The 57,671-nt window shown below is 71.7% G+C and carries 46 protein-coding genes and 1 pseudogene (1 of these 47 running past the window's edge); 20 read left to right on the top strand and 27 right to left on the bottom strand.

Annotated features, from left to right (window positions below):
* A protein-coding gene (locus tag ACIOJE_RS07425) for a hypothetical protein (RefSeq protein WP_280674709.1) crosses the window boundary here: on the top strand, positions 1-120 show its 3' portion. Its footprint begins 72 nt before the window's first position; only the last 120 of its 192 coding nucleotides appear in the window; its start codon lies off the left edge, out of view; it ends in the stop codon at positions 118-120.
* Here the strand turns inward: ACIOJE_RS07425 and ACIOJE_RS07420 are convergent.
* Entirely contained in the window at positions 117-932 is an 816-nt protein-coding gene (locus ACIOJE_RS07420; protein ID WP_280674707.1) for a site-2 protease family protein, read from the bottom strand. The two genes, ACIOJE_RS07425 and ACIOJE_RS07420, sit on opposite strands and share 4 nt — an antisense overlap.
* A gap of 180 nt (positions 933-1,112) precedes the next feature.
* On the opposite strand from ACIOJE_RS07420, the gene ACIOJE_RS07415 reads away from it, so the two are divergent.
* Entirely contained in the window at positions 1,113-4,472 is a 3,360-nt protein-coding gene (locus ACIOJE_RS07415; protein WP_400774019.1) for an AfsR/SARP family transcriptional regulator, read from the top strand.
* 117 nt (positions 4,473-4,589) lie between these two features.
* On the opposite strand, the gene ACIOJE_RS07410 is transcribed toward ACIOJE_RS07415, so the two are convergent.
* The 3 genes from ACIOJE_RS07410 to panB form a co-directional block, all read right to left on the bottom strand.
* Positions 4,590-5,402: an ABC transporter permease gene (locus ACIOJE_RS07410; RefSeq protein ID WP_280674702.1), complete on the bottom strand. Its 813-nt coding sequence runs from the start codon at positions 5,400-5,402 to the stop codon at positions 4,590-4,592.
* A complete protein-coding gene (locus tag ACIOJE_RS07405) occupies positions 5,399-6,421 on the bottom strand; it encodes an ATP-binding cassette domain-containing protein (protein WP_400774016.1) in 1,023 nt (340 codons plus the stop codon). The genes ACIOJE_RS07410 and ACIOJE_RS07405 overlap by 4 nt, the downstream gene beginning before the upstream one ends.
* A gap of 145 nt (positions 6,422-6,566) precedes the next feature.
* Positions 6,567-7,436 carry a 3-methyl-2-oxobutanoate hydroxymethyltransferase gene (gene panB / locus ACIOJE_RS07400; RefSeq protein ID WP_400662271.1) on the bottom strand — a complete coding sequence of 290 codons (870 nt, stop codon included), beginning with the start codon at positions 7,434-7,436 and terminating at the stop codon, positions 6,567-6,569.
* A gap of 314 nt (positions 7,437-7,750) precedes the next feature.
* Here panB and ACIOJE_RS07395 point away from each other — a divergent pair, with 314 nt between their 5' ends.
* The 3 genes from ACIOJE_RS07395 (at position 7,751) to ACIOJE_RS07385 (ending at position 11,444) form a co-directional block, all read left to right on the top strand.
* Positions 7,751-9,361: a DHA2 family efflux MFS transporter permease subunit gene (locus tag ACIOJE_RS07395; RefSeq protein ID WP_400774014.1), complete on the top strand. Its 1,611-nt coding sequence runs from the start codon at positions 7,751-7,753 to the stop codon at positions 9,359-9,361.
* 164 nt (positions 9,362-9,525) lie between these two features.
* The gene (locus ACIOJE_RS07390) at positions 9,526-10,176 is read left to right on the top strand and encodes a TetR/AcrR family transcriptional regulator (protein WP_280674694.1); all 651 of its coding nucleotides are present in this window, start codon (positions 9,526-9,528) and stop codon (positions 10,174-10,176) included.
* 209 nt (positions 10,177-10,385) lie between these two features.
* Positions 10,386-11,444 carry an endonuclease/exonuclease/phosphatase family protein gene (locus tag ACIOJE_RS07385; protein WP_400774011.1) on the top strand — a complete coding sequence of 353 codons (1,059 nt, stop codon included), beginning with the start codon at positions 10,386-10,388 and terminating at the stop codon, positions 11,442-11,444.
* Between the two features lie 3 nt (positions 11,445-11,447).
* Here the strand turns inward: ACIOJE_RS07385 and ACIOJE_RS07380 are convergent, their stop codons facing one another.
* Positions 11,448-13,202: an NAD+ synthase gene (locus tag ACIOJE_RS07380; RefSeq protein WP_280674690.1), complete on the bottom strand. Its 1,755-nt coding sequence runs from the start codon at positions 13,200-13,202 to the stop codon at positions 11,448-11,450.
* 163 nt (positions 13,203-13,365) lie between these two features.
* Here ACIOJE_RS07380 and glnA (ACIOJE_RS07375) point away from each other — a divergent pair, with 163 nt between their 5' ends.
* Entirely contained in the window at positions 13,366-14,727 is a 1,362-nt protein-coding gene (gene glnA / locus ACIOJE_RS07375; protein WP_280674688.1) for a type I glutamate--ammonia ligase, read from the top strand.
* Positions 14,728-14,943: 216 nt separating this feature from the next.
* Positions 14,944-17,979: a bifunctional [glutamine synthetase] adenylyltransferase/[glutamine synthetase]-adenylyl-L-tyrosine phosphorylase gene (locus ACIOJE_RS07370; protein ID WP_400774008.1), complete on the top strand. Its 3,036-nt coding sequence runs from the start codon at positions 14,944-14,946 to the stop codon at positions 17,977-17,979.
* Positions 17,980-18,040: 61 nt separating this feature from the next.
* On the opposite strand, the gene ACIOJE_RS07365 is transcribed toward ACIOJE_RS07370, so the two are convergent.
* Positions 18,041-19,006 carry a phosphatase PAP2 family protein gene (locus ACIOJE_RS07365; protein WP_400774007.1) on the bottom strand — a complete coding sequence of 322 codons (966 nt, stop codon included), beginning with the start codon at positions 19,004-19,006 and terminating at the stop codon, positions 18,041-18,043.
* A 316-nt stretch (positions 19,007-19,322) separates the two neighbouring features.
* Here ACIOJE_RS07365 and pulA point away from each other — a divergent pair, with 316 nt between their 5' ends.
* The 3 genes from pulA (at position 19,323) to ACIOJE_RS07350 (ending at position 29,733) form a co-directional block, all read left to right on the top strand.
* Positions 19,323-24,839 (top strand): pullulanase-type alpha-1,6-glucosidase, encoded by a 5,517-nt coding sequence (gene pulA / locus ACIOJE_RS07360; RefSeq protein ID WP_400774004.1) that lies wholly within the window; start codon positions 19,323-19,325, stop codon positions 24,837-24,839.
* A 550-nt stretch (positions 24,840-25,389) separates the two neighbouring features.
* Complete coding sequence (locus ACIOJE_RS07355) at positions 25,390-27,723, top strand: M4 family metallopeptidase (protein WP_400774002.1); 2,334 nt, start codon at positions 25,390-25,392, stop codon at positions 27,721-27,723.
* A 270-nt stretch (positions 27,724-27,993) separates the two neighbouring features.
* Entirely contained in the window at positions 27,994-29,733 is a 1,740-nt protein-coding gene (locus tag ACIOJE_RS07350; protein ID WP_400773999.1) for a carbohydrate-binding module family 20 domain-containing protein, read from the top strand.
* Positions 29,734-29,857: 124 nt separating this feature from the next.
* Here the strand turns inward: ACIOJE_RS07350 and ACIOJE_RS07345 are convergent, their stop codons facing one another.
* On the bottom strand, positions 29,858-30,601 hold the full coding sequence (locus ACIOJE_RS07345; protein ID WP_280674675.1) for an SDR family oxidoreductase: 744 nt from the start codon (positions 30,599-30,601) through the stop codon (positions 29,858-29,860).
* Between the two features lie 464 nt (positions 30,602-31,065).
* Here ACIOJE_RS07345 and ACIOJE_RS07340 point away from each other — a divergent pair, with 464 nt between their 5' ends.
* From ACIOJE_RS07340 to ACIOJE_RS07330, 3 genes are all read left to right on the top strand, one after another.
* The gene (locus tag ACIOJE_RS07340) at positions 31,066-32,127 is read left to right on the top strand and encodes an esterase family protein (RefSeq protein WP_280674672.1); all 1,062 of its coding nucleotides are present in this window, start codon (positions 31,066-31,068) and stop codon (positions 32,125-32,127) included.
* Positions 32,128-32,431: 304 nt separating this feature from the next.
* Positions 32,432-33,211 carry a hemerythrin domain-containing protein gene (locus tag ACIOJE_RS07335; protein WP_280674670.1) on the top strand — a complete coding sequence of 260 codons (780 nt, stop codon included), beginning with the start codon at positions 32,432-32,434 and terminating at the stop codon, positions 33,209-33,211.
* Positions 33,212-33,440: 229 nt separating this feature from the next.
* Positions 33,441-33,845, top strand: a complete 405-nt coding sequence (locus ACIOJE_RS07330) for a hypothetical protein (RefSeq protein WP_400773994.1) — start codon at positions 33,441-33,443, stop codon at positions 33,843-33,845.
* 46 nt (positions 33,846-33,891) lie between these two features.
* Here ACIOJE_RS07330 and ACIOJE_RS07325 read toward each other — a convergent pair whose 3' ends face one another.
* From ACIOJE_RS07325 to ACIOJE_RS07315, 3 genes are all read right to left on the bottom strand, one after another.
* On the bottom strand, positions 33,892-34,485 hold the full coding sequence (locus tag ACIOJE_RS07325) for a DUF6891 domain-containing protein (RefSeq protein WP_400773991.1): 594 nt from the start codon (positions 34,483-34,485) through the stop codon (positions 33,892-33,894).
* A gap of 280 nt (positions 34,486-34,765) precedes the next feature.
* Entirely contained in the window at positions 34,766-35,323 is a 558-nt protein-coding gene (locus ACIOJE_RS07320) for an FHA domain-containing protein (RefSeq protein ID WP_400773990.1), read from the bottom strand.
* A 136-nt stretch (positions 35,324-35,459) separates the two neighbouring features.
* A complete protein-coding gene (locus ACIOJE_RS07315; protein WP_280674663.1) occupies positions 35,460-36,008 on the bottom strand; it encodes a DUF1697 domain-containing protein in 549 nt (182 codons plus the stop codon).
* A 115-nt stretch (positions 36,009-36,123) separates the two neighbouring features.
* Here ACIOJE_RS07315 and ACIOJE_RS07310 point away from each other — a divergent pair, with 115 nt between their 5' ends.
* On the top strand, positions 36,124-36,594 hold the full coding sequence (locus ACIOJE_RS07310; protein ID WP_400773987.1) for a pyridoxamine 5'-phosphate oxidase family protein: 471 nt from the start codon (positions 36,124-36,126) through the stop codon (positions 36,592-36,594).
* An 18-nt stretch (positions 36,595-36,612) separates the two neighbouring features.
* Here the strand turns inward: ACIOJE_RS07310 and ACIOJE_RS07305 are convergent, their stop codons facing one another.
* Positions 36,613-36,969, bottom strand: a complete 357-nt coding sequence (locus tag ACIOJE_RS07305; RefSeq protein WP_400773985.1) for an arsenate reductase family protein — start codon at positions 36,967-36,969, stop codon at positions 36,613-36,615.
* A gap of 212 nt (positions 36,970-37,181) precedes the next feature.
* Here ACIOJE_RS07305 and ACIOJE_RS07300 point away from each other — a divergent pair, with 212 nt between their 5' ends.
* Both ACIOJE_RS07300 and ACIOJE_RS07295 read left to right on the top strand, forming a co-directional pair.
* Positions 37,182-38,399, top strand: coding sequence for a cytochrome P450 (locus ACIOJE_RS07300; protein ID WP_400773983.1), 1,218 nt, complete (start codon positions 37,182-37,184; stop codon positions 38,397-38,399).
* A 218-nt stretch (positions 38,400-38,617) separates the two neighbouring features.
* Positions 38,618-39,715 (top strand): PP2C family protein-serine/threonine phosphatase, encoded by a 1,098-nt coding sequence (locus ACIOJE_RS07295; RefSeq protein WP_400773981.1) that lies wholly within the window; start codon positions 38,618-38,620, stop codon positions 39,713-39,715.
* A gap of 165 nt (positions 39,716-39,880) precedes the next feature.
* On the opposite strand, the gene ACIOJE_RS07290 is transcribed toward ACIOJE_RS07295, so the two are convergent.
* Positions 39,881-39,982 carry an LPXTG cell wall anchor domain-containing protein gene (locus ACIOJE_RS07290; RefSeq protein ID WP_400774613.1) on the bottom strand — a complete coding sequence of 34 codons (102 nt, stop codon included), beginning with the start codon at positions 39,980-39,982 and terminating at the stop codon, positions 39,881-39,883.
* Between ACIOJE_RS07290 and ACIOJE_RS07285 the strand changes: the two genes are divergently transcribed.
* Positions 39,972-40,160 carry a hypothetical protein gene (locus tag ACIOJE_RS07285; RefSeq protein ID WP_280674657.1) on the top strand — a complete coding sequence of 63 codons (189 nt, stop codon included), beginning with the start codon at positions 39,972-39,974 and terminating at the stop codon, positions 40,158-40,160. The two genes, ACIOJE_RS07290 and ACIOJE_RS07285, sit on opposite strands and share 11 nt — an antisense overlap.
* Before the next feature lie 136 nt (positions 40,161-40,296).
* Here ACIOJE_RS07285 and glnA (ACIOJE_RS07280) read toward each other — a convergent pair whose 3' ends face one another.
* Positions 40,297-41,709: a type I glutamate--ammonia ligase gene (gene glnA, locus ACIOJE_RS07280; RefSeq protein WP_280674655.1), complete on the bottom strand. Its 1,413-nt coding sequence runs from the start codon at positions 41,707-41,709 to the stop codon at positions 40,297-40,299.
* Between the two features lie 264 nt (positions 41,710-41,973).
* On the opposite strand from glnA (ACIOJE_RS07280), the gene ACIOJE_RS07275 reads away from it, so the two are divergent.
* The gene (locus tag ACIOJE_RS07275; RefSeq protein ID WP_280674653.1) at positions 41,974-42,441 is read left to right on the top strand and encodes an RDD family protein; all 468 of its coding nucleotides are present in this window, start codon (positions 41,974-41,976) and stop codon (positions 42,439-42,441) included.
* A 96-nt stretch (positions 42,442-42,537) separates the two neighbouring features.
* On the opposite strand, the gene ACIOJE_RS07270 is transcribed toward ACIOJE_RS07275, so the two are convergent.
* The 11 genes and pseudogenes from ACIOJE_RS07270 to ACIOJE_RS07220 all read right to left on the bottom strand — a co-directional run bounded on the left by ACIOJE_RS07270 (position 42,538) and on the right by ACIOJE_RS07220 (position 52,546).
* Positions 42,538-43,236, bottom strand: a complete 699-nt coding sequence (locus ACIOJE_RS07270) for a DUF4191 domain-containing protein (protein ID WP_400663391.1) — start codon at positions 43,234-43,236, stop codon at positions 42,538-42,540.
* A 184-nt stretch (positions 43,237-43,420) separates the two neighbouring features.
* Entirely contained in the window at positions 43,421-43,606 is a 186-nt protein-coding gene (locus ACIOJE_RS07265; protein ID WP_280674649.1) for a hypothetical protein, read from the bottom strand.
* Positions 43,607-43,843: 237 nt separating this feature from the next.
* A complete protein-coding gene (gene lipA / locus ACIOJE_RS07260) occupies positions 43,844-44,797 on the bottom strand; it encodes a lipoyl synthase (protein WP_280674647.1) in 954 nt (317 codons plus the stop codon).
* Positions 44,798-44,976: 179 nt separating this feature from the next.
* Positions 44,977-45,747, bottom strand: a complete 771-nt coding sequence (lipB, locus tag ACIOJE_RS07255) for a lipoyl(octanoyl) transferase LipB (protein WP_400774610.1) — start codon at positions 45,745-45,747, stop codon at positions 44,977-44,979.
* A 218-nt stretch (positions 45,748-45,965) separates the two neighbouring features.
* On the bottom strand, positions 45,966-47,873 hold the full coding sequence (locus tag ACIOJE_RS07250) for a helix-turn-helix domain-containing protein (RefSeq protein ID WP_400773979.1): 1,908 nt from the start codon (positions 47,871-47,873) through the stop codon (positions 45,966-45,968).
* Positions 47,874-47,932: 59 nt separating this feature from the next.
* Positions 47,933-49,324: an MFS transporter gene (locus ACIOJE_RS07245; RefSeq protein WP_400773977.1), complete on the bottom strand. Its 1,392-nt coding sequence runs from the start codon at positions 49,322-49,324 to the stop codon at positions 47,933-47,935.
* Positions 49,325-49,592: 268 nt separating this feature from the next.
* Positions 49,593-49,778, bottom strand: a complete 186-nt coding sequence (locus ACIOJE_RS07240; protein WP_400773975.1) for a hypothetical protein — start codon at positions 49,776-49,778, stop codon at positions 49,593-49,595.
* A pseudogene (locus ACIOJE_RS07235) lies at positions 49,778-50,029 on the bottom strand (hypothetical protein); the annotation flags it as partial. The pseudogene ACIOJE_RS07235 and the gene ACIOJE_RS07240, both read right to left, overlap by 1 nt.
* 96 nt (positions 50,030-50,125) lie before the next feature.
* Positions 50,126-50,800, bottom strand: coding sequence for a class I SAM-dependent methyltransferase (locus ACIOJE_RS07230; RefSeq protein ID WP_400773974.1), 675 nt, complete (start codon positions 50,798-50,800; stop codon positions 50,126-50,128).
* Positions 50,797-51,711 (bottom strand): phosphotransferase family protein, encoded by a 915-nt coding sequence (locus ACIOJE_RS07225; protein ID WP_400773972.1) that lies wholly within the window; start codon positions 51,709-51,711, stop codon positions 50,797-50,799. The genes ACIOJE_RS07230 and ACIOJE_RS07225 overlap by 4 nt, the downstream gene beginning before the upstream one ends.
* Before the next feature lie 88 nt (positions 51,712-51,799).
* Positions 51,800-52,546 (bottom strand): hypothetical protein, encoded by a 747-nt coding sequence (locus tag ACIOJE_RS07220; protein WP_400773970.1) that lies wholly within the window; start codon positions 52,544-52,546, stop codon positions 51,800-51,802.
* 444 nt (positions 52,547-52,990) lie between these two features.
* Between ACIOJE_RS07220 and ACIOJE_RS07215 the strand changes: the two genes are divergently transcribed.
* Positions 52,991-54,415, top strand: coding sequence for a helix-turn-helix domain-containing protein (locus ACIOJE_RS07215; protein ID WP_400773967.1), 1,425 nt, complete (start codon positions 52,991-52,993; stop codon positions 54,413-54,415).
* A 42-nt stretch (positions 54,416-54,457) separates the two neighbouring features.
* The gene (locus tag ACIOJE_RS07210; RefSeq protein ID WP_400773965.1) at positions 54,458-55,657 is read left to right on the top strand and encodes an XRE family transcriptional regulator; all 1,200 of its coding nucleotides are present in this window, start codon (positions 54,458-54,460) and stop codon (positions 55,655-55,657) included.
* Positions 55,658-55,903: 246 nt separating this feature from the next.
* Here ACIOJE_RS07210 and ACIOJE_RS07205 read toward each other — a convergent pair whose 3' ends face one another.
* The 3 genes from ACIOJE_RS07205 to ACIOJE_RS07195 all read right to left on the bottom strand — a co-directional run bounded on the left by ACIOJE_RS07205 (position 55,904) and on the right by ACIOJE_RS07195 (position 57,395).
* Entirely contained in the window at positions 55,904-56,074 is a 171-nt protein-coding gene (locus ACIOJE_RS07205) for a hypothetical protein (protein ID WP_380433834.1), read from the bottom strand.
* A gap of 32 nt (positions 56,075-56,106) precedes the next feature.
* Positions 56,107-57,024, bottom strand: a complete 918-nt coding sequence (locus ACIOJE_RS07200; protein ID WP_400773962.1) for a hypothetical protein — start codon at positions 57,022-57,024, stop codon at positions 56,107-56,109.
* 236 nt (positions 57,025-57,260) lie between these two features.
* The gene (locus ACIOJE_RS07195) at positions 57,261-57,395 is read right to left on the bottom strand and encodes a hypothetical protein (RefSeq protein WP_400773959.1); all 135 of its coding nucleotides are present in this window, start codon (positions 57,393-57,395) and stop codon (positions 57,261-57,263) included.
* Between the last annotated feature and the right edge of the window lie 276 nt (positions 57,396-57,671).

Genomic DNA, 57,671 nt, shown 5'->3' with positions numbered 1-57,671 from the left:
CAGGGCTTCTGGCTGGGCCTGATCTGGCTCCCGATGGCGGGTGTGGCGAGCAACGTGCTCTGGATGAACCGCCGCCGCGCGAAGATCGCCGAGGCCGCCGCGGCGGCCGAGCAGGGCTAGTTCTTCCAGAAGCTGAACAGGTACCGGCCGAGCGTCGCGTAGTCCTGGTCCACGCCGAACAGGCTCATCAGGTCGTGGATGATCCCGAAGAAGAACGAGTTCACCGCGGGCTGCCAGAGCAGCGCGAACACGGCCAGCAGCCCGTACGGCGCGAACGGCTCGACCGCGCGCCGGGTCTTGTACGACAGCCAGGGCTCGACGATCCCGTAGCCGTCCAGGCCGGGCACCGGCAGCAGGTTCAGCAGCGCCGCGCTGAGCTGCAGGAGGCCGAGGAAGCCGAGCGCGCCGGCGAACGGCGAGACGGTCAGCTCATAGCCGTTCCAGACCGCGTGCACCGTCGGGTCGTCCAGCCAGCCGGCGCCGATCGGGATCAGCAGCACGGCCGCGCACACCAGGTTCACCAGCGGCCCGGCCGCCGAGATCAGGCTGTGCTTGAGCCGGCCCTGGATCCGGTCCCGCTCGATCCAGACCGAGCCGCCGGGCAGACCGATGCCGCCGAGGATCACGAACACGATCGGCAGCACGAAGCTGAGCAGCACGTTGGCGTACTTCAGCGGGTTGAGCGTGAGGTAGCCCTTGGCGCCGACGCTGATGTCGCCGCCGTGCAGCGCGGTGCGCGCGTGCGCGTACTCGTGCAGGCACAGCGAGACCATCCAGCCCGCCACCACGAACAGGAACACCCCGAACGAGGCGTTCCCGTAGCCGGCGTACACCGCCCAGCCCGAGGTGCCGAGGACGGCGAGGAGCACCCAGAACACCGGGCTGATCCGGCGGTCCTCGCTGCGTGAGCGCTGCGTGGCGGCGAAGGTCATGGTGTGGGTGCTCCGGGTGTCCGAGGAGGGGCGGCCAGGGGATCGATCATGCCGGGTCGGCCGGTGACCGGACAAGCCGTCCACGGTGAACGTCCGAGGGCCCCGCCGGCGTTCCACCGCGGGTGGAGGGGCCCACACAATTGTGCGGCCCGATCCGCGCCCATCGACCAGAATGGTCCGGTGTACTACGGCATCCTCGGGACCACGACGGCCCACCACGACGACGGAACGCCCGTGCCGCTGGGCGGCGCCCGGCTACGGGCGCTGCTCACCGCGCTGGCCCTGCGGCAGGGCCGCCCGGTGTCCGCCGACCAACTGGTGGACGAGGTGTGGGAGGCCGAGCCACCACAGGACTCCACCGCCGCGCTGCAGACCCTGGTCGGCCGGCTGCGCCGCACCATCGGCCGGGACGAGGTCGGCTCCGGCCCGGCCGGGTACTGGCTGACCGGCCCCGCCACCGACCTCGCCGAGTTCCAGCGGCTCGGCACCGAGGGCCGTCGCGCCCTCGACGCCGGGGACCACGCGCTCGCCGCCGAGCGGCTGCGCGCCGCCCTGGCGCTGTGGCGCGGCCCCGCCCTGGCCGATCTGCCGGACCGCGGGGGACCGGCAGCCCGGCTGGAGACCCAGCACGACGAGGCCCGCCGCCACCGGATCACCGCCGACCTCGGGCTCGGCCGCGCGGCCGAACTGGTCGCCGAACTCGCCGAGCTCTGCGAACGGCAGCCGCTGGACGAGCCGCTGCAGCACCTGATGATCCGGGCGCTGCACGAGAGCGGCCGCACCGCCGAGGCGCTGCGCCACTACGAGCGGACCAGGCGCGCCCTCGCCGAGGAGCTCGGCGTCGACCCGGGGCGCCGACTCCAGTCCCTGTACGCCGAGTTGCTGGCCCCGCCGGAGGCCGTGGCGGCGCCACCGCGAGCGGTACCGGCGCCCGCCCCCCAACCGGTGCCCGCCCCCCAACCGGCGCGCCCCGCCGGCAACCTGCGCGGCCGACTGACCAGCTTCGTCGGCCGCGAATCCGACCTCTCCACCCTGCGCGAGGCCCTGACGGCCGGCCGGATGGTCACCCTGACCGGCCCCGGCGGCTCCGGCAAGACCAGGCTCTCGATCGAGGCCGGCCGCGCCGAACAGTCCGCCGGACACTGGCCGGACGGCGTCTGGCTGGCCGAACTCGCCCCGCTGGAGAGCCCGGAGGCGGTGCCCGCCGCGGTGGTCTCGGCACTCGGCCTGCGCGAGATCGTCCTGCACACCGGCAGCATGGTCGCCGAGGTGATGGAGAAGCGTGCCGAGGACCCGGTGCGCCGCCTGGTCGAGCACTGCGGCCGCCGCCGGATGCTGCTCGTCCTGGACAACTGCGAGCACCTGATCCAGGCCGCCGCCGACCTCGCCGACGTGCTGCTCGCCGAGTGCCCCGGGCTGACCGTGCTCGCCACCAGCCGGGAGCCGCTCGGTGTGCCCGGCGAGGCCGTGCTGCCGGTCGAGCCGCTGCCCGACCCGGTGGCGCTGCGCCTGCTCACCGAGCGGGCCGCCGCCGCCCGTCCCGGCTTCGACCCGCGCAGCGACCCGGCGGCCTGCGCCGAGATCTGCCGCCGCCTGGACGGCCTGCCGCTGGCCATCGAACTCGCCGCCGCCCGGCTGCGGGTGATGACGGCGCGCCAGATAGCCGACCGGCTGGACGGCCGGTTCGCGCTGCTCACCGCGGGCAGCCGCACCCTGCTGCCGCGCCAGCAGACCCTGCGCGCGGTGGTCGACTGGAGCTGGGACCTGCTGGGCAAGCGCGAACGCGCGGTGCTGCGCCGGCTCTCGGTGTTCGCCGGCGGCTGGCGGCTGGAGGACGCCGAGCCGATCTGCGCCGACGGCGCCGAGGTGGCACCCGAGGAGGTCGCCGAGCTGCTGCTGTCGCTGGTCGACAAGTCCCTCCTGGTCGCCGACCTGGACGACGGCAGCCTGCCGCGCTACCGGATGCTGGAGACCATCCACGAGTACACGACCGAGCGGCTGGCCGAGTCGGCCGCCGAGCGCGACGCGACCGAGGCCCGCCACCTGGCGCACTTCCGTGCCGTGGCCGCCACCGCCGACCTGAACATCCACGGCCCGCAGCAGCTGCAGTGGCTGGCGGTGCTGGAGCGCGAGCAGGACAACGTCCGGACCGCGCTGCGCCGCGCGATCGACCTCGGGGACGAGGAGCAGGCACTGGTCCTCGTCCTCGGCATGAGCTGGTACTGGTCGCTGCGCGGCTACAGCATGGAGGCCCGGGGCTGGTACACCGCGGTCGCCGCCCTGGCCCCGGACCCGTTCGGCCCGGACGTCCCGCCGCCGGTGCCGTTGGAGCGCAACGTCCTCGCGTACGGCCTGCCGATGCCCGCGGGGGTGGTCGAGGAGTGCCGCCGGCTGCTCGCGATGCACCGGCTGATCGGCATGTTCGAGGGGAACCTGGAGGTACTCGGCGATCCGGAGGCGATCGCGGTCGCGGAGCACCTGCTCGACGCCTACTCCCCGGAGCTGCCGCAGTCCTACCGCTTCCCCGCGATGCTGCGGGTCTTCGGGGCGTTCCTGGCCGGCCGGATGGAGCTGATGAAGGACCTGCTGGACGACGCGGTCCGCGGCTGCGAGGTGCACGGCGACCTGAACGACCTGGCGTTCATCCTGCAGATCCGGGCCAAGATGATGAACGACTGGCCCGGCGGGGCCGAGCAGGGCGTCCTGGACGGCGAGCGCTCCCTGGAGCTGTACGAGCGGGCCGGCGACCTCTGGGGGATCTCCCAGGCCCAGGCGGCCCGCGGTGAGGCGCTGGCCAACCGGGGCGAGGCCGAGGCGGCCATCGCCGCGTACGAGCGGGCGATCGCGCTGGCCGAGGAGCTGGGGGCGCCGCAGGAGGTGCCGATCCTGCGGGTGAACCTCGGCGCGACCCTGCTGGAGCTGGACATGGAGCGCGGCGAGCGGATCGTCCGGGAGACGCTGGCCGGGCTGGACTCCCCGGGCGCGAACCAGTCCACCAGCGGCGCGCTGCTGTTCGGGCGCCTGACGCTCTGCGGCATCCACGCCGAGCGCGGCGAGTACGCGCAGGCGCTGGCGGAACTGGACAAGCTGGAGGTGGTCAGCGTCGGCGGCTTCGCCCCGAGCATCGTGGCCGGCCTGCTCACCAGCGGCAAGGGCTGGATCACGGCCCGGGCGGGCGATCCGGAGCGGGGGCTCGCCCTGCTCACCGAGGGCCGGCGGCTGCTCAAGTCGATGCGGACCGCGTCCGGCTTCGGCGAGCAGATGACGGTCATGGTGGTGCCGGCCGTGGTGGGGCTGCTGCGGGCCTTCGCCGAACGCGACGGCGACCTGGAGCGGGCCCGGCAGGCCGCCGTCCTGCTCGGCGCGCACCATGAGCTGAACGGCCCGAAGGGCGGCTACCTGGAGCGCACGGAGCGCGGGCGGTCGGAGGCCGCCCTCCGGGGGCTGCTGGGCGACGCCGCCTTCGAGGCCGCCCACGACGTCGGCCTGGGCATGACCCCGCAGCAGACCCAGGGCCTGCTGGACGAGTTGATCGGCTGACCGGCCCCCGTCCCCCGGTGGCCGGTCAGCCGATCCGTCCGGTCGGCCGACGCCTGTCCCGGGTCGCCGGCCGACCCGTCCGCCGGCCCTCCGTCCGAAGAGGGCCGGCGGTCGTCCTCAGGTCCGCTTGCGGAAGCGGGCGACGGCGAGCGGGGCGAAGATCGCGGTGCAGGCCGCCGACCAGACCAGCACGACCATCACCGGGTGGGCCAGCGGCCCCTCGCCGTTGAGCAGGGAGCGGGAGGCGTCGGCGAGCGCCGACAGCGGGTTGACCTTGGTGAAGGTCTGCAGCCAGCCCGGCATGGTGTTGGTCGGCGCGAAGATCGAGCTGCCGAACTGCAACGGCATCAGGACCAGCATGGCCACGCCCTGGACGGCCTGGGCGCTGCGCAGCGCCATGCCCAGCAGCATCGAGACCCAGACGACCGACATGCCGAACACCAGCGACAGGCCGACGGCGGCCACGACCTCCAGCGGTCCGGTCTTCACCTCGAAGCCGATGCACAGCGCGAAGCCGATCAGGATCACGAAGGAGAGCAGCGCCCGGCAGGTCTCGGCGGCCATCTTGGAGAGCAGGACGGAGGCCCGGCCGATCGGCAGGGTCCGGAAGCGGTCCATCACCCCGGTCTGGAAGTCGCTGTTCAGGCCGGTGCCGACGGCCATCGCGAGGGTGAGCCCGGTCTGCCCGAGCAGGCCGGGGATCATGTACTGCTTGTAGGCGTCCTGGTTGCCGGAGACGGCGCCGCCGAAGACGTAGACGAACAGCACCGTGAAGATGATCGGCATCAGTACGGCGTCGAACATCGACTCCGGGTCGGCCTTGATCCGCATCAGGTTGCGCCGGGTCAGCGCGCCGACGTGGCGGAAGGTGCCGGCCAGGCCGATCCGGGTGTCCTCCACCCGGGCCGGGGCGATGGTGGCGGTGGTCATGCGACGGGCTCCTTGGCGAGGCTGGGGGCGGCGTCCGCGGTGTCGGCGGGCTTGCCGGTGATGGCGAGGAAGACCTCGTCGAGGCTGGGGACCTTGGTGTCGATGCCGGCGATCGCGAAGCCGCGGTTGCCGAGCACCCCGATAACGGTGGTCAGCTGCTCGTCGTCGGTGATCGGCACCGCGAGCAGGCCGGTGTCGGTGGAGACGGTGGCGCTGGTGATGCCGCGGTCGTGCAGGCAGCGGGCCATCTCGGGCAGTTCGGCCGGGTGGGCGGCGCGCACCTGCAGGGTCTGGCCGCCGACCTTGGCCTTGAGCTCGGCCACGCCGCCGTTGGCGATCACCCGGCCGCGGTCGATGACGGTCAGCTCGTCGGCGAGCTGCTCCGCCTCCTCCATGTACTGGGTGGTGAGCAGCACGGTGCTGCCCTCGGCGACCATCCGCTGGACCTCGTCCCAGACCTCGTTGCGGGTGCGCGGGTCCAGGCCGGTGGTGGGCTCGTCCAGGTACAGCACCCGGGGGCGGCCGATCATGCTGGCGGCCAGGTCGAGGCGGCGGCGCATGCCGCCGGAGTAGGTCTTGGCGGGCCGCTTGGCGGCCTCGGTGAGCGAGAAGCGCTCCAGGAGCTCGGCGGCCCGGGCCTTGGCGTCGCGGCTGGAGAGGTCGAGCAGCCGGCCGATCAGGTAGAGGTTCTCGTAGCCGGAGAGGAGTTCGTCGACGGAGGCGTACTGGCCGGTGAGGCCGATCGTGCGGCGCAGTTGCTTGGGCTGGCGCAGGACGTCGTAGCCGCCGACGAACGCGGTGCCGGCGTCCGGCTTGATCAGCGTGGACAGGACCCGGACCAGGGTGGTCTTGCCCGCGCCGTTGGGGCCGAGCACGCCGAGCACGGTGCCCTCGCGGACGGTGAGGTCGACCCCGTCGAGGGCCTTGGTGGAGCCGTAGTGCTTGACGATGCCGCGGACTTCGACGGCGTTGCCCGCGGTGGTCCCCCGGTCGTTCGGGGCGGTGGCGATTCGTGTCATGCCCTCAGGCTGTCCGGCCGGGCTGTCAGCGGGCTGTCACCGCGACGGCCGGCCCGGCGCCGCACCGTCAGACCGCTGTCACCGGGGGAGCGCGCATGACAACGGCCCCGCTCCCGGGGTGGGGGAGCGGGGCCGTCCGGGGGCGTCAGTGGAAGCTGTGCTCCGCCGCCGGGAAGGCGCCGCCGCGGACGTCCTCGGCGAAGGCGCGGGCGGCGTCGCCGAGGACGGTCCGCAGGTCGGCGTACTGCTTGACGAACTTGGGCACCCGGCCCGCCGTCATGCCGGCCATGTCGGTCCAGACCAGGACCTGGGCGTCGGTGTCGGGCCCGCCGCCGATGCCGACGGTCGGGATCGCCAGCTGCTCGGTGACCTGGGCGGCCAGCTCGGCCGGCACCGCCTCCAGCACGACCGAGAAGGCGCCCGCCTGCTGGACGGCCTTGGCGTCGCGCAGCAGCTGGTGCGCCGCCTCGTCGCCGCGGCCCTGGACCGGGTAGCCGCCGAAGGCGTGCACGGACTGCGGGGTGAGGCCGATGTGCGCCATCACCGGGACGCCGGCCTCGACCAGCAGCTCGATCGAGCGGGCGCTGCGCTCCCCGCCCTCCAGCTTGACCGCGCCGACCCCGGCCTCCTTCATCAGCCGGGCCGCGTTGTGCATGGCCTGCGCGGGGGACTCCTGGTACGAGCCGAACGGCAGGTCGGCGACGATCATCGCGCGCTTGGTGCCGCGGACGACGGCGGCGGAGAGCATCACCATCTGATCCATGGTCACCGGCACGGTGGTCTCGTAGCCGAGGTGGCAGTTGCCGGCGGAGTCGCCGACCAGCAGGACGGGGATGCCGGCCTCGTCGAACACCCCGGCGGTGAGGGCGTCGTAGGCGGTGAGCATCGACCACTTCTCGCCGCGCTGCTTGGCGGCGGCGAGGTCGCGGACGGTGACGCGGCGGCTGGTGACCCCGCCGTAGAGGGTGGCGGTCGTCGCCTGGTTCTGGGCAGGCGAAGGCGAAGAAGCGTTCATCGAACGGACTCCTGAAAGGTTGTCGTCTCGTGGCGCCGTGCGGCGTCCCCGGATCACCTCCATGCTTGCACGCCCCGGCGTGAGCGCAAAGAGGCGTGCAGGTGACCGGGTGCGATCTGCGGCACACCGGTGGCTCGATCCGCGGCGCGCGGGTCGGTCGGGGAGCCGGTCGGGGACCGGGCGGGCTTTGCCGCGTTTTTACGAAACGGAGTCGTCTCGTATCGTAATGCGCGCTACTCTGGTGCGGGGGGTTACGAGACGACCATGGCTCGGAATTGCCCGCCAGTGCCACACCATCACGGACGGGAAGACCAATGACCACCGCAGCCGCGCCACCTCGTGTGCCGGAAGCCATCCACCGTCGGCGCTGGGCGATCCTCTGCACCCTGGTGCTCGCCCTGCTCGTCGTCGTCCTCGACAACTCGATCCTCAACGTCGCGATGAAGACCATCGCGACCCCCGCGCCGGTCGGCCTCGGCGCCAGCCAGAGCGACCTGGAATGGTCGATCAACTCCTACACCCTGGTGTTCGCCGGGCTGCTCTTCACCTCCGGCCTGCTCGGCGACCGCTTCGGCCGCAAGCGCGCGCTGCTGGGCGGCATGGTGGTCTTCGGCATTGCCTCGCTGCTCTCCGCGCTGGCCGCCTCGCCCGGTGAACTCGTCGGCTACCGCGCCCTGATGGGCGTCGGCGCCGCGCTCGCGATGCCCGCCACGCTGGCCATCATCATGAACGTCTTCGAGCGCTCCGAGCAGCCCAAGGCGATCGGGATCTGGGCCGGCGCGGTCGGCCTGGCCATCGCCATCGGCCCGATCACCGGCGGCCTGCTGATCGAGCACTTCTGGTGGGGCTCGGTCTTCCTGGTCAACGTCCCGATCGTGATCGTCGCGGTGATCGCGATGGCGATCCTGGTGCCCGAGTCCAAGGACCCGAACCCGGGCAAGCTCGACCCGATAGGCGTGCTGCTGTCGATCATCGGCCTGGTCGCGCTGATCTACGGCATCATCAAGGGCGGCGAGCTGGCCGACTTCACCGCCGCCGAGGCCTGGGTGCCGACCCTGGTCGGCCTGCTGGCCCTGGTCGCCTTCGTCTGGTTCGAGGGCCGCACCCGCTTCCCCGCGCTGGACATCAGCTGGTTCCGGAACAAGGTGTTCAGCGCCTCCGTCGTGGTCGTCGGCGTGGTCTTCTTCGCGCTGATGGGCGTCTCGTTCTTCGGCGTCTTCTACATCCAGAGCGTGCGCGGCTACAGCGCGCTCCAGGCGGGCGTGCTGATGCTGCCGCTGGCCGCCGCCCAGTTGCTGTTCGCCCCGCGGGCCCGGCTGGTGGTCGACCGCTTCGGCGTCGCCGCCACCGCCGCCGTCGGCATGCTGCTGATCGCGGTCGGCTTCGTCGGCTACACCCTGCTGACCGTCAGCACGCCGATCTGGGTGCTGGTCGTGCTCGGCCTGCTGATGGGCACCGGCATGGCGCACGTCATGCCGCCGGTCACCGTCGCGATCATGGCCTCGCTGCCCCGCGAGAAGGCCGGCGCGGGCTCGGCCGTGAACAACACCTTCCGCCAGGTCGGCGGCTCGCTCGGCGTCGCCGTGCTCGGCGCGGTGCTCTCCACCGTCTACCGCGACGGCATGACCGACACGCTGAACCAGCTGCCCGACGAACTGCGCGGCAAGGCCGGCGAGTCGCTGGAGGCCACCCTGGCCATCGCCGAGCGGATGGGCCCCAAGGGCGCCGCGCTGATCGGCCCGGCCGACGACGCCTTCATCAGCGCCATGCACGTGGTGGCCTCGCTCTCCGCCGGCATCACGGTGGTCGGCGCGCTGATCGCCTGGTTCCTGCTGCCGCGCCGCTCGGCCGCCCCCGGTGGTCCGGCCGGGAAGGCCTCCGAGCAGCCCGGTCAGAGCCGCGAGGCCGTGGCCGCGGACGCCTGACCCGCGACCGCGCTGAGCGACAATGGCCCTGTCACCCGGGTGATCCCCGTGTGGCAGGGCCACGCTCCGGAGCGGCGGACCACCACCCGGCCCGGCCCACGGACCACCATCGGAAACCGAACGGCGCCCGCGCGCCACGCGGACAGCGAGGGAGAACAGCGGGGATGAAGACGGACAGCCCGGTCGCCGGGACCGGACAACCCTGCGCCACCGCACGCCGCGGCCGACCGCGCAGCGAGGCCGCCGAGCAGGCCATCCTCGCCGCCGTCGAGGACCTGATGGCGGGCGGCACCACGCTGTCCGAGCTCACCATCGAGGGCATCGCCACCGCCGCCGGCGTCGGCAAGGCCACCATCTACCGGCGCTGGCCCAACAAGGAGGCCCTGCTGGTCGACGTGGTCAGCCGGCTGGAGGTCCCGATGCCCACGGCCACCGGCGGCACCGCCCGGGACGACCTGATCGAGATGATCGACTACATGCGCCGGCGCGGCCTCGCCAAGCGCTCCCGCTGGGTGCTCAAGGCCGCCTTCGGCCAGATGCAGGGCCTGCCCGAGCTGTACAACGCCTACCGCGAACGGGTGATCAAGCCGCGCCGGGAGGCGGCGCTCGCCCTGGTCCGCCGCGCCGTGGACGAGGGCGTGCTCCGCTCCGACCTCGACGTCGACCTGCTCGGCGACATGCTGATGGGCCCGATCCTGTACCGCAGCATCCTCACGGACGACTCCGACCTGGAGGACCCGGAGCTGGCCCGGCGGATGGTCGACTCCCTGCTCGAAGGCCTCGCACCGCCCGTGGCCCGCTGCCCCGGCCACTGAAGCCCGCGCCCGAGTCTCCGGTCGGCACCGCCCGGCGTGGTCTGGCTCACCAAACCGGGCCACGCCGGAACCCGCTCCCGGGACCCCGCGTCTGTCCCGGCATAGGCTGAGCCGGGTATCCGACCAAACCGGCACCAGTCCGGCACCCCGCCCGTAACCGCACGGGCCGGACACCGGACCGGCGACGGCACGAACGACGGGAGCCACGGATGACGCAGGCGGACAGGACCGACCGGAGCACGGCCGGGCCCTGGGGCGAGGAGAGCGCCCCGGCCCCCGCGGGCCGTCCCGGAGGCTTCCTGGGCCTGCGGCACTGGGGCCGGGACGGCCGCGGCGCCACCACCTGGCGGCGCGGACTGGTGCTCGCGGTGCTGGCCGCGCTCACCGCCGCGTCGATGGCCTTCCACGCCGAGGTTCCCAACAGCGTCGGCAACCTCGGCAGCCTGCTGGAGACCTTCCTGCCCTGGCTGGGCCTGGCCGTCCCGGTGCTGCTGGTCCCCGCGCTGCTGCGCCGCTCGGTCACCGCGCTGATCGCCCTGCTGCTGCCGGTCGCGGTCTGGCTCAACCTGTTCGGCGGCCTGCTCACCGACAAGAGCGGCGGCTCCGGCGACTGGACGGTGGTCAGCCACAACGTCGCCGCCGCCAACACCGACGTGCCGGGCACCGTCCGGGGGCTGGTGGCCTCCGGCGCCCAGATCGTCGCCCTCCAGGAACTGGCCGGCAAGCCGCTGCGCGGCTACGAGAGCGGGCTCGCCGAGGCGTACCCGTACCACGCGGTGGAGGGGACGGTCGGCCTCTGGTCGAAGTACCCGATCGGCGGAGTCTCGCCGGTGGACCTCAAGATGGGCTGGACCAGGGCGTTCCGGGCCGAGGTCACCACCCCGCAGGGCCCGGTCGCGGTGTACGTCGCGCACCTGCCGTCGGTGCGGCTGAAGGCCGAGGGCGGCTTCACCGTCGACCAGCGGGACGTCAGCGCGCAGGCGCTCGGCGACGCGATCCAGGCAGAGCAGCTGAAGAAGGTCCTGCTGCTCGGCGACCTCAACGGCACCATGAACGACCGCAGCCTGGCGCCGGTCACCTCGCAGATGCGCTCGGCCCAGGGCGCCGCCGGGGACGGCTTCGGCTTCAGCTGGCCGTCGAGCTTCCCGATGGCCCGGATCGACCAGATCATGAGCAAGGGCGGGCTCAAGCCGGTGGACTCCCGGACCCTGCCCCGGGACGGCAGCGACCACCTCGCGGTGGCCGCCACCTACCGGTACTCCTCGTGACGGTCAGCCGCGGCGCCAGCGGTTGGTGATCGGCAGGCGGCGGTCCCGGCCGAAGTTCTTGACCGAGATCTTCGGGCCCGGCGGGTACTGCCGCCGCTTGTACTCGGCGGTGTCGACCAGCCGGACCACCCGGTCCACCACGGCCGGGTCGAAGCCGGCCGCGACGATCGCGTCCCGCCCCTCGTCGCCCTCGATGTAGCGGGCCAGCACGCTGTCCAGCAGGTCGTAGTCGGGCAGCGAGTCGCTGTCCTTCTGGTCCGGCCGCAGCTCGGCGGACGGCGGCTTGGAGATGGTGTTCTCCGGGATCGGCGCCACCTCGCCGCGCCGCTGGGCCTCCTCGTTGCGCCAGTGGGCCAGCCGGAAGATCAGCGACTTGTAGACGTCCTTGATCGGCCCGAACGCGCCCACCGAGTCGCCGTAGAGGGTCGAGTAGCCGACGGCCAGCTCGCTCTTGTTGCCGGGCGCGAGCACGATGTGCCCCTCCTGGTTGGAGATCGCCATCAGCAGGGTGCCGCGCAGCCGGGACTGCAGGTTCTCCTCGGCCAGGCCGGTCAGCTCGGTGGCGCCCATGTACGCGTCAAACATCGGGGCGATGGAGACGGTCCGGAAGTGCAGGCCGGTCCGGCGGGCCAGCTCGGCCGCGTCGTCCCGGGAGTGCTGCGAGGAGTAGCGGCTGGGCATCGAGACGCAGTACACGTTCTCGGCGCCGATCGCGTCCACCGCGATGGCGGCCACCAGCGCCGAGTCGATGCCGCCGGAGAGGCCGATCAGCACCGACCTGAAGCCGTTCTTGGCGACGTACGCCCGGGTGCCGGCGACCAGCGCGGCCCAGATCTCGGCCTCGTCGGACAGCCGCGGCGCGACCTCGGCGGCCGCCGCCGAGGCGGGCGCGGCCTGCGGCTCGCCGCCCAGGTCGGTGCGGACCAGGTGCAGCCCGTCGCTCAGCAGCAGGCCGTCGGTGTGGTCGCTGCCGGCGGCCGGCAGGTCGAGGTCCAGCACCAGCAGGTGCTCCTCGAACTGCGGCGAGCGGGCCAGCACCTCACCGTCCGCGCCGACCACGATCGAGTCGCCGTCGAAGACCAGCTCGTCCTGGCCGCCGACCATGTTGACGTAGGCCAGCGGGCAGCCGGCCTCGGCGGCCCGGCGCCGCACCAGCTCCAGCCGCTGGTCGTCCTTGTTCCGCTCGTACGGCGAGCCGTTGATCACCAGCAGCAGCCCGGCCTCGGCCTCGCGGGCCGCGGTGACCCGGCCGCCGTCCTGCCAGATGTCCTCGCAGATGGCCAGCGCGACGTCCACCCCGTGCAGCCGCAGCACCGGCAGCTGGTCGCCCGGGACGAACCAGCGGTACTCGTCGAACACGCCGTAGTTGGGCAGGTGGTGCTTGGCGAAGCGGGTCACCACCTCGCCCCGGTGCAGCACGGCGGCGCAGTTCTGCGGTGAGCCGGCCGGGCGGCCGAACCGCGGCGAGGCGTGCTCCGAGCGCCCGAGGTAGCCGACCACCACCGGCACCCCGCCCAGTCCGTCGGCGTCCAGCCGCCCGGCCAGCTCGACCAGCGCGCCACGGGAGGCCTCGACGAAGGAGCGGCGCAGGGCGAGGTCCTCGACCGGATAGCCGGTCAGGGCCATCTCGGGGAAGGCGACCAGCTGGGCGCCGGCCTCCACGGCCTGCTTGGTCCAGCGCACCACCTCATCGCTGTTGCGGGCGATGTCACCGACCCAGGGGTCGATCTGGCTCAGGGCGAGACGGAGATTGGGCATGCCCCCGAGTGTAATCGTCGATCTGACGCAATGTGCTGCCCGGGGGGTCGGGCCGGGCCCGGCACTGCCGTCCCGGGCGATGATCGGCCATGATGGGGTCAGTCGCTTTCGGGGGTCTTCCGGGCGTAACACAAGCGTAAAGAGCAGAGGTGAGACTGTCCCCATGGGCAAGCAGCAGCAGTTCGTGCTTCGGACGCTTGAGGAGCGTGACATCCGGTTCGTCCGGCTGTGGTTCACCGACGTGCTCGGGTTCCTGAAGTCGGTCGCGGTGGCGCCGGCCGAACTGGAGCAGGCCTTCGAGGAGGGCATCGGCTTCGACGGCTCGGCGATCGAGGGCTTCGCCCGGGTGTACGAATCCGACATGATCGCCAAGCCGGACCCGACCACCTTCCAGATCCTGCCGTGGCGCTCGGAGACCCCGGGCACCGCCCGGATGTTCTGCGACATCCTGATGCCCGACGGCTCGCCCTCCTACGCCGACCCCCGGTTCGTGCTCAAGCGCACCCTGGAGAAGGCCTCCGGCCAGGGCTTCACCTTCTACACCCATCCCGAGATCGAGTTCTTCCTGCTGAAGAACCTGCCCGGCGACGGCACCCCGCCGATCCCGGCCGACCAGTCCGGCTACTTCGACCACACCCCGCGCGGGGTCGGCCACGACTTCCGCCGCCAGGCCATCACCATGCTGGAGTCGATGGGCATCTCGGTGGAGTTCTCCCACCACGAGGGCGCCCCCGGCCAGCAGGAGATCGACCTGCGTTACGCCGACGCGCTGTCCACCGCCGACAACATCATGACCTTCCGCCTGGTCATGAAGGAGGTCGCGCTGGAGCAGGGCGTGCACGCCAGCTTCATGCCCAAGCCCTTCTCCGACCACCCCGGCTCCGGCATGCACACCCACCTGTCGCTGTTCGAGGGCGACCGCAACGCCTTCCACGAGTCCGGCGCCGAGTACCAGCTGTCCAAGGTCGGCCGCTCCTTCATCGCCGGCCTGCTCAAGCACGCCGCCGAGACCGCCGCCGTCACCAACCAGTGGGTGAACTCCTACAAGCGCATCTGGGGCGGCTCCCAGCGCACCGCCGGCGCCGGCGGCGAGGCCCCGTCCTACATCTGCTGGGGCCACAACAACCGCTCGGCGCTGATCCGGGTGCCGATGTACAAGCCCGGCAAGCAGGGTTCCACCCGGGTCGAGGTCCGCTCCCTGGACACCGGCTGCAACCCCTACCTCGCCTACGCCGTCACCCTCGCGGCCGGCCTCAAGGGCATCGAGGAGGGCTACGAGCTCCCGCCCGGCGCCGACGACGACGTCTGGGCCCTGTCCGACTCCGAGCGCCGCGCGCTCGGCATCCAGCCGATGCCGCAGAACCTCGGCGAGGCGATCGACCTGATGCAGCGCAGCGAACTCGTCGCCGAAACCCTCGGCGAGCACGTCTTCGACTTCTTCCTGCGCAACAAGCGCCAGGAGTGGGAGGAGTACCGCTCCGAGGTGACGCCGTTCGAGCTGCGCAAGAACCTCCAGGTGCTGTGAGCGCCTGACGGCTTCTCAAACAGCTTCGGGCCCGTTGTCGTTCGACCGGATGACAGCGGGCCCTCCGGTGGGGTGGATCGTCTCGCCACGGCGGAATGCGATGACCTGGCCTCGGCGCCCGGCGGGTGGATCCGTCCGCCGGTCGTGTCCGCCGGTCGTGTCCGGCGCCGGACCGCCAGGGCGCGTAACCTGCTGGGGCGGACGGACGGAGGGGCGATGGCGGTGGAGGAACAGCGGGCCGGGAGCCGGGTCAGCCGGCCGGAGAACAGGCTGGTCCGGCGCGGGTTCACCGACCCGGCGCAGGCGGTGCGGCTGCTGGCCGGGCCCGGCCTGGAAGGCCTGGCCGAGGACCCCGTGCTGCTGGACGCGCTCGGCGCCACCGCCGACCCCGACCTCGCCCTGCTCGGCCTGGCCCGGCTGCTGGAGGCCGCCGACGAGGCCGAGCGGCACACCCTGCGCGACACCCTCACCACCTCCAAGCCGCTGCGCGACCGGCTGCTCGGCGTGCTCGGCGTCTCCACCGCGCTCGCCGACCACCTGGCCCGGCACCCGCACGACTGGCACGTGCTGGTCACCTTCGAGCTGCGCGACATGCACCCCGGCCCGGAGGACTTCCGCCGCGCGCTCGCCGAGGGCGTCCAGGGCAGCGGCCAGACGGGCGGCCGCAGCCCGGCGGACGCGCTGCGCATCGCCTACCGCCGCTGCCTGCTCGCCATCGCCGCCCGCGACCTGACCGGCACCGCCGACCTCGCGCAGACCGCCGCCGAACTCGCCGACCTGGCCGGCGCCACCCTGCAGACCGCCCTGGACCTCGCCGCCGAGCAGGACCCGGACGCCGCCCGGGCCTGCCGGCTCGCCGTGATCGGGATGGGCAAGTGCGGCGGCCGCGAACTCAACTACGTCTCGGACGTGGACGTCATCTTCGTCGCCGAGCCGCACGAGGGCGTGGACGAGCACGAGGCCGTCAAGGCCGCCACCCGGCTCGCCGCCCTCCTCACCCGGCTCTGCTCGGACACCACCGGCGAGGGCACCATCTGGCCGGTGGACGCCAACCTGCGCCCCGAGGGCCGCAACGGCCCGCTGGTGCGCACCCTGGCCAGCCACCTCGCCTACTACCAGCGCTGGGCCAAGACCTGGGAGTTCCAGGCGCTGCTCAAGGCCCGCCCGGTCGCCGGGGACGCCGACCTCGGCGCCGCCTACGTCGAGGCGCTGGCCCCGATGGTCTGGCAGGCCGCCGCCCGGGACAACTTCGTCACCGACGTGCAGCAGATGCGCCGCCGGGTGATCGACTCGATCCCGGCCACCGAACTGGACCGCCAGCTCAAGCTCGGCCCGGGCGGGCTGCGCGACGTCGAGTTCTCCGTCCAGCTGCTCCAGCTGGTGCACGGCCGCACCGACCCGGCGCTGCGCAGCGGCAACACCCTGGAGGCGCTGGCCGCGCTCTCCCGCGGCGGGTACGTCGGCCGGGCGGACGCCGTCTCGCTGGACACCGCCTACCGCTTCCTGCGCTCGCTGGAGCACCGGATCCAGCTGTACCGGCTGCGCCGCACCCACCTGATGCCCACCGGCGCCGAGGACCTGCGCCGACTGGCCCGCTCGCTGGCCGCGCTGATCAACGACGACACCCGCTCCGACCCGGTGGCCGCCCTGCAGCGCGAGTGGAAGCGGCACGCGGTGGAGGTCCGGCGGCTGCACGAGAAGCTGTTCTACCGCCCGCTGCTCGACGCCGTCGCCGAACTGCCGCCGGGCGCCGCCGGGTTGACCCCGGACGCGGCCCGGGCCCGGCTGGAGGCACTGGGCTACGCGGACCCGGCCGCCGCGCTGCGCCACCTCAGCGCGCTCGCCTCCGGGGTGAGCCGCAAGGCCGCGATCCAGCGCACCCTGCTGCCGGTGCTGCTCGGCTGGTTCGCGGACTCGGCCGACCCGGACGCCGGGCTGCTCAACTTCCGCCAGGTCTCCGACGCGCTCGGCCGCACCCCCTGGTACCTGCGGCTGCTGCGCGACGAGAGCGCCGCCGCCGAGCAGTTGGCCCGGGTGCTGTCGGCCGGCCGGCTCGCCCCCGACCTGCTGCTGCGCGCCCCCGAGGCGGTCGCCATGCTGGGCGATCCGCAGGGCCTGGCGCCGCGCGGCCGGCCCGCCCTGGAGCAGGAGATACTGGCCGCCGTCGGCCGGGCCGGGTCCACCGCCGCGGCCGTCGCCGCCGCCCGCTCGGTGCGCCGCCGGGAGCTGTTCCGGACCGCCGCCGCGGACGTCCTCGGCCGGCTCGACGAGGACCCGGCCGAGGCGCTGGACACGGCGGGGGAGGCGCTGACCGCGCTCAACGCCGCCACCCTGCAGGGCGCGCTGCGGGCCTGCGTGGCCGGCTGGGAGGCCGAGCACGGGGACCTGCCGACCCGGATCGCGGTGATCGCGATGGGCCGGTTCGGCGGCCGCGAACTGGGCTACGGCTCGGACGCGGACGTGCTCTTCGTCCACGAGTCGCTGCTCGGCTCGCTGGAGCAGGACGCCGCCCGGGCCGCCCAGGCGGTCTGCCACGAGCTGCGGACCCTGCTCGGCGCGCCGTCCACCGAGCCGCCGCTGCTGGTCGACGCCGACCTGCGGCCGGAGGGGCGCAGCGGCCCGCTGGTGCGCACCCTGTCCTCGTACGCGGCGTACTACCGGCGCTGGTCGCACGCCTGGGAGAGCCAGGCGCTGCTGCGCGCCGATCCGGTGGCCGGGGACGAGGAGCTGGGCGCCCGGTTCCGGCAGCTGATCGACCCGCTTCGCTACCCGGGCGCCGGGGTGCCGGAGCGGGACCTGGTGGAGATCCGCCGGATCAAGGCGCGGATCGAGGCCGAGCGGCTGCCGCGCGGCGCCGACCCGACCACGCACACCAAGATCGGGCGTGGCGGGCTGGCCGACGTGGAGTGGACGGTGCAGCTGCTCCAGCTCCAGCACGGGCACGAGCTGCCGGCCCTGCGCACCACCCGGACCAGGGCCGCGCTGGCGGCCGCCGTCGAGGCCGGGCTGGTCGGGCGGGCGGACGCGGAGGTGCTGGACGCGGCCTGGGTGCTGGCCTCCCGGGTGCGCTCGGCGGTGATGCTGGTCCGTGGCCGGCCCGGCGACAGCTTCCCCGGGGAGGCCCGGGAGCTGGCCGGGGTGGCCCGCTACCTCGGGTACGGCGCCGGTCACAGCGGCGAGTTGGTGGACGACTACCGGCGGACCACCCGGCGGGCCCGGGCGGTGGTGGAGCGGCTCTTCTACGGCGGCTGAGCCGAGCACGCGAGAGGGGCCCCGACCGGGGCCCCTCTCGCGTGCTCCTTCGTCCTGCGGGCTAGCGCCGTGCGCTGCCGACCGCCTGTTCGCTCCACTGCTCGGGGACGGTGATCGGCTCCTCCACCGTCTCCCGGGCGGGCACCTGGGGCAGTTTGTAGACCCAGGAGTGGTACAGCCAGCGGGCGGCGAGGAAGCCCAGGGCCAGGCAGAGCTCGCCGACGACCGCGTCCATCCAGAAGTGGTTGGCGGTCGAGACGATGACCACCAGGGTGGCCGCCGGGTAGAGCAGTCCGAGCACCCTGACCCACGTCCGGCGGGCCAGGCAGAAGATGGCCAGCCCGCACCACATCGACCAGCCGATGTGCATCGAGGGCATCGCCGCGAACTGGTTGGAGACGTGCGCGGCGGGCCCGGAGGCCATCGAGCCCCAGGTGCCGTGGACCTTCACGGTGTCGATGAACCCGCCGTCGGTCATCAGCCGGGGCGGCGCCAGCGGGAAGCCGTAGAAGCCGACCAGGGCGATCCCGGTGGTGATGAACAGCACGGCGCGGGCCGCGGCGTAGCGGCCGGGGTGGCGGCGGTACAGCCAGATCAGCACGCCGATCGTCACGACGAAGTGCAGCGTCGCGTAGTAGTAGTTCATCCCGGTGATGAGCCACCCGATGCTGTCGACGCCGTGGTTGATCGAGCGCTCGACGGCGATGCCGAGGGAGTGTTCCAGGTCCCAGATCCAGCGCGCGTGCTTCTGGGCTATCGCTTCCTGTTCCGGGACGGCGTTGCGGACGATCGAGTAGATCCAGTAGCTGATCCCGATCAGGGCCAGTTCGAACCAGACCCTCGGTCGGGCCGGCGAGCGCCGCTGGTCGCGGATGCGGTCGCGCAGCGCGGCGGCGCGGGTCCGGGTGGCGCGGGTGGCTCCGTCGGGCAGGCGTTCCGAAGAGGCCGGCCGTGCTCCGGAACCGTCACCGTGCGCCGCCTCGGCACGCCTTGCGCGGCCTTGCTGGATCTCGGTCGGTTCCCCCATGGACGAGAAGTCTGCCAGACGTCCTGTCGCCGTCCGATCATCCCCTGGCAGTGGATTCTTCACCGGCTGTCCCCCTTGAGGGGTAGGGGGCGGCTCCCACCGGGGTAGGGGGTGCGGTCGAGTCTGGTGCTTACCGGTGGGACGGACATACGTCCCATTGTCATGCCGACCGCCTGAAGGGAGTAATCGGGGTGGCGGCACGGGCCGGAGGCCTGGATTTTCCCGGCACGAAACGGTTTCTGCATCTTGCTGAAACATATTGCAGGCCGCTAGCTTCCTGGGAACTCGATCGCCCTTCCCCTAAGGGAGACCCTCAGTGGCCGATACGCCGCCGCTCCGCCCCCGACGCAGACCCGGCCGCACGGCCGTCCTGCTGGCCGCCGCCCTGACCGCCGCCACCCTCGGCAGCGCCCCCGCGGCCCTCGCCGCCGCCGCGCCGGCCCCGCCCTCGGACGCCGCCCTGGCGGCCACCGCCGGGCGGCACGACCTCACCCGCGAGCAGTTCTACTTCGCCCTGCCCGACCGCTTCGCCAACGGCGACCCCGCCAACGACACCGGCGGCATCACGGGCGGGCGGCTGGACCACGGCTTCGACCCCGCCGACAAGGGCTTCTACCACGGCGGCGACCTGGCCGGCCTGACCCAGAAGCTCGACTACATCCAGGGCCTCGGCACCACCGCGATCTGGATGGCCCCGATCTTCAAGAACAAGCCGGTGCAGGGCAGCGGCGCGCAGGCGTCGGCCGGCTACCACGGCTACTGGATCACCGACTTCACCCAGGTCGACCCGCACTTCGGCACCAACGAGCAGCTCAAGGACCTGATAGCCAAGGCGCACGCCCGCGGCATCAAGGTCTTCTTCGACGTCATCACCAACCACACCGCCGACGTGATCGACGACGCCGAGCAGCAGCACGCCTACCGCTCCGTCGGCGCCTACCCGACGCTCGACGCGGACGGCAAGCCGGTCGACGAGACCGCGATCGCCGACGCCGGGGCGCCCTGGCCGCGGCTGACCAAGGACTCCTTCCCCTACACCCCGGTCTTCCGCACCCCCGCCGACGCCGGCGCCAAGACCCCGTCCTGGCTCAACGACCCCGCGCTCTACCACAACCGCGGCGACTCGACCTTCGTCGGCGAATCCGCCACCGAGGGCGACTTCAGCGGCCTGGACGACCTCGACACCCAGAACCCCCGGGTGGTGAAGGGCTTCGAGAAGGTCTACCAGCAGTGGGTCAAGGACGCCGGCGTGGACGGCTTCCGGATCGACACCGTCAAGCACGTCGACATGGCCTTCTGGCAGCAGTGGGCGCCCGCGCTCAAGGACTTCGCCGCCAAGCAGGGGAACAAGAAGTTCTTCATGTTCGGCGAGGTCTACTCCGGCGACCCGGCGATCACCTCGCCGTACGTCACCAAGGGCAGGCTCCAGGCCACCCTGGACTTCCCGTTCCAGGGCGCGGCCCGCTCCTACGTCTCCCAGGGCGGCTCGGCGCGGAACCTCTCCGACGTCTACGCCCAGGACTACCGCTACACCACCGCCGACACCGACGCGTACGAGCTGCCGACCTTCCTCGGCAACCACGACATGGGCCGGTTCGGCTCCTTCCTGCTCGCCGACAACCCGGGTGCCGACGAGGCCACCCTGCTGAAGAAGGACCGGCTCGGCACCGAGCTGCAGTTCCTCACCCGGGGCCAGCCCGTCGTGTACTACGGCGACGAGCAGGGCTTCACCGGCGCGGGCGGCGACCAGGACGCCCGACAGGACATGTTCGCCTCCAGGACGCCCTCGTACAACAGCGACCGGGTGCTCGGCGGCACCCCCGGCCCGGCCGACCGGTACGGACAGGACGGCGGGCTCTACCAGGACGTCGCCGCGCTGGCCGAACTGCGCCGGCAGAACCCGGCGCTCGCCGACGGCGCCCAGATCGAGCGCTACGCCGCCGACGGCGCGGGCGTGTACGCCTTCTCCCGGATCGACGCCGGGCAGCAGATCGAGTACCTGGTGGCGGTCAACAACGCCGCCGAGGCGAAGACCGTCACCCTGGACACCTTCTCGGCCGGGACGGCCTTCGACCGGATCTACCCGGCGGCGGGGGAGCGGGCGACCAGCGGGGCCGACCGCAAGGTCACCGTCACCGTGCCGGCGCTCTCCTCGGTGGTGTTCAAGGCCGGTGCCAAGCCGGCGCCCACCACGGCGGCGCCGCAGCTCGCGGTGCGGCCGCCGGCGGACGGTGCGAGCGGCACCGTCACCGTCGGCGCCGCGGCGGACGGCGGCGGCTTCGACCGGGTCAGCTTCGCCGCCCAGATCGGCAACGGGCCCTGGCAGACCCTGGGCACCGCCGACACCGGCACCTCCGGCCCCGACGGCCGACGACTCTTCGCCGTGACCCAGGACCTGAGCGCCGCCGCCCCCGGCACGGTCGTCCGCTACAAGGCCGTCGTCCAGGACTCCAGCGGCCGGCTGCGCTCCGCCACCGCGAGCTTCACCACCGGCGCCCCCGCGCCCAAGCCGGTGCCCACGGCCGGCGCCCGCCCGTACGCCGTCGTCCACTACAACCGGCCGGACGGCGACTACGACGGCTGGAACCTCTACGCCTGGGGCGACCTCGCCGACGGCGAGGCCACCCAGTGGCCGGCCGGGCACGCCTTCACCGGGCGGGACGCGTACGGCGCCTTCGCGTACGTGAAGCTCAAGCCCGGCGCCTCGGACGTCGGGTTCATCGTCGAGAAGAACGGCGTCAAGGACGTGGACGCCGACCGCCACCTCGACGTCGGCGCCGCCGGGGAGGTCTGGCTGAAGCAGGGCGACCCGACCGTGCGCACCGCCGACCCGGGCCCGGCCGGCACACCGCCCGCCGGCACCGCCGTCATCCACTACAACCGGGCCGACGGCGACTACGACGGCTGGGGCCTGCACGACTGGACCGGCGCCGCCACCCCCACCGACTGGGGCAAGCCGCTGACGCCGGTGCGCCGCGACGCCTTCGGCGCCGTCTTCGAGGTGCCGCTGGCCCCCGGCGCGACCAGCCTCAGCTACATCCTGCACAAGGGCAACGACAAGGACCTGCCCGCCGACCAGTCGCTGGACTTCGCGGTCAACGGCCGCGAGGTGTGGATCCTCGGCGGCCGCGAGGGCTACCTGCTGCCGCAGAACCCCGCCGCCTCCGCGCAGGTGGACCTCGGCAGCGCCAAGGCCCAGTGGATCGACGCGAGGACCGTCGTCGTCCCGGCCGGCTACGGCGCGAACGACGCGGCCCTGGCCGGCGGCACCAGCGCCCAGCTGGTGTACGACCCCGAGGGCGGCATCCGCGCCGACAAGGGCGCGCTGACCGGGCCGGGCCGGTGGATCCGGCTCACCCCCGTCCAGGGCGGCCTGACCGACGCCCAGAAGGCCGCGTACCCGCACCTGGCGGGCTACCGGGCCTTCACCGTGGACGCCCGCGACACCGCCCGCGTCCCGGCGGCGCTGCGCGGCCAGCTGCTGTTCACCGAACACCTGCCCAGCGGTGCCGTCCTGGCCGCCACCGGGGTGCAGACCCCGGGCGTGCTGGACGACCTGTACGCGCGCCGCACCGGCCGGGTGGACTTCGGCCCGGCCTACTACAACGGCAAGGTGGCGCTCTCGGTGTGGGCGCCGACCGCGCAGGAGGTGTCCGTCCAGGTCTTCGACAGCGCGACCGGGGGCACCCCGAAGACGCTGCCGCTGAAGCTGGACGACGAGACCGGCGTGTGGGAAGTCGTCCGCGACAAGGCCGAGTTGGACGGCAAGTACTACCTGTACCAGGTGAAGGTCTGGGCGCCCTCGGTGCAGCAGGTGGTGGTCAACACCGTCACCGACCCGTACTCGGTGGCGCTGTCCACCGACTCCCGGCGCAGCCTGGTCGCCGACCTCGCCGCCAAGGAGCTCAAGCCGAAGGGCTGGGAGGAGCAGGCCGTCCCGAAGGCCGTCCCGCCGGCGCAGCAGCAGATCCAGGAACTGCACGTCCGGGACTTCTCGGTGGAGGACACCACCGTCCCGGCCGCCGAGCGCGGCACCTACCTGGCGTTCACCGAGTCGCAGTCGGCCGGCATGCAGCACCTGCGGGAGCTCGCCAAGGCCGGGGTGACCACCGTCCACCTGCTGCCGACCTTCGACATCGCCACCATCCGGGAGAACCGGGCCGACCAGAAGCTGCCGGCCTGCGACCTCAAGTCCCTTCCCCCGGACGGCCCGAAGCAGCAGGAGTGCGTGGCGGCCGTGGCCGCCGACGACGCGTACAACTGGGGCTACGACCCGTTGCACTACACCGTGCCGGAGGGGTCGTACGCCACCGAGCCGAACGGCGTTGCCCGCACGGTGCAATTCCGGCAGATGGTGCAGGCGATGCACGAGGCCGGACTGCGGGTGGTGCTGGACGTCGTCTACAACCACACCGCCGCCAGCGGCCAGGCCGAGCACTCGGTGCTGGACCGGGTCGTCCCCGGCTACTACCAGCGGCTGGACGCCAACGGCAAGGTCACCACGGACAGTTGCTGCGCCGACACTGCGCCCGAACACGCCATGATGAACCGGCTCGTGGTCGACTCGGTCACCACCTGGGCCCGCGAGTACAAGGTCGACGGCTTCCGCTTCGACCTGATGGGCCTGGACCCGAAATCCACCATGCTGGACGTGCAGGCCGCGCTGCGGAAGATGACGCCCGACTCCGACGGCGTCGACGGCCGGAACGTCCTCCTCTACGGCGAGGGCTGGAACTTCGGCGTCGTCGCGAACAACGCCCGGTTCGAGCAGGCCACCCAGCTCAACCTGGCCGGCACCGGCATCGCCACCTTCGACGACCGGATCCGCGACGCCGCCCGCGGCGGCAACTTCATGCTGAGCTCCGCCCCGCAGCAGGGCTTCGCCTCGGGCCTGTACACCGACCCCAACGGCTCGCCCGCCAACGGCAGCCCGCAGGAGCAGAAGGCCCGGCTGCTGCACCAGATGGACCAGCTGAAGGTAGGACTGACCGGCAACCTGGCCGGCTACTCCTTCACCGACAGCTCGGGCAAGGCCGTCACCGGCGCGCAGGTCGACTACAACGGCGCCCCGACCGGGTACGCGGCCAAGCCGGGCGAGGCGGTGGAGTACGTGGACGCCCACGACAACACCGACCTGTTCGACGCGCTCGCCTACAAGCTGCCGACCGGCACCGCGCCCGCCGACCGGGCCCGGATGCAGGCCCTCGGGCTCTCGCTCACCGCGCTCACCCAGGGCGCGGGCTTCGCCCAGGCCGGCAGCGACCTGCTGCGCTCCAAGTCGCTGGACGCCAACTCCTACGACTCGGGTGACTGGTTCAACGCGATCCACTGGGACGCCGGACAGGGCAACGGCTGGGGCCGTGGCCTGCCGCCGGCGGCGGACAACAAGGAGATGTGGTCGACCGCGCAGTCCCTGCTGGCCAACCCGAAGTTGACCATGGGGGCGGCCGAGATCCGCGCGACCACCGCGCAGTACCAGCAGTTCCTTCGGATCAAGCAGTCCTCCCCGCTGTTCTCCCTGCCGACCCTGGCCGCCGTCCAGCAGCGGCTGTCCTACCCGCTCTCCGGCACGCCCGGCGAGACGCCCGGGGTGATCACCCTGCACCTGGACGGCACCGGGCTGAAGGGGGCCGAGAAGGGCGTCACCGTGGTGTTCAACGCCACGCCGACCGCGCAGGCGCAGACCGTGGCGGCCCTGAGGGGGACGGGCCAGGCCCTGCACCCGGTCCAGGCGGGCGGTGCGGACGAGGTGGTGAAACAGTCCGGCTTCGACGCCGCGACCGGCACCTTCACCGTGCCGGGCCGCACCGTGGCGGTGTTCGTCCAGGGCTGATCGGACCGTAACCGGAACTCCCGGGTCCCGCACCGCCGTTGTGGTGGTGCGGGACCCGCTTCGTTTTGGCCGCCCGGTGGCCGGAAACCACCGATGGCACGGCCGGAAGTGTGATGTGCCGCGCCCGCTCGGCGCCGCGGGACACCGGGTGGTGCGGGCGGGGGCCCTGAGCGCTGGTCAGTGACATCCGGAAGTGATCGAACTTTACCCGGATCATGAAAACCGTGTTCACGAGTTCGCAATGGGGTAACACAACTGACGAACAGTCGTGCATACGGTTTCGGTAATGAATCGGCCATTCCGTGGCATGCATCTGTCATTAACGGCTCGTTTGCTGCCACGATTCCTGCGGCTGCAGACGAGGGGGCCCCACCCCCCGGTGCAGCTGACCGGATCAGGTGCAGCGCCTCCCAACCCTGCAACGACTTGTGAGCACCGCTACCGCACCCCCGTCGCACACCGCGGGCGGGGGCCCCCACTGCGCCGCAACCCTGCGGCCCAGGTTCTCTCCACCGCGTGCGAACCCGCACCGGTCGGAAAAGGAGTCCGCATGTCCCGTTACGCTCACGCCCGGAAGGCAGCGGTTGTCATGGCCGCCACCACCGCGCTGCTGGTGACCGGCATACCGGTCATCGCCCAGGCGGCCACGCCCGACGCCCCGACCGCCGTCGCCACCCAGCAGTCGGCCCGGGCCGCGCTGATCGCCTCCGCGAACCAGCAGTCCGCGTCCGTCGCCCAGGCCCTGGGCCTGAGCAGCCAGGAGAAGCTGGTCACCAAGGACGTCGTCCAGGACGCCAACGGCGGTCGCCACCTGCGCTACGAGCGCACCTACGCCGGACTCCCGGTGCTCGGCGGCGACCTGATCGTCCACCAGGACGCCGCGGGCGCCACCAAGAGCGTGACCAAGGCCAGCGAGGCCAACCTCACCGGCGTCGACACCACGCCGGCCCAGGCTGCGCCGAAGGCCCAGGCCGCCGCGCTCGCGGCCGAGCAGGGCGCCGCCGTCGACACCGCGCCGCGCCTGGTCGTCTGGGCCGCCGACGGCGCCCCGAAGCTCGCCTGGGAGACCGTCGTCGCCGGCCGCGAGTCCGACGGCACCCCGAGCAAGCTGCACGTCGTCACCGACGCCAAGACGGGCGACGTGCTCAGCAAGGCCGACGGCATCAAGCGCGGCTCCGGCACCGGCGTGTTCGTCGGCCAGGTGCCGCTGACCACCACCCAGAGCGGCTCGACGTACTCGCTGAAGGACGCCACCCGCGGCGGCCAGTACACCACCGACATGAAGAACGGCACGTCCGGCAACGGCACGCTGTTCAGCAAGTCCAGCGACACCTGGGGCAACGGCCAGGCCAGCAACCGCGAGTCGGCCGCCGTGGACGCCCAGTTCGGCGCCGCCGTCACCTGGGACTTCTACAAGAACACCTTCGGCCGCAACGGCATCAAGAACGACGGCGTCGGCGCCATGAGCCGGGTCCACTACGACACCGGCTACGTCAACGCGTTCTGGGACGACAGCTGCTTCTGCATGACCTACGGCGACGGCTCGGGCGACACCCACCCGCTGACCGAACTCGACGTCTCCGGCCACGAGATGAGCCACGGCGTCACCTCGGCCACCGCCAACCTGAACTACTCGGGCGAGTCCGGCGGCCTCAACGAGGCCACCTCGGACATCTTCGGCTCGATGGTCGAGTTCTACGCCAACCTGCCCGCCGACGTGCCGGACTACCTGATCGGCGAGCTGATCGACATCAACGGCAACGGCACGCCGCTGCGCTACATGGACAAGCCCTCCAAGGACGGTCAGTCGGCCGACTCCTGGTACTCGGGCGTCGGCAACCTGGACGTGCACTACTCGTCCGGTGTCGCCAACCACTTCTTCTACCTGCTGGCCGAGGGCAGCGGCGCCAAGGTGATCAACGGCGTCAGCTACAACAGCCCGACGGTCAACAACATCGCCGTCACCGGCATCGGCCGGGACAAGGCCCAGCAGGTCTGGTACAAGGCGCTGACCGCGTACATGACCTCCACCACCGACTACGCCGCCGCCCGCACCGCGACCCTGAACGCGGCCACCGACCTGTACGGCGCGAACAGCGCCGAGTACAACGCGGTCGCCACCGCCTGGGCCGCCGTCAACGTCGGCTCGCTGCCCAACCCGGGCGGCGTCACCGTCACCAACCCGGGCAACCAGTCCACCGCGCTCGGCAGCGCGGTGAACCTGCAGATCAAGGCCTCCGGCGGCACCGCGCCGCTGTCCTACGCGGCCACCGGCCTGCCCACCGGCCTGGTCATCAACGCCTCCACCGGCGCGATCACCGGCACCGCCAACACCGCGGGCACCTACAACACGACCGTCACGGTGAAGGACGCGGCCGGCAAGTCCGGGACCACCAGCTTCACCTGGACCGTGGCCGGCGGTGGCGGCTCCTGCACCCCGGCGCAGCTGCTGGGCAACGCGGGCTTCGAGACCGGCACGGCGGCGCCGTGGACGGCCAGCTCCGGCGTGGTGGACAACAGCTCCTCGCAGGCGGCCCACGGCGGTTCGTGGAAGGCGTGGCTGGACGGCTACGGCTCCTCGCACACCGACTCGGTCTCGCAGACGGTGACCATCCCGGCCGGCTGCAAGGCGACGCTGAGCTTCTGGCTGCACATCGACACCGCCGAGACCGGCACCACCGCGTACGACAAGCTGGCCGTGTCGGTGAACGGCACCACGCTGAAGACCTACTCCAACGTGGACGCCGCGGCCGGCTACCAGCAGCGCACCTTCGACCTCTCGTCCTACGCGGGCCAGACGGTCACCGTGAAGTTCACCGGCACCGAGGACACCTCGCTGCAGACGAGCTTCGTGATCGACGACACCTCCGTCCAGACCGGCTGAGGCCGGACCGGGCCCCCGCGGGCCCGGTGAACCAGGACAGGTGAGGGGCCCGGCGGCTACGGTCGCCGGGCCCTTGTCGTGGGCGCGGGCGCGGTCGTGCAGAAACGTTCCTCCCAGGACCTTGACGCTGTCTCCCGGCGGCCCTAGGTTCAGCGCTGCAAGTTTCCGGCAAGTTACAGAAACTTCCTGCAGGCTCCACCTCCGGCTGCCCCACCCCAGCCGCGGGCTTCACTTCCGGCTGCCCCACCCCAGCCACCCCCAGGAGACGACGTGGTCACCACCGCCCCCACCCGCCGACCCGCCCGCGCGGCCGGTGCGCTCGCCGCCTCGGCGGCGCTCGCGCTCTCGCTCGGCACCTCCCTCGGCGCCCCCGCCGCCCAGGCCTCCCCGCCCGCCAACGGCGGCAAGGACGTCACCGCCACCCTCTTCGAGTGGCGCTTCGACTCGGTCGCCCAGGCCTGCACCTCGACGCTCGGCCCGAAGGGCTACGGCTTCGTCGAGGTCTCGCCGCCCCAGGAGCACATCCAGGGCCCGCAGTGGTGGACCTCCTACCAGCCGGTCAGCTACAAGATCGCCGGGCGGCTCGGCGACCGGACGTCCTTCAAGAACATGGTCGACACCTGCCACGCGGCCGGGGTCAAGGTCATCGCCGACGCGGTCGTCAACCACATGACGGCCGGCTCCGGCACCGGCACCGGCGGCACCGCCTACACCAAGTACACCTACCCGGGCACCTACCAGGACCAGGACTTCCACTCCTGCCGCCAGCCGATCACCAACTACCAGGACCGCTCCAACGTGCAGAACTGCGAGTTGGTCGGCCTCGCGGACCTGGACACCGGCAGCGCGTACGTCCAGACCACCATCGCGCACTACCTGGACGACCTCGGCTCGCTCGGCGTCGACGGCTACCGGATCGACGCCGCCAAGCACATCGCCGCCGGCGACCTCGCCGCGATCAAGGCGAAGATGGCCAACCCCAAGGCCTACTGGGTGCAGGAGGTCATCTACGGCGCCGGCGAGCCGGTCCAGCCCACCGAGTACACCGGCACCGGCGACGTCGACGAGTTCCGCGTCGGTACCGACCTCAAGCGCATGTTCACCAGCGACAAGCTCGCCAACCTGGCCTCCTGGGGAGCCTCCTGGGGCTACCTGCCGAGCGCGCAGGCGCGCTCCTTCGTCGACAACTGGGACACCGAGCGCAACGGCTCCACCCTCACCTACGCCGACGGCAGCACCTACACGCTGGCCAACGTCTTCCTGCTCGCCTCGCCGTACGGCGCGCCCAACGTCTACTCCGGCTACGCCTTCACCAACAAGGACGACGGACCGCCCAACGGCGGAACCGTCAACGCCTGCTACCAGGACGGCTGGAACTGCACCCACGCCTGGCGGCAGATCGCCAACATGGTCGGCTTCCGCAACGCCGTCGCGGGCACCGGTGTGACCAACTGGTGGTCCAACGGCAGCAACGCGATCGCCTTCGGCCGCGGGAACAAGGGCTACGCGGCGATCAACCACGAGAGCGGCGCGATCACCCAGACCTTCCAGACCGGGCTCGCGGCCGGCACCTACTGCGACGTCCAGCACGGCGACCCGCAGCCGGGCGGCGGCTGCACCGGCCCGACCTACCAGGTGGGTGCGAACGGGCAGTTCACCGCGACGATCGGCGCGGGCGACGCGGTCGCGCTGTACCTCCAGGGCGGGGCGACGAGCGCCTCCGGAGCCTCGTTCAACGTCAACGCGACCACCGCGTACGGCCAGAACGTCTCCGTGGTCGGCGACGTCCCCGCGCTCGGCGGCTGGGACCCGGCCAAGGCACTGCCGCTCTCCTCGGCCGGCTACCCGGTCTGGTCGCTGTCGCTCACGCTGCCGGCCGGCACCGCCTTCCAGTACAAGTACGTCCGCACGGACGCGAGCGGCGCGGTGACCTGGGAGTCCGGGGCCAACCGGACGGCGACCGTGCCGGCCTCGGGCCTGGTCACCCTGAACGACACCTGGCGGCCGTAGGGCTGACGGACCCCTCCGACCCCGGGACCCCCGTCAGCTCGGCCTGACGGGGGTCCCCCCCCGGGGGGCGCCGCTTTCCCCGTCCGGTCCGGGTCCTGCCCGGCGGACCCTGGGGCTGGACGCCCTAGCCCCGTCCGATGTACGGCATGGCGGTCGCCATCACGGTGGCGAACTGCACGTTCGCCTCCAGTGGCAGCTCGGCCATGTGCCGGACGGTACGCGCCACGTCGGCCACATCCATGGTGGGCTCGACCGCGATCCGCCCGTCCGCCTGCCGCACCCCGGCGCTCATCGCGGCGGTCATGTCGGTGGCCGCGTTGCCGATGTCGAGCTGCCCGCAGGCGATCCGGTACGGGCGGCCGTCCAGCGACAGCGACTTGGTCAGCCCGGTGATCGCGTGCTTGGTCGCGGTGTACGCGATCGAGTGCGGGCGCGGGACGTGCGCCGAGATCGAGCCGTTGTTGATGATCCGGCCGCCCTGCGGGTCCTGAGCCTTCATCCGGCGGAACGCGGCCCGGGCGCAGAGGAAGGCCCCGGTCAGGTTGAGGTCGACCACGGCCCGCCAGGCCTCGACCTCCAGGTCCTCCACCGGCACGGCCGCGCCGAAGGTGCCGGCGTTGTTGAACAGCAGGTCCACCCGGCCGAAGCGCTCGGCGGCCTCGGCGAACAGCGCGTCCACCGCGGCCGGGTCGGTGACGTCGGTCGGCACCACCGCGGCCGGGGCGCCGCCCAGCCGGGCGGTCTCCCGCAGCGGCTCGGCCCGTCGGCCGGCCAGCACCAGCTGCCAGCCGGCCGCGGCCAGTTCGACCGCCACGGCCCGGCCGACCCCGCTCCCGGCTCCGGTGACGACGGCGATCTGCTGGGGCATGGCGCTCTCCTCGGTCTGCTCGGGTCGACGGTCCGCCCGGTGGTGGTCCGCCCGGTGGTGGTTCGTCCGGTAGTGGTTCGCCCGGCTCGCTGGTCCGCGCGGGCCCGGGCGTGAGCCGATCGTTGCGGATGCGCGGGCCGCCGTCACTGGTCGAAGGCCCCAAAATCCACGCGGTCGGGCCGGCCGGAGACTGTGCCCCCGCCGTTCGGCCCCCGTCGACCGGGGGGAGAGGTGAAGGTCTTTACCTGATCGCGAACAAACATTGGATTTCCGGTGGCCGCCACGCAACCGGGCCACCCCGGCCCACGTCATAAGATCGCAGGAAGGCGCGCCACCGCGAGGGAGGGCGCGCCACCACCCCGGGGACCGCACCAGCGCCGCGCCCCCGGGCCTGTCCGGCCCCACCGGGGGGCCACAGCCCGGCCAGACGGACCGGGCGTGACATCGGTCGGAGAGTCCTCACCGTGCTTAGGCAGTCGTCCCGTTCCCGCGCCGTCCTGACCGGCGCCGCCGTGCTCGCCCTGGCCGCCTCGCTGGCAGCCTGCGGGAGTTCCGGCGGCGGGAAGGAGGACGGCGCCAAGGCGGCCGGCACCCCGGGTGCGAGCGGCACCGCCGCGGGCGGACCGACCGCCGCCGGCGCCGCCACGGCCGCGCCCGCCAACGCGGAGCCTGCGGTCGCCAGCGGGAAGGTGCTGATGCCCACCGGCCCGAACGCCGCCCTGACCAAGGCCCGGGACACCGCCGCGGGCCCGATCATGGTGACCACAGTGACCGGTGCGAAGTCCGGCGTCTCCGGCAAGGTCTGGGTCTGGCTGCCGCCCGAGTACAACGACCCCAAGTACGCCAAGACCGGCTTCCCGGTGCTCACCCTCTTCGCGGGCGGCCAGAGCAACGGCTACAACACCTGGACCGACAACCAGCTGCCGATCCAGGAGGACAACGAGGCACTGGTCAAGGCCGGCAAGGCCCACCCGTTCATCATGATCATGCCGGTGCAGAACTTCAACAGCGACGAGCACAACGCGCTGGACTGCTCCGACATCCCGGGCCAGCCCAAGATGGGCACCTGGATGGCCCAGGACATCCCGGACTTCGTCCGTGCCAACTTCCGTACCGTGAAGGGCCGCGACGGCTGGGGCGTGATGGGCGCCTCCACCGGTGGCTTCTGCAGCGCCAAGCTCGCCCTGCAGCACCCGGACGTCTACAAGGCCGCCGTCCCGATCGACGGCTACTACGTCCCCGACTCGGGGCTGTGGAAGGGCCACGAGGCCGAGCGGCAGGCCAACAACCCCGACGTGCTGGTCGCCCAGGGCAAGGCCGACGTGAAGATGCTGGTCACCGCGGGTGGGGCCAACCCGTACGAGACCAAGCTGGTCAAGGCCTGGGTCGCCAAGGCCGCCCCGCCGGCGTCCCTGGAGTACTACGAGCAGCCCGGCGGCAAGCATCTGACCTCGGACTTCAAGAAGATGATCCCGGACACGCTGCAGTGGCTCACCAAGAACCTGGCCGGCCCGGCGGCCGACTGATCCGGTACCGCCACCCGCGCGGGCGCTCGCGCGGGCACTCGTCCGCCGACCGGCACGGCCACCCGTACGCCGCGGGCCCGGGGCACCACCAGGTGCTCCGGGCCCGCGGCGTTCCGGCTTCGTCCGCGGGTCGTCCGCAGACCCGGTGCGCGCTTCGCGAGGAGCCGCCGCCGTCCGCGAAAACGCCTGTGACCTGCGCGTCAATCGGACATTGATTCACTTCTGATCGACTGTGAGCACTTTGGATGGGGCCGCATTCCACCGGCCGGCCCCGCCCGCCCCACGACGTTGTGAAGAGAGTGCCATGCCGATCCATCTGCTGCCCCAGCCGTCCCCCTCCGTGCCCCCGCAGACGGAGCCCGGGGCCGACACCCGGGGCGCGGCCGCGCCCGTGCGGGCCGCCGACGAGGTGCCGGGGACGGACCGCTTCGCCGGGCTGCGGCTGGTGCACGCCGCGCTGCGCCGGGACCTCGCCCGGCTGCCCAACGCGCTGCGGCTGCTCCAGCCCGGCGAGGACGACGCGGGCGAGGCGCTGCTGCGGCACTGGAGCTTCGTGACCGCGATGCTGACCTGCCACCACGAGCAGCAGGACACCCGGATCTGGCCGATCGTGCGCCGCTTCGCGCCCGAGCTGCGGCTGCTGCTCAACTGGCTGGAGGCGGACCACCACAACCTCGACCACTCGTTCACCCGGGTCACCACGCTGGTCCGGATCGCCAGCCGGGACACCGGCAGCGCCTGGCCGGTCGCCTACGCGATGGAGGACCTGGCGGCCCGGCTGGAGACGCACCTGCGGATCGAGGAGCGCCAACTGCTGCCCCGGATGGAGCGGGTGATCCCGGAGGGCTCCCGGCTCGGCGGTCTGGGCGAGCTGCTGGACCTGCTGCGGTCGGCGGACGGTCCGGGCGCGCCGGACGCGCTGGCGTGGCTGCTGGAGGGGGTGGAGCCGGCGCTGGTCGAGCGGCTGCTGGCCGAGTGCGACGACGACGTGGCCCGCAACTGGCCGCACTGGCAGGCCACCTACCAGCGCTGCATGGCGCCGCTGTGGGGCCCGTCCGCCGGACTGGGCGGCCTCGGCGACTGACCGCCGGTCCTTTTCGCGGCCCGTCGATCTACGCGCGTGGCATACGCCTGAGGCATATGCGGTCATCGCCTTGGAATCTGCCCCTGTGGGCCCAACTCCCTTTTCCCCCTGGGGGATTCACCTCACCGTCCTCGGGGTCGCGGTGGCCCGGGCGCTCCGGGCCCGGCCAGGGGACGGGTACCGTCGACGGGCGATGGCGGGGTGTGCCCGGCCGCCTACCGTCGACACCATGACCACAGGACGCACACCGAACTCCCACCGAACCCGTGACCGCCACGGCCTCGTGCCCGCCCGCCGCCCGGCGCTCCTCGCCGCCGGCGCCGTCCTGGCGCTCGGCGCCGGACTGACCGCCTGTGGGGGCAGCGGCTCGCTGTGCCTCGACGACGACAGCTGCGACGTCGTCGTCCGCACCGACGATGCCGACGCCTCCAAGACCGTCCAGGTCTTCGGCGGCAACCACACCATGAAGATGGCGGTCGGCCACATCACCGACAGCACGGTCGAGGTGGCCGTCGGCGACGACCGGAAGACCGTCGGCAAGGACGTCGAGACCACCATCGGCCAGGCGAAGGTCACCCTGCACAAGGCGAACAAGGGCGACCGCTCCGCAGAACTGCACGTCACCCGCGGCTGACACCGCCCGCACGCTGCCCAGACGTTCACCCGGGCCTCCCCGGCGCCTACTCCGGCAGGCGGTTGAGCCACTCCAGCGGAGTGACCCGGATCGCCGTATGCGGCGAACCGTCCCACTCCACCGGGAGCCCGACCGCCTCCAGCGCGGCCACCACCGCCCGCCCGACCTCGGCCGTCCGCCGCTCCGACACCTCGGCGGCCTCCTCCCCGGTGTGGAACCCGCCGTAACGCAGCATCAGGCCCCGCCCGTCGGCCGCCGCCTCGGTGTCCTGCTGGTGGAAGAAGACGAAGCCGTGCGAGCCCTCGTCGGCCTCGCCGCCGATCTCCGCATAGCCGCAGCCCGCGCAGCAGGTGAAGTCCATCGCCGCGACGACGCCCTCCTCCTCCAGCGCGTCGAAGGCCGCCGCCAGCCGGTCCACGTCCGTGGTCGCGGGCCAGGAAGCCTGCTCGGCCAGCCGCTCGGCCCACAGCGGAGCGACGATCCGCTCCGCCTCCTCCTGCGTCAGCCCCTGGTCGTCGAGGACCTCGACCAGGGACTCGGCTATCTCGTCCGGCTCCTGGAAGCCGCACCGGATCAACTCGCGGGCCCGTTCGCGGGCTTCGCGCAGCACGTCGGGGGTGGGAGCCGTCTCCTGGGTCATGCCCGCATCCTTGCACCCACCACTGACAACGCCACCGCCCCGGCCGACCGTGAGTGCCACCGTCCGCCGGTGACCTCCCTCCGGCAACCCCCGCTGATCACCCGACTGCCGGCCGCCGAGCGCATCCTGGCCGCCGGCGCCGGCGCCGGTGGCGGTGGCGGCACGCCGTGCTGACCCGCCAGATCCGCACCGCCATCGAGGAGTTCCGGGACGGGCCGTCGTGACAGCGGGCACCGCGACAGCTCCCGCACCGACCGGCCGCCCGGGGGAGCGACGGACCCTAGGCGAGCCGGAACTCCAGGTTCCCGAACCGGACCTGGTCGCCCGGCCGGACCCGGACCCCGCCCGCGATCCGGCGCCCGTTCACGTGCGTGCCGTTGGTCGAGCCGAGGTCGTACAGCACCCAGCCGCCGCCCTCGTGCCGCAGCTCGGCGTGCTTCCGGGACACCGAGGCGTCGTGCAGCCGCAACCCCGAGCCGATGATCCGACCGATCGTCAACTGCCCGGCCCCGGTCTCCGGCAGGCTCAGCCCGGGCAGCCGCTCGGTGCGCCAGGCCCGGCTCAGCCGGTCCCCGAACGCGGAGATCCGGCCGACCGTCCGCAGCAGGAGGCGCTCGACCGGGTTCCCGGTCGGCAGCCCGCTCATCGCCTCGTCCAACTCGCCCCGGCTGGTGGCGTGCAGGACGATCTCCATCCGGCCGAGGAAGGTGTCGTGCGACAGCCGCCCGCTGCCCGCGCCGTCCTTGAGCACCCCGAGCGCCTGGTCCCGTTCGGCGTCGGAGGGGCGGACCGCGCCGGAGGGCGAGACCGCGCCGGTGCGGAACTCAGGAGACGTCATGGCCCGATTCTCGGCTCGGCCGGCTCCGACTGTCCAGATCACGCCGTGCGCCGACGCGGAGTGAGTACGTCACTGCACTTCAGACGCCTGGTGCGCGACCGCGGTTCCGGTCGCCGTGGCGGCCGGCCGGAGGTGGTCAGCCCTTCCGGGCGGCCGCCAGGATCTTCTCGGTGGTGTGCAGGAACCGGGCGGTGACCGACCCCCGGTAGGCCTTGCCGAACAGGTCCCCGGTGACCCACCGGCCGTCCCGCAGACGGACCACCACGTACGCGGCGCCCGGGTCGGCACCGATCACCTCGTGGTCGCCCTTCGGCGAGGTACGGGGGAGGGCGAGGGCGGCGGGCAGCGGTTCGGAGAGGAAGGCGACGACCAGCCGGATGTCGGGCGTCACCTCGATGCCCCGGAACGGCTCGGCGGCGAGCAGCGCGGCCACCTCGTCGACCGTCCGCAGCATCACCGGCACCGGGTAGCCGAGTGACCGCTCCAGGTGTTCCTCGATGCGCCGGGTGAGGGCGGCGCGGTCCGGCTCGTCGGTGCTGAAGAAGACGTTGCCGCTCTGGATGTAGGAGCGCACGCCCGCCAGCCCCAGCTCGGCGAAGAGCGCCCGCAGCCGCTCCATCTTCACGGTCCGGCCGCCGACGTTGATGGCCCGCAGGAACGCGATGTACGTGGTCGTGGTGGTCACCCCGCCAGTCTGGCACCGGCCACCGACAATGCCCGGGCGGCGGTGGGGGCGACGGTGGGCACCCGGCCGGCGGGGATGCCCGGCGGCTGTCAGTGCCCGGTGCCAGACTGGCGCCATGGCTACCTGGCAGGATTTCGAGCAGCAGGCACCCGATCTGGCGCCCCTCGTACGGGCCCGGTTCGAGGCCGACAAGCACCACGTCCTGGCGACGCTGCGCAAGGACGGTTCGCCCCGGGTGAGCGGGACGGAGGTCGACTTCATCGGAGCCGACCTGATGATCGGGTCGATGTACGGCTCGGTCAAGGCACGCGACCTCCAGCGGGACGGCCGCTTCGCGCTGCACGCCCACCCGGGGGACGAGACCATGGCCGGTGGGGACTCCAAGGTCTCCGGCCGTGCGGTCGAGATCACCGACGAGGCCGAACTGACCGCCTACGTGGCCGATCTTCCCGAGCCGCCGCCCACCCCCTTCCACGCCTTCCGGCTGGACCTGGAGCAGGTGGTGCACACCACCGTGGAGGACGGCCGGCTGTGGATCTCCAACTGGCACCCGGGCCGGCCGGTGCAGCGGATCGAGCTGCACTGACCGCCCCCGGCGGCGTCCCTACGGCAGTACGGACTTGACGGCCTCGGGGGTCCGGGCCACGACGGCGTGGCCGTCGTCCGCGGTGATGATCGGCCGCTGGATCAGGATCGGGTGCTCCGCCATGGCCGCGATCCAGCGCGCCCGGTCCGCCGGTTCCCGGGACCACCGCTTCATCCCGAGGTCCTTGGCGACCGGCTCCTCGATGCGGGTGATGTCCCACGGCTCCAGGCCCAGTCGCTCCAGCACCTGTTCCAGCTCGGTGGCGGTCGGCGGATCCTCCAGGTAGCGCCGCACGGTGTACTTGGCCCCGACGGCCTCCAGCTCGCCGAGTGCCGACCGGCACTTGCCGCAGCGCGGGTTGATCCAGATTTCCATACGGCCACCCTACCGAGCCGCCTCGACGCCCGCGTGCGAACCCGGGCCGCACGGGAGCCGCGGCCGGATGCGCACCCGAGCCGGACGGGAACCCCGCCGGAACCCCGCCGGAACCCGGCCGGAACCCGCCGGAACCCCGCCGGACGGGAACTCCATTGCCCCCGTCGGTGGTTCACGCATCAGGAACGTGGGCTTCGGGAGGGGTGCACCGGATGGACGGCACGTCGATCATCGAGGAACTGCTGACCAGCGAGGGCAGGGCCGACCCGTACCCGCTGTACGCGAGGGCGCACGAGCTGGGCGCGGCGATGCCCGCCGGCCCGGACACCTTCCTGGTGGCCGGCCACGCCGCGGCCGACAAGGTGCTGCGCACCCCCGCCTTCGCCGTCGCGACCGCCGAGATGATGGCGGGCCTGGCCCCGGAGTTCGCCGAGCACCCGTCGATGGCGCTGTTCGGCCGCTCGATCCTGCAGCGCAACGCACCCGACCACCCCCGGGTCCGCTCGCTGATCGCCTCGGTGTTCACCGCCCGCCGGGTCGCCGCGCTGCGCCCGGCCGTGGAGGCGGCGGTCGCCCGGCTCCTGGACGGGATGGCCGAGCAGGGCGCCGACGGCTCGCCGGTGGACTTCATGGACGCCTTCGCCTTCCGGCTGCCGGTCGGGGTGATCTGCGAACTTCTCGGTGTCCCCGAACCGGACCGCTACCGCTTCCGCGACCTCGCCTCCGACCTCACCGTCGCCCTGGAGTTCATCGACGACCGCTCCGATCTCACCGCGGCCGACGCGGCCGCCGACGAGCTCGCCGGCTACTTCACCGAACTGGCCGCCGAGCGCCTCGCCCGCCCCCAGGACGACCTGGTCACCGACCTGGCCCGGATCGCCGTCGACGATCCGGAGCGGCTCTCCGCACGGGAGCTGCTGGCCAACCTGGTGCTGTTGTTGGTGGCCGGTTTCGAGACCACCACCAACCTGCTCGGCAACGGCCTGGCCCTGCTCTTCCGCCATCCGGAGGCGGCCGCGGGCCTGCGCAGCGGTGCGATCACCCCGGCCGCGTTCACCGACGAGGTGCTGCGCTTCGACTCCCCGGTCCAGCTCACCTCGCGGGTCGCACTGACCGAGGGGCTCGCCGTCGAGGACCTGCCCGTTCCGGTCGGCACCGTGGTGCTCCTGCTGCTCGGCGCGGCCAACCACGACCCTGCCCGGTACGACCGCCCGCAGGTGTTCGACCCGACCCGTGGCGACAGCCAGCCGCTCAGCTTCGGCGGCGGCCCGCACTACTGCCTCGGCGCCCAGCTGGCCCGGCTGGAGGCCGAGGTCGCGATGCCCGCCCTGCTGGACCGCTTTCCCCGACTCGCCCCCGGCGGCGTGCCCAGTCGGCGGGATCGCCTGGTCCTGCGCGGCTTCGACACCCTGCCGGTGACCGTGCGCTGACCGCCCCCGCCCCTGCCCCTGCCCCCGTCCCTGCCCCCGCCCCCGTCCTGTCGGCCAGGGCGTTCGTCACCCTCCGTCGACCAGGCCTGACGCCGCGCGTCCAGGCCCGGCCGGCCGGGAAAACCGGGACATTCGGCCGTTCGTGACCGGGCCGTTCATAGGAGAACATGGAGGGACGAACCGGTCATTCCGGACCGGTCGGCCAGGAGGTCCCCGCCGTGCCCGTAGCACCCCGCCCGCCGCACCGGGCGGCCGTGGAACCCAGGGTGCCGCGTTGGGTGCCCTGGCTGCCGGTGCTCCTGCTGCTGCTCGACCTGGTCGCCGAGGCGGTCGTCCCGGACGCGGTCGCGGCCGGCTTCCTGCTGACCGCACTGCCCGTGGTGGCGGCGTTCAGCTACGGCCCGGTGCTGACCGCCACCGCCTCGGCCGGCTCCCTGGCGCTGCAACTCGCGCTGGCCCTGCGGGCGGGCCACATCAACGAGCAGCACCACGTCTGGGTCTACATCGCCACGCTGTTGTCCGGGGTGATGGGCACCGCCCTGTCCTGGCAGCGGACCCGGCAGAACCGCAACCTGCTGCACGCCCGTACGGTCGCCGAGACCCTGCAGCGCACGGTGCTGCGCCCGGTGCCCGAACGGGCGGGCGGCCTGCGGGTGGCCGGCCTCTACCGCCCCGCCCAGGCCGAGGTGCTGGTCGGCGGGGACCTGTACGAGGTGTGCGACACCCGCTTCGGTGTCCGGGTGCTGCTGGGCGACGTCCGCGGAAAGGGCCTCGGCGCGGTCCGGACGGTGGCCGACGTGCTCGGCGCCTTCCGGGCGACCGCGCACGACACCCCCGACCTGGTCGACCTCGCCGACCAGCTGGACCGCTCCGTGCTGCGCGACGCCGCCGACCGGGGCGACGACGAGCTGTTCGTCACCGCCGTCCTGCTGCAGTACCGGCCGGGCTCCGACTGCGTGGAGATCGTCAACCGGGGCCACACCACCCCGCTCCTGCTCACCGGCCACACCATCACCCCGGTGTCCTGCGCGGACGAACTCCCCCTCGGCCTCGGCCACCTCGGGCCCGCCGAGGAACGCGGCAAGCCGACCGCGGTCGCCCTGCCCCCGGGCCACACCGTCCTGCTCTACACCGACGGCGTGAGCGAGGCCCGCGACGCCACCGGAGCCTTCTACCCGCTCGACCGCCGCCTCGCGGCCCTCGGCACCACCTCGCCCGACCGGCTGGTCTCCTTCCTGGCCCAGGACGTCCACGAGTACGCCGGCCTGCTCGCCGACGACCTCGCCGTCCTGGCCCTCACCCCGGAGCGCCCGTAGGCCGTCCCGGACTCGCCTTGCCCGCGCTCCACTTCACCACCTGACCCACCCCGACAGGCGAGGCACCCCGGGCCGGGGGCCGCTCGCCCGGGCGGAACGCGCCGGTGGCGCCGCTGGGGGCGGCGCCACCGGGGATGGTCAGGTGTTCAGTTGTTCACCGTTGCGTCAGCTGTGCCGTCCGGGCCGGCGGTAGGCCACTGCGCACAGCGCCACGCCGCCCAGGACGGCGATCAGCGAGTCGGACGACGAGCCGCCGGTGTTGGGCAGTGTTCCACCGCTCGCCGACGAGCTCGCGCTGTGGGTCGGGCTGACGGGCGGGGTCGTACCGCCGGTCCGCGTCGCGGTCGGCGACGGAGAGGACGTCGGGGACGGGGACGAGGTCGGCGACGGAGAGGCCGTGGGCGAGGCCGTCCAACCGGACTTCCCTCGGCACAGCACTCGATGACACTGATTCACCCGATCGGCCGCCCCCACCCGCACCGGCCACCCCAAGCCCCGCCGCCAGCCACCACCACCAACCAAAGACCCCGCCGTCCCCACAAGGAGCACGACGGGGCCCGATCAAGGCCGACGACCGCGATTTAGAGGTCGTAGTACAGCTCGAACTCGTGCGGGTGGGGGCGGAGGGCGATCGGGGCGATCTCGTTGGTGCGCTTGAAGTCGATCCAGGTCTCGATCAGGTCCGGGGTGAAGACGTTGCCGGCGAGCAGGTACTCGTGGTCGGCCTCCAGGGCGTCGAGCACGGCCGGGAGGGAGGAGGGCACCTGCGGGACGTTGGCGTGCTCCTCGGGGGCCAGCTCGTAGAGGTCCTTGTCGACCGGCTCCAGCGGCTCGATCTTGTTGCGGATGCCGTCGAGGCCGGCCATCAGCATCGCCGAGAAGGCCAGGTACGGGTTGGAGGACGGGTCGGGCGCGCGGAACTCGATGCGCTTGGCCTTGGCGTTGGAGCCGGTGATCGGGATGCGGATCGCGGCCGAGCGGTTGCGCTGCGAGTACACCAGGTTGACCGGCGCCTCGAAGCCCGGCACCAGACGGTGGTAGGAGTTCACCGACGGGTTGGTGAAGGCCAGCAGCGAGGGGGCGTGCCGGAGCAGGCCGCCGATGTAGTAGCGGGCGGTGTCGGAGAGGCCGGCGTAGCCCTGCTCGTCGTAGAAGAGCGGGGAGCCCTCGGTCCACAGCGACTGGTGGACGTGCATGCCCGAGCCGTTGTCGCCGAAGATCGGCTTCGGCATGAAGGTGGCCGTCTTGCCGTTGCGCCAGGCGACGTTCTTGATGATGTACTTGAACAGCATCAGGTCGTCGGCGGCGTGCAGCAGCGTGTTGAACTTGTAGTTGATCTCGGCCTGGCCGGCCGTGCCGACCTCGTGGTGCTGGCGCTCGACCTCCAGGCCGGACTTGGCCAGCTCCAGCGACATCTCGGCGCGCAGGTCGGCGAAGTGGTCCACCGGCGGGGTGGGGAAGTAGCCGCCCTTGTACTTGACCTTGTAGCCGCGTACGTCGCCCTCGGCGGCGCCGGTGTTCCAGGCGCCGGCCTCCGAGTCGATGTGGTAGAAGGACGCGTTGGCGCTGGTCTCGAAGCGGACCGAGTCGAAGACGTAGAACTCGGCCTCGGGCCCGAAGAACGCGGTGTCGGCGATGCCGGAGGAGGCGAGGTAGGCCTCGGCCTTCTTGGCGACGTTGCGCGGGTCGCGGCTGTAGGCCTCGCCCGTGACCGGGTCCTGGATGAAGAAGTTGATGTTGAGGTGCTTCTCGGTCCGGAACGGGTCGAGCCGGGCCGTGGCGAGGTCCGGGACCAGGGCCATGTCGGACTCGTGGATGGCCTGGAAGCCGCGGATCGACGAGCCGTCGAACATCAGGATCTCGGACGGGTCGAAGGTCGCCGCAGGTACGGAGAAGTGCTGCATGACGCCCGGCAGATCGCAGAAGCGGACATCGACGAACTTCACGTCGTTGTCCTGAATGTACTGCTTCACTTCGGCGGCGTTGTTGAACATACATCCTCCTCGGCGTGCGAATGGGGCTCACCCTAGGAACGGGCCGTTTCCGGTCGGTGACCCGGTCGTTTCGTAAATGTTAACCACGGCCGCCGATCGGGTGGCAAAGTCGTACCGTACGGGGGCAAAACGCACCGCCGACCGGGTCGGGTGTGTACAAGTGGTCTGGACCACTTGGAAAGCTCCGGCAGCGCGATTCACTCGCCCGTGGCGTTCGGGGGAGCCGGTGGCGGTGTGGACGGGCCGCCCGGTTAGTGTGGATTCGTGGACACCAGAGAAGCGTTGGGATCGTGGATCGACGGCCCGAAGGCGGCCGCCGAGAAGATGGGAGCCGACTTCGGTTACCGCGGCGAGCGCCTCGGCCTGCCCAAGGAGGGCCCCGGTTCGATCGCGGGCCCCGGCCGTCGCATCGGCGCCCTGTTCGTGGACGGCTGGCTGGTCGCCCTGATCGCCTACGGGCTGATCGGCAAGGGCAGCCCGGCCGAGGCGAACCTGTGGACCAGCCCGCTCTACTTCGTGGTCGCGGCAGTGCTGCTCGCCACCACCGGCACGACCGTCGGCAAGCGGCTGTTCGGCCTGCGGGTGATCCGTCTGGACGGCGGCCGCGCGACCATCCCGCAGGTCCTGCTGCGCACCCTGCTGCTCTGCCTGGTGGTGCCGCCGCTGGTCTGGGACCGTGACGCCCGCGGCCTGCACGACAAGGCGGTCGGCACCGTCGAGGTCCGGATCTAGGCCCCGGCCTCCAACGGCCCCGCCGCAACGATGAACGGCCCCGCCGCGGGATCTCCGCGGCGGGGCCGTTCACGTGTCGTCAGGGACGGGGGAGGGTCAGCGGACCTGGCCGCCCTTGGGCATCCGGGCACCCTTGGGCATCGGGCCCTTGGGGATCGGCGCCTTGGAGAGCAGGTCGCCCAGCGCGCGCAGACGGTCGTTGGTCTCGGTGACCTGGGCGGCGGTGATGGCGCGGGGCAGTCGCATCAGGTGGATCTGCAACTTCTTGAGCGGGATCTCGCCCTCGCCGTTGCCCACCACGATGTCGTGCACCGGCACGTCGCCGACCACCCGGGCCATCTTCTTCTTCTCGGAGGCCAGCAGCTGGCGCACCCGGTTCGGGTTGCCCTCACCGATCAGCGCGATGCCGGCCCGGCCCACCGCGCGGTAGACCGCGTCCTGGTTACGGGTGACCGCGACCGGGGTGGAGTTGGAGCTCCAGCCACGTCGGATGTTGTTCAGCACCGCCGCAACGGCGCCCGGCTGCCCCTCCATCTGTCCGAACGCCGCGCGCTCGGCCCGGCGCCCGAAGACGATCGCCATGGCCAGGAAGGCCACGATGAAGCCCAGGATGCCCAGGTAGATGGGGTGGTCGATTGCGAAGCCGATGGCGAGGAACACGCCGAAGGTCAGCAGGCCGACGCCGGCGATGATCAGGCCGATCTTGGTGTCGACCTTCTTGGTCATGGTGTACGCCAGGCGGATCTGCTTCAGTCGCCCGGGGTTCTCGGATGTTTCCCTCGCCATAACGCTCATGGTACGTGGCACGGGTACGGGATATCCAAGCCCGGGTACCCGTTCGCTCGATCCGTGACCCGAGTGCCCTGTGCCGTCGCACACAGCGACCGGCGGCCGCGGGCGGACTGCCGCCCTTGCCGCCGTCCGGACGTCACCGTCGCCCCGGCCTCACCGGCGCCCCGGCCTCACCGCTGTACGGACCTCACCGTCGTGCGGACGTCCCCACCGGCCCGGGCGACGGCGCGTCGTGGTGGCGGTCCGCCGCGTACCGGCGGTTCTCGCAGACTGCCGCCCAGGCGTTGCGCCGGGCCTGCCGCTGGCCGCCCGCCAGCAGGACGCTCTCGGCGAACCGCAGCGCAACCCCGACCGACCGGATTCGCATCCGCATGCCGAACAGCTCCCCTCGTGGCTGAGAAGAATCGAACGCTCGCAATGAGTCCATCATCACCACCCCGTGTTACCAGGCGGTGACCGGCCAGTCAAAGCGTGGTGAAGCCGAAAGGGCGGAGCCGAGGCTCCGCCCTTCGCTCGATGCGGGTGGCTCAAAAGCGCCGGATCAAGAGCACCGGATCAAGAGCGGCAATTCAAGAGCGGCGACTCAAAAGCGGCGACTCAAGGCGCCGGCTCAGACCGCGGCCTGCTCGCGCCGCTCCAGCGCCTGCCGGTACAGCCGGCCGGCCCGGTAGGAGGAGCGCACCAGCGGGCCGGACATGACCCCGGCGAAGCCCAGCTCCTCGGCCTCCTGCTGGAGCTCGACGAACTCGTGCGGCTTGACCCAGCGCTCCACCGGGTGGTGGCGCAGCGAGGGGCGCAGGTACTGGGTGATGGTGATCAGCTCGCAGCCGGCGCCGACCAGGTCGGCGAGCGCCTGGCTGACCTCCTCGCGGGTCTCGCCCATGCCCAGGATCAGGTTGGACTTGGTCACCAGCCCGGCCGCGCGGGCCTGGGTGATGACGTCCAGCGAGCGCTCGTAGCGGAACGCCGGGCGGATCCGCTTGAAGATCCGCGGCACCGTCTCGACGTTGTGCGCGAGCACCTCGGGGCGGGAGGAGAAGACCTCGGCCAGCTGCTCGGGCACCGCGTTGAAGTCGGGGATCAGCAGCTCGACGCCGGTGCGGCCGCTCGCGCGGTCGGCGGTCATCGCGTGCACCTGGCGCACGGTCTCGGCGTACAGCCAGGCGCCGCCGTCGGGCAGGTCGTCGCGGGCGACGCCGGTGATGGTGGCGTAGTTGAGGTCCATCGTGACGATGGACTCGGCGACCCGGCGGGGCTCGTCCCGGTCGAACTCGGCGGGCTTACCGGTGTCGATCTGGCAGAAGTCGCAGCGGCGGGTGCACTGGTCACCGCCGATGAGGAAGGTCGCCTCGCGGTCCTCCCAGCACTCGAAGATGTTGGGGCAGCCGGCCTCCTGGCAGACGGTGTGCAGCCCCTCCTTCTTCACCAGCGACTGGAGGGCGTTGTACTCCGGGCCCATCTTCGCGCGGGTCTTGATCCACTCGGGCTTCCGCTCGATGGGGGTCTCGCTGTTGCGGACCTCCAGGCGGAGCAGCTTCCTGCCGTCGGGCGCGACAGCGGACACGTGCGACTCCTAGAACTAGACGGGGTACCCCCAGGGTACGCCTGTGGTTGTACGGCCTTCGCGGCGCCCGTTGCCCCGCAATCGCAGGGCAACAGAGCTACTGGCCGGTAGATTCCCGGGTGGTGCCGAGGGTGCTGAGGGCGCCGAGAGCGTCCGGGGTGTGCCGGGCGGTACGGTCCTCAGCGGGTGAGCGCCGGCTCCGGCAGCTCCGCGAACACGTCCGACAGGTGCCGCTCGACCACCGGCAGTGCCTCGCCGACGGTGAAGCCGCGTCCCAGCTCGCCGGCGAGCGAGGCGACGCCCGCGTCCCGGATGCCGCACGGCACGATCCGGTCGAACCAGGTCATGTCCGGGTCGCAGTTGAGTGCGAAGCCGTGCATGGTCACCCCGCGGGCGACCCGCACGCCGATCGCGGCGAGCTTGCGGTCGTCGCCGCGCTGGCCGGCGTTGGACGGTGCGTACTCGGGGCCGGCCAGCCGCGGGTCGATGCCCAGCGGCAGGCCCATGCGCAGGGTCAGCTTGCCGATGTCCACCACCTGCGCCGGGTCCACCACGGCGTCCGGGATGGACTCGCCCAGCACCCACACGCCACTGCGGCCCTCGACCCGGGCGGTCCCGACGCCGAACTCGGTGCAGGCGCGGATCAGCGCCTCCTCCAGCCGGCGGACGTACGCGACCACGTCGATCGGGTCGGGCAGCTTGACGATCGGGTAGCCGACCAGCTGGCCGGGGCCGTGCCAGGTGATCTCCCCGCCCCGGTTGACCTCGACCACCGGGGTGCCGTCCATCGGCAGGTCGGCGGGGTTGGTGCGCTTGCCCATCGTGTAGACGGGCTGGTGCTCCAGCAGCAGCACGGTGTCGGGGATCTCGTCCGCGACCCGCAGCGCGTGCAGGCGCTGCTGCTCCTCCCAGGCCTCCTGGTAGGCGATGACGCCCTCGCCTATCCCCATTCGAACGAAATCGACGTTCTCGCTCACCGCTGCCGCTCCTTGCCAGGCGTTCGAGACCAACCTCGCCACTGTACGCCCACGCCCGTACGGACCGGTCAGCCGCCCGAGGCCACCCGAGGCCACCCGACTCCGCCCGACTCCACCCGAGGCCGCCGGGGGCTACCTGGGGCCGCCCGAGGCCGCCGGGGGCTACCTGGGGCCGCCCGAAGGACAGCCGCTCAGCCCCCCGAGAGCAGTTGCAGCCGCAGCGCCAGCTGGAGTTCGAGCGAGCGCTCGGGGTGGTTCCAGTCCGGGCCGAGCAGCGCCTCGACCCGGTCCAGCCGCTGGACCACGGTGTTCACGTGGACGTGCAGTTCGTCCTTGGCGCGGGTGAGGCTGCCGCCGCAGTCGAAGTAGGCCCGCAGGGTGCGGACCAGTTCGGTGCCGCGCCGGGCGTCGTAGGCGAGCAGCGGGCCGAGCGCCGCGCCGACGAAGCCGTCCACGTCGTGCCCGTCGCCGAGCAGCACCCCGAGGAAGCCCAGCGCCCGGGCCGAGGCGCCCTCCCCGGCGCGGCCGAGCACCCGCAGCGCACGTACGCAGCGCAGGCCCTCGGCGTACGAGGCGGCCAGCGCGGGCGGGCCGGCGGCCGGGCGGCCGGCGCCCACGGTGACCGGGAAGCCGGCCAGCCGGGCCAGCCGCTCGGCGGCCTGCCGGGCGGCCTCCTCGGGGTCGCCGGCCTCCGGCACCAGCAGCACCACCGCGTCGCCGTGCTCGGCGCCGACGCCCCGGGAGCCGAACAGGTACCGGCGGGCCGCCCCGGCCAGCCGGCCGCGGTCCGCGCCGGGGGACCCCACGGGTTCGGCCGGTTCCGCGACCAGGACCAGGTGCGGGCGGGCGAGGTCGACGCCGAGCCGGCGGCCGCGTGCGGTGAGCCCGGCCGGGTCGCGGTCGGGGGCGGTCAGCAGGTCGGTGAGCAGTTCGCCGCGGACCCTGTTCTCGGTCTCGGCCACCGAGCGGCGCAGCAGCAGGAGCAGCGCGGTCACCACGCTGGCCCGCTCGAACAGCCGCCGGTCCGCGTCGTCGAGGTCGGGCCGTCCGCGCAGCACCATGGTGCCGAGCGCGTCGTGCCCGGCCAGGACCGCGCACACCCACAACTCGCCGTGCCGGACGGACCGCCCCTCGGCCCGGGACGCGGCGACCGCCTCCGCCAGTTCGGCGGCGGGCGCGGACCGTCCGGCCAGTGGCTCGCCCTCGGCGTCGAGGACGGCTATCTCACCGCCCAGCAGGGCCGCGACGGCGGCGGCGACGTCCGGCACCTCGGCGCCGCGCAGTACCAGGTCGGTGAGCCGGTCGTGCGCCTGTTCGGCGCGCTGGACGGCGGCGGAGTGGGCGCGGACCAGCTCGTTGGCGCTGTTCAGCTCGGCGAGCGCGGCCCGGGTGTCGGCCAGCGCCTTGGCGGTGTCCAGGGCGATCGCGGCGTGCGCGGCCAGCGTGCACAGCAGCGCGACCTCGTCGGGGGAGAAGGCGCGCGGCGAGCGGTCGGCCGCGAACAGCACCCCGATGACCTCGCCGCCGAGCAGCAGCGGCACCCCGATGATCGCCACCAGGCCCTCGTCGAGCACACCCGCGTCGATCGTGCCGGTGTGGTGGAACCGCTCGTCGGTGCGGTAGTCGGGGGTGGCGTACGGGCGGGCGGTCTGCGCGACCAGGCCGCCCAGCCCGTCGCCGAGGCTGAGCCGCAGGGTCTGGAACAGGACGGAGACCGAGCCGTCGGTGACCCGCATGTAGGTGTCGCCCGCGGCCACGTCCGGCAGGGTCAGGTACGCGGTGTCGGTGCCGAGCAGCATTCGGGCGCGGCGGACGATCGCCTGCAGCACGGTGTCCAGCTCCCGGGAGGCGGCGAGGTCCCCGGCGGTGTCGAACAGGGCCGTCAACTCCGCCTCCCGGCGCCGGTGTTGGCGCAGCGTGCGGTGCACCCGGAGAGCCTGCCAGGTGGCGTCGTCGATCTCGGCGAGGACGGCGGCCGGCGCCCCGCGGTGGCGAGCGTCGGCCAGCACGTCGTCGAAGTCCTCGGTGGCGGCGCCGGAGGCGAGCAGGTCGAGCAGCCGCCGCAGCGCGGGCGCGGAGCTTTCGTGAGGGTGGTTCATGGTGCGTGCCGCCAATCGGCGTCGTGTCCGGCGGAAGCGCGATCGTAGCGGCTCGGCCGTCAGGCCGTGGCGGGCTTTCCGGCCACGGTGGTGGCCTCCGTCTCCGCCCCGGCCGCCGCCTCGGGCTCGACCTCCGCGAGGTCCTGGCCCCTGGTCTCCCGCCCGCAGAGCACCGCCAGTACGGTGATCGCCGCCGCGATCGCGACGTACACCGAGATCGGGGTGGCGCTGCCGTAGTCCTTGAGCAGCGCGGTCGCGATCAGCGGCGCCGGCGCGCCGGCCGCCACCGAGGCGAACTGGGCCCCGATCGAGGCGCCCGAGTACCGCATCCGGGTCGAGAACAGTTCGGAGAAGAACGCGGCCTGCGGTGCGTACATCGCGCTGTGGAACACCAGCCCGATCGTCACCGCGACCAGCAGCGACCCGAACGACCTGGTGTCCACCATCCCGAAGAAGACGAACGCCCAGACGCCCACCCCGACCGCGCCGACCAGGTACACCGGCTTGCGCCCGACCCGGTCCGACAGTGCGCCGAACAGCGGGATCAGCGCGAACTGGATCGCCGAGGCGATCAGCACCGCGTTCAGCGCGGTCTGCTTCGAGAAGTGCGCGTGGGTGACGGCGTAGGTCAGCACAAAGGTGGTCATCACGTAGTACGAGATGTTCTCCGCCATCCGGGCGCCCATCGCCACCAGCACCTCCCGCCAGTGGTGCCGCAACACGGCCACCAGCGGCGGCTGTTCGGCCGCCGTCCGGGCCGCCTTGCGCTGCTCGGCCGCCGCCAGCGCCTGCTTGAACAGCGGCGACTCGTCCACCGCCAGCCGGATCCACATTCCGACCCCCACCAGCAGCGCGGACAGCAGGAACGGCACCCGCCACCCCCACGACAGGAACTGCTGCTCCGACAGCACCGCCGTCAGCAGCGACAGCACCCCCGCCGCCAGCAGGTTCCCGGCCGGTGCCCCACCCTGCGGCCACGACGCCCAGAACCCCCGCCGCCGTTGGTCGCCGTGCTCCGACACCAGCAGCACCGCCCCGCCCCACTCCCCGCCCAGCGCGAAGCCCTGCACCAGCCGCAACACCGTCAGCAGCACCGGCGCCGCCACCCCGATGGAGCTGTAGGTGGGCAACACCCCGATCAGCGTGGTCGACCCGCCCATCAGCAGCAGACTGACGACGAGCAGCTTCTTCCGCCCCACCCGGTCCCCGAAGTGCCCGAACACCAGCGCCCCGACCGGCCGCGCGGCGAACCCGATCGCATAGGTGAGGAACGACAGCAGCGTCCCCGTCAGCGGATCACTGTTCGGAAAGAACACCTTGCCGAACACCAACGCGGCTGCTGTTCCGTACAAGAAGTAGTCGTACCACTCAATGGTCGTGCCGATCAGGCTCGCGGCCACCACTCGGGGCAGTGAGCCTTTCGTGCTTCTGGGTGCGGTGGAGGAGTCCATGATCACCACTTCCGGATGGGGGGACGGTGTCGCCACAAGGTAGGAACTCCCAGGCCGAGGACCTATGTTGGCGAACCACATACCCAGATGCGTCGGTGTGGACTCGAAGACCATGCACCCTGCGGGACGAGTCGTCGAGCCGGTTGGTTGACCTGGCTCGGTGCTGACCTGGACGCACCTCTGAGCACCCTTCATCACCTGTCCCGTGCTGACTGGGTGCTGAGTCGGGAAGCCGCCATCGCCACCGTGAGTGACGAGTGAGCCGTGCTCACCTGGAGCGCGGTTCGACGTCCGGGACGGTCGCCGCACGGTCCTCGCGAGGCTCGATGGTCTGCTGCTGGAGGGCGACGGCCAGGCCCAACAAGCCGACGGCGACGACCTGGAGGCCGACCCGGCCGGCGGTGAGGACGGCGCCGAACCGGTCCTTCTCGGGTGCTGCGTGTCGGGCGGACATCAGGCCGCCCTAGCCGTTGGAGTCAGAGCGGAAGCCCATTCCAGAGCGGTCATGATGTGTTCGGGCTGGATGCCGACGTGTGGGTCGGGCTCGATCAGCAGGGTGGGGTTGCCGAAGGTGGTGCGGTCGGCGGCCCACTGGTGGTCGAGGGACGTGAAGTCGTCGTCGATCCAGATGGCAGGGGCGCCGGCGAGCCAGTCCGCGACGTGGTTGCGCTTCCACAGGTAGCCGTCGGGGTGGCTGGTGGTGATTCCGCCGGCGGCCGGGAACGGGATGAAGACGCCGTCTATGTCGAGGAGCAGGAACGGGGCGTTGTGCATCGGTGCCTCCTGGGATTGGGTCGGGTGTCAGGGCTTCCGTGCGGTGATCAGTAGGGTGGTCGGCCAGCGCGCGCCGGCCCGCGCGAAGAGGTGATGGACGCCGGTAGCGAGCAGGCCAGCACGGTTGAGGGCCCGCACCCAGGCGGCCGGATCGATGTCCCAGCGGTCCACCACGGCCGGGGTGCCATCGGGCAGAGCCACCTGGTCGTGGGTGCGTGGGTTGGTCGGGATGGTGCCGGTCCGCTGCGGGTGCGGCACCGAGAAGGCGAGGACGCCCCTGCGGCCGAGGCGTCGGGAGCACGTGTAGAGGAGTTGGAACGGCTCGCTGAGGCCGATCGCGCCGAAGACGGACACGATGACGTCCAACTGGCGGCTCTCGCCCCGGAGGTGGACCGCTGCGGTGGAACAGACAAACTCGGCGCCAGTGTGCCCGTAGTGGCCGGCGGCCCGGCGGACCTGGCCGCGGGAGCGGTCGATCCCAATGACGTGGGCGCCGAGCCCGGCCAGGTGGGCGGTGTTGTGGCCGGGACCGCAGCCGAGTTCCAGGATCCGCAACCCGGCCAGATCCGCGCCCAGGATCTCCGTGCCGGGACCGAAGTCGGATCTCTGCGTCCACTCCATCCGGACTGGCGGCGCCAGCGGCTGCGGCGGGCCGCTGGCGAGGCGTTGGGCGGCGTGGGCGTCCCAGATGTCCACCGTCACGCTTCCAACAGGCGGACGGCCGCGGTCAGGTGCCGGCGGACGGCCTTGATGTAGAGCGGGTCGTTCTCAGGCTTGTTGATCCACTTGACGGCCTGCTCCATGAACCACTCGCTCGCCCAGATGCGGTGCCAGCCGAGGGCCCACTGTTCGGTGGGCAGACCGCCGCGTTCGGCCAGCGCGTCCTTCGCTCCGCCGGTGGCGACGTAGGCCTCGATGAAGGAACGCAGGCGAGCCGGGTCGGGGTCGTCGAGAGTGCCGTGCCAGGAGGCGAGGTCGAGCAGGCCGGGCCCGGTGAACGCGCGGGCGAAGTCGAGCAGGCACTGGCCTTCCTCGCCAATGTGGAGGCTCGTGGCGTGGAACTCGGAGTGCACCCAGCCGAACGGAGCCAGGTCGGTGCCGGTGGCGCGCTTGGAGGCCGCGATGGCGAGTGCTTCCAGCATCGCGGTGAGGTCTGCGGCGCCCTCGATCCAGCGGCCGGCCCCACGCAGGCGCCGAAGGTGACCGAGCGCGAGCTCCGGTAGGGCGGCCAGCGCGTCCTCATCCAGCACCGGCAACGACGCGTCCGCGGAGGCCTCGTGGACGGCTACGGCGGCCACGATGCCGTCGGTGTCGCCCGCCTCGCGGACCGGCTCGCCCAGGTCCTCGATGACCATGCCGAGGGTGCCCTCTCGAGCGATGGAACCGATGACCTGCGGCACCGGGATGCCGGCGCGGCTGGCCGCGCGCAGGATCTGGTCCTCGCGGTCGAACGGTTCGACGGCGTATTTGTAGATCGCGGTACGACCCCCCGCGAAGCGCAGGCGTTCGACGCCGGACATGTCCCACACCCGCATCGGTTCGCGGGCGGGGGAGGAGTGTCCGGTACTGGCGCAGATGTCGGCGAGGATGGCGGTGACGAGCGTGCTGTCCACGGGAAGCGTTTCCGTTCTGGCTGGCTGGTGGGGGCCGGGTCCGGGGCGGCAGCGCGCTTGCCGCCCCGGACGGGTGTCAACGCGAGGGTCAGGCCGCGGTCACACGGTAGGAGTCGACCTGCTCGATCCAGTCGGCCTTCATGCCGGCCAGCTCCTCACGGAAGCGGGCCATGGAGGCGCCGTAGGGGGCGACGACGCCGCCGGACTGGTCGGGAACGGACTGGCAGCCGTGGACCAGCCGGCCGCCGAGGGCGGTGTGGACCTTGATGCCCTCGATCCGGCGGTGCTCGTTGAACCAGCCGCCGTGGTAGACCTCGTCGAGCATCTGGCCGTCCTCTTCGGAGAGGTCGAAGACCACGCCGGTGGCGGAGGGGAAGAACCAGCACGGACCCACGTTGGAGATGTGGCCGTCCAGCTCGACCTTGTTGAGGGCCATGAACGTGGCGGCCTCGCGGAGCATCTTCAAGTGCTCGGAGGTGACGCGCGGCAGGCCGAGGGTCGCCAGGTGCTCGTCGCGGAACAGGTACGAGTAGACCTGGTGGGCGATGACCAGGACCTCACCCGCGTCGCGGGTCGAGCGGCCGTGGGTCTTGATGAACTCCAGCGCCATCTGCTCGACAGCGGACTCCTCGGTCTCGTCCACGTTCAGCAGGCCGTCCTCCACGGTCTGCCAGTCGATGATGTACCAGGAGTTGGTCTCGAACCGGAAGAAGTACTTCTCCGGGTCGAGGGTGATCTTCTTGCCGTCCACGGTGATGCCGGGCAGGCGGTTCCAGCGCGGGTCGAACGCTTCGGGCAACTCGACCGTGATCGTCAGGGTGTCGACGGTGGTCACCTGAGTCTCCGTTCCGGGTCGGTGGCACCTGGAGGGTGCCAATCGGCTTGGCCGGCCGCCTTAAGCGCGAACGAACCGGTTGCTTCGGGCGGCCAGTTACTACGGTGGCGGCCCGGCACCGTCGCTTCCATGCCAGACTGCGGTGCCCCGTATACGTGCGATACATAGATCGCCGGACACTGACCGTGGCGATTCATATACTGCTTGTCAGGTTGAGGTCTCGGTCGAGTGGATCAGGCGGCGACGGTGTCGATCGGACAAGGGGCAGCGCTCGCGTGTCGCAGGTGTGGTACGCGGCTGGCCGTGGATCAGCGAGGCGCTCTGTGTTCGCCGTGCCGGTCGGTCGGCCGAACGCAGACCGTGCCGCAGCCGCCAGAGGTCCCAGCCGAGTTCTGGGGTTCGCAGGAACTTGTATCGGCCTTCGAGGGTCGACACATTGGGCGAATGGTGCGTGCCTACCGGCTCCATCAATACCACCGAGCGGAATACGGGCCGCGAGGCATCCCGCAAAGCGTCGTCGGTCAGTGGCTGGGCTTAACTCAGGCTCAGATCAGCAGAATTGAGACCGGTCCACCTGTTACCGATCTCGTCTCTCTTATTCACTATGCCCGGGTGTTGGGTGCGCCGGCAGAACGGCTGTGGTTCAGCATCCCCGGGGTGGCACCAACTCGACATGTTGAGCGACCTTCCGCTGCCGAGTTCAGTTCAACGGCAAGCGAGGTAACTATAAGTCAGGGAGCGTGGCGGACCGTGCGCCGGTACCTCAACGCCCACCGCGGTGAACTTGCACAGGCGGCCAGCACGCTCTACCCGATCGAGTTTCATGTGCCAGGTACCGCACTTTTGATGGCGCCTGAGTGGTCGCCGTCGGGCCCGGTGGAAGTCGAACGCGTGCGGCTCAAGTGGGTGGGCCCCGCAGCGAAGTCTCCGTTGGTCGACGGAAGCGAGTCCGAGGCGCGCCAGATCTTGCCGCTGTACAGTCCCAGCCGCTCGTTCGAGCGGTACACCCAGGCAATCCGGTACATCGACTCGCCGTCCCTCTTTGAGAATCGGCCGAGCTATCGGTTGACCGGGATTGACTGGAGTCAGGATGGTAGTGGCGAACTCTCCTTCGGCGTGGCCACCTATTTTGACAAGCTCGACATTTCCGAGGCCCTCGGGCACGAGTTTGCGGCCGTCGCGAAGGAGGGGCTCGTGAACTGGGCCCGACTGCCCCTGCGGCGACTGCTGAGCGATCCGTTCGACGTGGACCTCCGTGCGGTAGTGCCAGCCATCACCACCCTCCTGATCCGAGTGCGAACCTCTGGCGAGGCGACCTTTCTGCTGCACTGGCGCGATCCGGGCAAGGTGGCTACGGCTGGCGGTCTCTACGACGCCATTCCGGCTGGGGAGTTTCAGCCCAGTTCGATCGCTGGTGACCCCGCGGGCAGCGACTTCGACCTGTGGCGCAACATCGTCAGGGAGCTCAACGAGGAACTGCTGGGTGCACCCGAGTACGACGGATCCGGAAGTCGACCGCTGGATTACGACCGATGGCCGCTCTACCGTGCGCTTGAGCGAGCTCGCCGAAGCCGGCGGCTCCGCCTCTACTGCTTCGGTGTCGGCTGCGACGCGCTCACGCTGGCAGCGACCATCCCTACGGCGTTGGTGATTGAGGACGAGGTCTTCGAGGAGCTGTTCGGTGAAGTGGTGAAGACCAACGCCGAGGGCGTCACGGTCACGGAGTGGAATGGTCAGGACACCTCTGCCGGCATCCCGTTCACCGAGCAAAACGTCTCACAGTTCATCAGAAACGAGCCTATGGCGCCACCGGGCGCGGCATGCTTGGCTCTGGCCTGGAAGTACCGCGACCTCCTGCTCGGCTCGTAACCGGGTGCAAGGCGTCGCGCCCGCATGCGAAGAAGGAGCGTCGTGTCCAGCGCGCCCGTGGCAGATGACCAGCCGACCCCAATTGACAGCAGAGAGCAGTGGCGACGGGGACGCGGCTTCCTGAACGATCACCGCTTCGCGTTGACCGGCCGCCTTCTGGCTGAGAACACGCCGGAGAACCTGATTCCGGGGACGCCTCTTCTGGCCCGGCGGCACTGGATTCCCGAAGAGCCGGTGCCGCTGGAGCAGGTCCGGCTGAACTGGAGGCCAGACGCGCCCGCAGCACCCCTGGACGGCGGTGATCCCGAGCTCGATCACATCCGCCCCCATCGGGAGGACGGGACTGTCTACCTCAACTACGCGGACGCAGTCCGGGATCTCGCCAAACCGAGGCTATTCGAGAACCGAAAGTGCTATCGCCTGCTCGATGTCGAGGCATCGACTGCCGGTCCGACGCTGACCTTCGGCCGCGGCCAGTACTTCGATGTGATCAACATCTGCGAGGCCGCCGCGCACGAGTACGCTGCGGCAGCCCTGGCGGCCTCGGACAGGCCGGTGGATCCTTCGGCAACGCCCTTCCGTGCCGCCATCGCTGATCCGACGGACCTCGCGCGTCGGCCGGTCATGGCGGCCACGAGCACGCTGACCATCCGGAACGATCGGACGACAGGCGAAGCCGAGTTCGTGCTGCACTGGCGTGATCCTGAGAAGGTCGCCAGCGGTGGGGGCCTGTACCAGGTCATGCCTGTTGGGATGTTCCAGGCGTCGCACGATGCGCCATGGAACGAGGAGAACGACTTCGATCTCTGGCGGGCCGTCCTGAGGGAGCTGAGCGAGGAACTGCTCGGTGAGACCGAGGATTACGGGAGCGGCAGAGCGCCTATCGACTATGCGGCCTGGCCACTCAACAAGACACTCACCGCTGCCCGCGAAGAGGGGAGGTTGCGGATCTTCTGGCTGGGCCTCGGTGTGGATCCGCTGACCTTTGTCACCGACATGTTGACCGTGGCCGTGTTCGACGCTGACTTGTTCGACGAGACGTTCCAGCGGATCGTCTCGACCAACGACGAAGGCCACCTCGTCGGACTGGAGGACGCGACAGGACGCTCAACCGGGATTCCATTCACTGCTGAACAGGTTGATCGCCTCACTGGCAGCGAACCGATGCAGCCCGCTGGTGCGGCCCTCCTGCGGCTCGCTTGGCGGCACCGGAAGGCTCTGCTCGGAGGGTCCTTCCAGTAGCACGCGTTGGTGCATGAACGCCCTGACCTTTTCCGTGAAGGGGTCAGGGAACTCGTGCTCACAGGGGTGATTCCTCACCTATGCCCACATCATGCCGGACGCGCCTCAGCGCCTCGGGCCGTGATGAACGGTGTGTTCTTGCAGGAGCTGAAACTGGACCTCCCACTGGAGTTCGACACCTTCGTCGAAGCAGCATGACCCGAACGTCGGGGGACGTAAATCGCGTCCCCCGACGTTCTCACGTTTCTACTTCCGCGGCCGGTTGAACCAGAGCTTCCACCAACTCAGGCGGTCGCGAGACTGCCGAGGCAGGATGGCGCCGGCCACCATGCGGACGGCGACCGCGACGACGAGTACGAGGACGAGCGGTGCGATGAACCACCAGGGCGTGTCCGGCGGCAGGTTGATCTGAGGCAAGGGTGTCCCTCCCACGAGGGGGCACCAGCTGGCTACGCAGCCAAGGCGAAGGCCATTGGGCGCCCCTGCTGACTATCGGTCGGCAGGGGCGCCATTTGCGGTGCTCGGGGCACCACGGGTGCTGCTAGTCGCTCTGTTCCGCACACACAGACCCACGTACGGGGCTGGGCCGCGGCTTTGACGGGTGGCCGGGGACGTGTGCCCCTCAGCTGTCGTAGGGTGCGGCGGAGAAGGGCTCGTGCCGCGCGGAGTGCCTGCTGATGCACCCAGCGCACATGGAATCTGAGCAGCCGCTCCAGGCCTGGGCAGAAGGGTCCGAAGTACCCGCGCTCCTCAATCAACGAGGGTTGCGGTTCAAGCCCACGGGTGAGCGCGGACACTTCAGCCTGGCGGCGCGCGAACTTCAGGCCAGCGTTCCGGGCGTACCGTTGCCCCTCGTCAGAGAGTAGCCCCGGGACTCGAATCTCCGGCCGGCGCTCGTGGCTGACGTCGGCCCCCTGGGTGAGGCCAGGGCTAAACAGCTCGTGAACGGCGTCGTTGAGCCGAAGACCGTAGCCGTCGACGTCATCGTCAACGTCCGGGTATAGGTCGACGAGGGCTTCCTGCTCTGAGAGCCAGTAGGCAGCCCGCTCCAGCATGCTGAAGAGAGGGCGATCCGTCTCTTCGGTTTCCCTGCTGATGAGCCTCACGATCGCGCGAGGAGTGAAGTACTCGTTGGGCGAGACGTCCAGGCCGCGCTGGACGTCCAGGATCGGTGCCTCAAGGATGGAGCTGCTGGATGGGCGATCCCGGAGTTCTTCGGAGGACTCCCAAGCACCCGCCTGGAGTGCTTCGAGATAGCGCTGAACGTCCTCAGGATTATTTGCGAGCCGAAGGGCCTCAACGGCTGGTGTGGGCTGATCGAGACCAGCCCTCTTCCCCCAGAGTTCGAGGCGGATTGAACGCTCCATGCCCTCGTCCACCTCACGACCCCCGTGCTCCGATGCTAGGAGGCAAGCGTAACCGACGTTGCTGGAGCGCCTGTTCGCGATTGGCGGGGGCTGGTTAGCTGGGCGGGAGAGCCAACCGTGGTAGCTCTACGCGACTGACCTCGAAGTTCGATGTCGGCGGTCGGCGTTGCCGTTCGGTGCTGACTGAGGGGCCCCCAGGGTCGCCGTGCTGGTTTTGTGCTGGCTTCGACAGCTCCCTATCGGCAAACCCGCAGGTCGGAGGTGGTCTGCAGCGAGGCGTCGTACCACTCGATGGTCGTGCCGATCAGGCTCGCGGCCACCACTCGGGGGAGTGAACTGGTCGCCGCCGAACCACGTGCAGAGGCGTTCATGGTCACCACTTCCAGGTTCAGGGGGGACGGGGACGATGTCGCCACAAGGTAGGAAGTCCCGGAGCCGCGGCACATGTTGGCGACATACATAGTCAACGGCACTGATATGGCTCGCCACTCCATAACGACCTCGGCCCCCACCCCTGCACCGGTCGCCCCGTCGTGGGGGGGGGGGGGGGGGGGGCGCGGCCCCCGGGGGGGGGGGGGGGGCGGGGCGGGCCGGGCGCCCCCCGGCCCGGTGGGGGCCCCGGCGCGGGTGGTTTTAGTTTCAACCCC

The sequence above is a fragment of the Kitasatospora sp. NPDC087861 genome, from assembly GCF_044742585.1.
GTDB lineage: Bacteria > Actinomycetota > Actinomycetes > Streptomycetales > Streptomycetaceae > Kitasatospora.
Note: the sequence above shows the minus strand (reverse complement) of the source record. Positions and strands in the feature narration are given on the sequence as shown.

What these genes read in the sequence shown, in the direction of transcription:
- ACIOJE_RS07335 (WP_280674670.1), top strand. Translation starts at nt 32,432, where the DNA reads ATGCCGATCCATCTGCTGCCCCAGCCGTCCCCCTCCGTGCCCCCGCAG.
- glnA (WP_280674688.1), top strand. Translation starts at nt 13,366, where the DNA reads ATGGGCAAGCAGCAGCAGTTCGTGCTTCGGACGCTTGAGGAGCGTGAC.
- ACIOJE_RS07270 (WP_400663391.1), bottom strand. Translation starts at nt 43,236, where the DNA reads ATGAGCGTTATGGCGAGGGAAACATCCGAGAACCCCGGGCGACTGAAG.
- ACIOJE_RS07405 (WP_400774016.1), bottom strand. Translation starts at nt 6,421, where the DNA reads ATGACACGAATCGCCACCGCCCCGAACGACCGGGGGACCACCGCGGGC.
- ACIOJE_RS07250 (WP_400773979.1), bottom strand. Translation starts at nt 47,873, where the DNA reads ATGAACCACCCTCACGAAAGCTCCGCGCCCGCGCTGCGGCGGCTGCTC.
- ACIOJE_RS07410 (WP_280674702.1), bottom strand. Translation starts at nt 5,402, where the DNA reads ATGACCACCGCCACCATCGCCCCGGCCCGGGTGGAGGACACCCGGATC.
- ACIOJE_RS07245 (WP_400773977.1), bottom strand. Translation starts at nt 49,324, where the DNA reads ATGGACTCCTCCACCGCACCCAGAAGCACGAAAGGCTCACTGCCCCGA.
- ACIOJE_RS07240 (WP_400773975.1), bottom strand. Translation starts at nt 49,778, where the DNA reads ATGTCCGCCCGACACGCAGCACCCGAGAAGGACCGGTTCGGCGCCGTC.
- ACIOJE_RS07355 (WP_400774002.1), top strand. Translation starts at nt 25,390, where the DNA reads ATGTCCCGTTACGCTCACGCCCGGAAGGCAGCGGTTGTCATGGCCGCC.
- ACIOJE_RS07370 (WP_400774008.1), top strand. Translation starts at nt 14,944, where the DNA reads ATGGCGGTGGAGGAACAGCGGGCCGGGAGCCGGGTCAGCCGGCCGGAG.
- ACIOJE_RS07310 (WP_400773987.1), top strand. Translation starts at nt 36,124, where the DNA reads ATGGCTACCTGGCAGGATTTCGAGCAGCAGGCACCCGATCTGGCGCCC.
- ACIOJE_RS07215 (WP_400773967.1), top strand. Translation starts at nt 52,991, where the DNA reads ATGGTGCGTGCCTACCGGCTCCATCAATACCACCGAGCGGAATACGGG.
- ACIOJE_RS07300 (WP_400773983.1), top strand. Translation starts at nt 37,182, where the DNA reads ATGGACGGCACGTCGATCATCGAGGAACTGCTGACCAGCGAGGGCAGG.
- ACIOJE_RS07365 (WP_400774007.1), bottom strand. Translation starts at nt 19,006, where the DNA reads ATGGGGGAACCGACCGAGATCCAGCAAGGCCGCGCAAGGCGTGCCGAG.
- ACIOJE_RS07395 (WP_400774014.1), top strand. Translation starts at nt 7,751, where the DNA reads ATGACCACCGCAGCCGCGCCACCTCGTGTGCCGGAAGCCATCCACCGT.
- ACIOJE_RS07265 (WP_280674649.1), bottom strand. Translation starts at nt 43,606, where the DNA reads ATGCGGATGCGAATCCGGTCGGTCGGGGTTGCGCTGCGGTTCGCCGAG.
- ACIOJE_RS07320 (WP_400773990.1), bottom strand. Translation starts at nt 35,323, where the DNA reads ATGACGTCTCCTGAGTTCCGCACCGGCGCGGTCTCGCCCTCCGGCGCG.
- ACIOJE_RS07305 (WP_400773985.1), bottom strand. Translation starts at nt 36,969, where the DNA reads ATGGAAATCTGGATCAACCCGCGCTGCGGCAAGTGCCGGTCGGCACTC.
- ACIOJE_RS07200 (WP_400773962.1), bottom strand. Translation starts at nt 57,024, where the DNA reads ATGGAGCGTTCAATCCGCCTCGAACTCTGGGGGAAGAGGGCTGGTCTC.
- ACIOJE_RS07420 (WP_280674707.1), bottom strand. Translation starts at nt 932, where the DNA reads ATGACCTTCGCCGCCACGCAGCGCTCACGCAGCGAGGACCGCCGGATC.
- ACIOJE_RS07345 (WP_280674675.1), bottom strand. Translation starts at nt 30,601, where the DNA reads ATGCCCCAGCAGATCGCCGTCGTCACCGGAGCCGGGAGCGGGGTCGGC.
- ACIOJE_RS07380 (WP_280674690.1), bottom strand. Translation starts at nt 13,202, where the DNA reads ATGCCCAATCTCCGTCTCGCCCTGAGCCAGATCGACCCCTGGGTCGGT.
- ACIOJE_RS07390 (WP_280674694.1), top strand. Translation starts at nt 9,526, where the DNA reads ATGAAGACGGACAGCCCGGTCGCCGGGACCGGACAACCCTGCGCCACC.
- ACIOJE_RS07195 (WP_400773959.1), bottom strand. Translation starts at nt 57,395, where the DNA reads ATGAACGCCTCTGCACGTGGTTCGGCGGCGACCAGTTCACTCCCCCGA.
- ACIOJE_RS07330 (WP_400773994.1), top strand. Translation starts at nt 33,441, where the DNA reads ATGACCACAGGACGCACACCGAACTCCCACCGAACCCGTGACCGCCAC.
- lipB (WP_400774610.1), bottom strand. Translation starts at nt 45,747, where the DNA reads ATGGGGATAGGCGAGGGCGTCATCGCCTACCAGGAGGCCTGGGAGGAG.
- ACIOJE_RS07385 (WP_400774011.1), top strand. Translation starts at nt 10,386, where the DNA reads ATGACGCAGGCGGACAGGACCGACCGGAGCACGGCCGGGCCCTGGGGC.
- panB (WP_400662271.1), bottom strand. Translation starts at nt 7,436, where the DNA reads ATGAACGCTTCTTCGCCTTCGCCTGCCCAGAACCAGGCGACGACCGCC.
- ACIOJE_RS07325 (WP_400773991.1), bottom strand. Translation starts at nt 34,485, where the DNA reads ATGACCCAGGAGACGGCTCCCACCCCCGACGTGCTGCGCGAAGCCCGC.
- glnA (WP_280674655.1), bottom strand. Translation starts at nt 41,709, where the DNA reads ATGTTCAACAACGCCGCCGAAGTGAAGCAGTACATTCAGGACAACGAC.